Genomic DNA, 57,671 nt, shown 5'->3' on the forward strand with positions numbered 1-57,671 from the left:
GTTCTCAAAAAAGCGGTAAAATACACGTTTTCGACAGAGAAACAGGCAAAGAAATTACCTATTTTTATGCTCCAGGAATTGGAGTAGAAAATATCACGATTAAAGATGAGCAACTCTGGGTATCAGACAATCTCGAACAAACGGTTTATTGTCTCGACCGTGCCACAGGGCAAATAATTTACAGTATGTTGACCCCTTTTCAATCTCCTACGGGGTTAAGTTTTTATACGGAGGAAAGTACAGAAAAAGAAACCCTCTATGTAACCTACGCTTTTAGAGAACCCTATATTCGAGATAACCCTAATCGCGATCCCAGTCATGAAATGCAGTATCGGGATCAAACCTTCATACATCCTCTCTATTTCCATTACTACGAAGATAAAAAATATACCCTTTCTAACGGTTATCGAGTAGAAATGACCTATGTAGAAGAGATTTCACCCCTAGATCAAGTTAACCTACAGAATCTAGAATGGCGTATCGCTTTACCCACAGATACCAATCGTCAAAAAGTCATCAAAGTCGAAGCGATCGGAATACCCTTTACCGAAGAGGTTAACTCTGAAGGACAAAAAATAGCCGTTTTTAAATTTGAGCACCTCACAGGAGATACCCGCTGTATTTTCGGTTGGCGCGCGGTTATAGAATTATGGAGTCTCAAATATCAAATCACCCCTAGAGATTGCGAATCACTTCCCCCACTGTCGGAAGAATATCAACAGCGTTATCTGTTAGATGATGACGATTTAGCTATGAATACAGAAATAATCCAAAGAGCAGCCCAAGAAGCGATTAATAAAGAAACTAATTTATTACGTCAAGTCTATAACATCCGTACCTACGTTTACGATCGCCTCTCCTACGGAATGAAACCCCATATTGATACTCCAGATATAGCACTGAAACGCGGAGTAGGTTCATGTGGTGAATATTTAGGGATCTTATTAGCCTTATCTCGTTTAAATGGGATTGCTTGTCGTACCGTCGGTAGATATAAATGTCCCCAAAATCCCGAACAGAAAAACATCCCTCTGATACCTGATTATAATCACGTCTGGATGGAATTTTACCTACCTGGTTTTGGTTGGTTACCCATGGAATCTAACCCCGACGATTTATTTGATGGAGGACCATATCCTAACCGCTTTTTTATGGGTATAGCTTGGTATCATGCAGAAATGGCAAAAGGTGTACCCTTTGAAAAAGTAACCACTCAGGGAGTTCCCCTCAAGGAAATCAATATGTCTATTGGGGAATTAGCACTTAATCACGTCCAATTTGTTATTCTCGAAGAATTAATCCCTCAATAATATCTTAACCGCCTTTTTAAAAGGCGGAAAAAATATCAATTTTTCAATTCTGATCATTACTGTTTCGTAACAAAACTACAATTTGCCTAAATATTTTACTTTCCTACATTATTAATTTTACTAAGATAAATTACTCTTGCTAAAAAATGTCATAGCGATCACAAAGGTTTTAAAATCTGATTAAATCTGCAAATGATTAACTTAATTAACCTTTATACTGAATATGTACAATGAGCGACCAAATTTCCTCTAAAACATCCATCAAAGAGTGATCACTATCTAACTCCACTAGTTTTACTTGTTGATGAGTATCTCGATAAACTCGACTAGATTCTACAGGGATAACCGTATCTTTGATTCCATGTATAATTAGGGTTGGTATTTCTCTATTAAGTTCTACTTCCTGATAGTTTTGTAAATCTAACATAAATTCATAACTTAAAGGAAGTGCTAGTTTTTCCCCATGGTGATAAAACTGATAATATCCCTGTTGTTGCCATTTGCTAATTTCTGTCTCTCCCAATAAAGATTGTAACTGAGATAAGAAATTAAAAGCAGGTGCGAGTAAAATCAACTTCTCAATCTGAGGGTGACTTTGGGCTAACCAAGTTGCTGTTAAACCTCCAAAACTTGAACCAATCAGAGTAACAGATTCTTGAGTTTCTGTTAAAATGGTCTCTACTTGCTGTAACTGTCGAGTTAGGGTTAGATTACTAAAATCTCCTTGATTGAGATCTAGAATTATTAAAGGGATACCTAAGCTATCAAAGCGTTGTTGAAAATATTTAGCCTTACTTGATTTGGGGCTAGAAGCAAAACCATGTAGATAAATATAAATCATTAAAATCTTATCTAAATATAGCTCATTATAATTGAGTAAACCAAAGAGCGATCGCTTCACTGAGAGTATCAACCAACTGATATTGTGCTTCAGGATTAGTAATCCATTCAAACTCAACAGGATTAATCAGAAAACCCAATTCTAGTAGTATAGTAGGTACTTGGTGAGGACGAGTCAGAGCGAGATTATTCCAATAGATACCATAATCGGGACGCTGTAATTTATTAACCAGATGATTATGGATGAATACAGCTAAAGAATGGGCTTGAGGATGATACCAAAAGGTACTTACTCCCATGGTATTGAGAGCGTCGCCACCGTCGGGTAAAGCATTATAGTGGATAGATAGAGCTATAGTTGGGTTAATTTCTGCGATAAAATCTACTCTTTCCTGTAAAGATAATTCTCGGTCATCTTCCCTAGTTAAATAGACTGTCGCTCCTTTTTGGCGCAATTTTTGGGCTAATAGTTGGGAAATCAACAGATTAATCTCTTTTTCGGGGTAACCCGTCGGTCCTCTTGCTCCTGATTCCTTACCACCGTGTCCAGGATCTAAAACTATGGTAATATTTTGTAAGGGTAAAAGACTCTGTTGAGTTATTCTTGGGGGATGATTAATCGAGAGAATCAGGTTATTCTGTTCATAACGATAATCATAACCCCATTGTTGGTTAGTTTTAAAACGTAGTTGATATTGTACTTGATTGGGTGTAATTTGTTGCCAATCTAGACGCTGTATCCAGGGATGATCATCAAAACGAATAGTATCAGTTTGAGCGATAGTATTGTAAAGAGTAAGGGTTAGGGTATTATCTCCTTGTTGGATAGTCAAAGGTATCGGTATCTCTAAAGGAAAAATAATCTCTGTTTGATCTGGTGATTTACGAGTAGTAACCACTCTAATTGCTGATTGAGGAGGGATAGCTTGGGGAATTGGTTGAGTTTCTGTCTCTTTTACCCAAAAACCAGAGTCTAAACGCAACCATTCTCCCTCTTTTGCCGTTATTCTCGCCCTAGTTCCCTCGGGAAGGGGGGTTAAACGGGAATAATCAGTACCAGGACCGGTACGAGTGACAGCGCGATCGCTTTTAATTCTGATTACTCCTAAATCTTGTGGTGATACTATAGTGATTTTACTCTTACCTGTCTCTACTAACTGACGATCGCGCCAATTGAGTTTAAAAATAGGATGACCGAGAAAACCAGTTTCAGTAAAAGTGGTACAACCTTGATAATAACCCCTAGAAGCAGGAAGGTTATATTCTGAGATGGGAGTATAGATAGCTTGATTGGGGACAAGTTCTCTTTGTTCGGTTTGGGGAAATAATGAGACGGTTTGTCCACCTATTTCTACCCTTACTTTAGCATGGTCTGGAGCGATCGCCCCAAAACAAACTAGTTCATCTCTTAAACGGGTAATATCGGTATTGGGGGTTAAAGAATCTTCTCCAAAAGCTAAATCTGTGGGAATTTCTACTTGTGTGGGGACACGTGTAATTACTCTTTCCATAGTTTGGTCTTGATAACGTAAAATAAACCTATTTTCACCAATTTGCAGGGGAAAACTCGGCGCAAAATGTCCCTGTTCACTTCTAGTGATAACTTGGTCATTAATGGTTACTTCTGCTGCTGTTGGCGCTGTACCTATAAAAAATATTTGTTCGGCTGTGGTGGTATGTCCTGTGGGAGGATAAGCTAAGTAAAAAGAGGTTTCAGCGTGAGTCATGACAGGAAAAGCAATGACGGTTAAACTAATACAGGGAAATAAACCTAAATAACGATTCATAATAATATTTTCATGCAATTAGTCGATTGGTTAGTAGTTTTACTCTATCTTTTGGGAACTCTCGCTTTAGGACTATACTTATCCCCGAAGGGTTCTCAAAGTTTAACAGATTTTTTTGTCTCTGGGCGATCGCTACCTTGGTGGTTAGCGGGTACAAGTATGGCTGCTACTACCTTCTCTATTGATACACCCTTGATTATTACCAGTATTGTAGCTACAAGGGGTATTGCTGGCAATTGGGTTTGGTGGAGTTTTGGGATCGCCCATATTCTGATGATTTATTTATTTGCGCGTCTTTGGCGTCGTTCTGAAGTAATCACCGATGCTGAACTCACGGAACTTCGTTATGGTGGTTATCTCGCTTCTTGGTTACGAGGAGTAAAAGCCTTTTTATTCGCTGTTCCCATTAACTGTCTCGGTATTGGTTACGCTATGTTAGCCATGGTTAAGGTTGTAGATGCTTTACAATTATGGCAAAGTTTAGGATTTAATCCAGAGGAAAATCAGAAAATTTGCAGCGTGGTAGGAGTTAGTATATTCGTACTAACATACGCGGGTTTCTCTGGTTTATGGGGTGTAGTAGCCACAGATTTTTTTCAATTCTTTTTAGGGTTAACAGGTGCAATCATCGTAGCCATAATCGCCCTGCAACATATGGGAGGAATTCACGAGTTAATACCCCAAGTAGAAGCAGTTAGTCAGTTCAATGTTTTAACCTTTTTCCCTCTAGAAGAAACAGCGAAAATTTCCCTAACTACTTTTGGAAGTTATTTATTTTTACAATGGTGGTCATTTCGTCGTAGTGATGGGGGAGGAGAGTTTATCCAACGTCTCCTCTCGGTAAAAGATGAAACTGAAGCAGTTAAGTCAGCTTGGTTATTTAACATCTTACACTATATAGTGCGTACTTGGCCCTGGATCGTCGTAGCTTTAGTTGCTATCGTTTATTATCCAAACTTAGAAGATCCCGAATTAGCTTATCCTAAACTGATGTTAGAGTTTTTACCCCCAATATTACTAGGTTTAGTAGTAGCTTCTCTGATCGCCGCTTTTATGAGTACTGTCTCTACCTCGATTAATTGGGGTGCATCTTATTTGACTAATGACTTATATCAGCGTTTTGTTAATCCCGAAGCGACTCAACCACAATTAGTCTTGGTAGGACGTTTGAGTTCTATTTTTGTTACAGTGATAGGGGCGATCGCCGCTTTTTACGCTGATGATATTTATACAGTCTTTGAATTAGTCATCGCTATTGGTACAGGTCCTGGGTTAATCTTAATTCTACGTTGGTTTTGGTGGCGTATCAACGCAGCTACAGAGTTAGCAGCAATGTTATCGGGTTTACTCATGGGAGTCATTACCAGTCTTGTTCCCGCTTTTGGGGAGGTGTTTGCTGATTTTGGTCTGCGTTTATTGGTTATTTCTGTGGTTACTATCACTATCTGCTTTACGGTGATGTTATTAACTCCCCCAGAATCAGAGAATACCCTAGATGAATTTTACCGTCGTGTGCGTCCCGATGCTAGGGGGTGGCGACGTCAACAACAACGAACCCAAGTTATACCTCTACAAGATTTAGGTCAAGATTTACAAAAAGCGATCGCCGCTATCTTCATCCTATATGGTTTAATGTTCGCGGTAGGGGGTTTTTTACTCCTACAACCTCTCACTGGTTGGATTGCTTTAATCTTTGCTGTAGGTGGGGGATTGTGGTTGCGCACCGCTACGCAAATCTCGAAGAGATCCCTCCAGTCTAGGAGTTGATTTAATAGCTAGTTATTAAAAGTTTTTTTATTTTAAGACTGCATGATTTCATTTAAAAAATTAGCAATAGTAACATTAAAAGTATCTGGATTAACTAGAAATGCCCAATGATTTCCAGGGAATTCAACAATAGTTAAATTAGTTAGATATTGACGATAAGGTTGTAATTGCCAATTAGTCCGATTTAAACCTTTTTCTGGTTTAATAAATAGAGTTGGTATGTCTATATAATCAGTTAAACCTGAAACTTTAATTAATTCTAAAAAAATTTGATTCCGTGCGTTAATCGTAAATTTACTACCCCAACTACCATCAGGTTTTTTTTCTATTCCTGCTTTCCAGGCTTTTTGTTGTAAACTACTCCAACCCCGATATTGTTTTAATTGACGCGCTACTGTTTCTGCTTCTTCATAACTAGAAAATGGTCCAATAGTCTTGAGAAAAGGTAAAACCTGATAAAGTAGAGGAAAACTGACACGGAAAAAACTAGGAATTTTTCCAATAAAAAAAGGATCAACCAAAATTAAACTACGAATATTTTCAGGAGATTGAGTAGCCCAAATAGTCGCTATTTTAGCACTCCAAGAATGAGCTAAAACATGAGCTGATGACCAACCTAAACTTTTCAATAATAATTGTAAATCACCTATTAAATCAAAAAAAGTATAACCATTTTCTGGTTTAAGACTATCACCATGACCACGTAAATCTGGAGCGACAATTTGAAACCTTGGGGCAAGATATTCAGCCAAACTCTCCCAAACAAAAGCATTATCTGCTAAACCGTGGAGTAATAAGATTGGTTCTGTACCTTGACCCCATTTTTGATATGATAGTTCTATACTAGACATAAAATTAAGATTTTCCTGAGTACTTATTTTTATCAAAATGTCAAATTTTTCTGACCAACTTAAACCAGAAGAACGCCAAAAATGGCTTAATAAAATCGCCAAAGCTAACCAAAATAATATTTTTTGTCATTGTCGTGATTGTGATTGGGAATGGGTTGATTCTGATTTAGGGAACAATTGTCGCTGTGGAAGCTTTAATATAGAAAGAATAGCCTGTTGGCAATTTCCTGATGATTAAAAATTTTTTGAGATATGTAAAACTATAAAAATCTTACGCTTCTCACAGTTTGAGGAAAAACCCCCACCAATAAACCAAAAGCATCGTCAGGAATTTTTGTCATAGTTTGCTTATCAAACCAATGTTCAAACTGATTCAGAATTAATTGTGCTCTTTCTAAAGGGTTAGATTCATCAGTAATTTGTTTAATCAAGCGATTCCATTGACGACGCATCAAATAAGCCGCTATTCTTTCCTTGGCAGTTTCAGGAAAATTAATCGTCAACTCCCCTACTGAGAGAATTTTAACTAAATCCGCATCAATAGAGCCACCAATTAACGAACCAGGACCTGCAAATTCAGCGTGATAACGTTTATAAATAATTACTCCATTTTTATGACGTGAATTAATCACCAAGACTTCTTGTTTTTGTAAGCGTTGAAGTAAATCAACATCCTGTATCTTTGTTTGTATTTCTAGCATAAACTGGTAACTTTGGCTCTAAATACTCGTAAAGAGTGGTTCTTTGTCGATAAGGACGATCGATTGACTTAATCGCTGTTTGTAAACTTTCCACTTCTAGACAAGTACCACCCATTGCACCCGCCATCGAGGTAATATGCTCTTCCATAAGAGTACCACCTAAATCATTACAACCCCAATTAAGAGCTTTTGTTGCACCATCTAGACCTAATTTTACCCAACTAGGTTGATGATTAGGAATCCATTTACCTAAAAAAATACGCGCTACCGCGGTTAACTTGAGAGTATCTGGTAAACTAGGCTGGGCTCTACCTACTTTCTTGCGTAAAGGCAATGGTGCTTGTTCTCCTACAAAAGGTAAAATAATAAACTCAGTGATTCTAGCAGGATAATCCCTTTCTAAAGCAATTTGCTGTAAAGCTTTTAACTTTTCTAGATGTTCTATTTGTTGAGAAGGTGTTTCTATGTGTCCTGATAACAGGGTACTCGTAGTAGGAATACCTAAACGATGAGCAGTAGTAATGATTTCTAACCAAGTTGCAGTATTAATTTTTTCTGGACAGATAATTTTACGTACCTCATCGTTTAAAACCTCAGCAGCTGTACCAGGTAAAGAATTGACCCCCCCATCTCGTAAACTCAATAAGACGTATTCATAACTTAAATTATCTTCTCTAGCGATAAATTGTATCTCTTGGGGAGAGAAAGCATGAAGATGAATTCTCGGAAAAGCACTTTTGATTTGACTGATTAGATTTAAATAATAGGACAAAGAACTACCATTTAATTTAGCATGAGGGTTTAATCCCCCCTGCATACAGATTTCTGTAGCCACTCTAGCCACAGCATCTGAGGTTTTAGCGATGATTTGCTCACTATCGAGCCAAAAAGCTCCCGATTCCCCTAAATCTCGTCTAAAAGCACAAAAACCGCAACGTTGCTCACAGATATTAGTAAAATTTAGATTGCGATTAACTACATAAGTTACAATATCTCCGACTTGTTGTTGACGTAATTGATTAGCGACTTGAGCGATTGCTTCGGTTTCTTCGCTATACAATAGAGATAATGCTTGATCTCGGGTAATTTCTTGCTCCTGCTGAGCTTGTTGTAAAATAATATTTATGTCAGTCATAATTTTAAAATTTGCACCTTGATTGAACAAGAAACATTAGAATTACTAGAATGCGAAGGTCTGTGTTAAGATATCCCTAATTTTGCAGCTACTGCAACTCATAATTTAATAATTCCTGATAATTTAGCTACTCGTAAAGAACTCCTACAATAGACTCAAGAGATCCAATGGTTACAAGAACAGGTTAACACTTCTTGGTTTTTTTAGCTAAATACTGTTTAAGGAATAATCATCATTGACACGCTTCATTTATGATCAATTTAGTAAAGACTATCTCGAAACCTTATTAAGCCCCTATGGTATAGTAGAGGTAGCCAAACAAATACCAGGGGAAATTAGAGAAGTTGACCTCTATTTTATTCCCCATACCCCCACCATCCCCGAAGAATTAGGTATTCTTGCTCAATTAGCTAACACACCCTCTCTGTTTGAACCCTATCGTAACCCAGTTACCCCCAAAGAAATCGAAGATTGTTTACTCAAACTCTTAGAAATTAGAGGACAATTAGTCAGAGAATCCAAAAGAAATAAAACCAACATAGTAGATTTACAACTACCCCGACTGTGGATAATTACTCCTACCGCATCACGCCAAATTATCGCACAATTTGGGACAAGATTAGCCACATCTTGGGGGGAAGGGATATACTGTTCACCAGAATTATTTAAAACAGGGATAATAGTAGTGCATCAATTACCAGTAACTAAAGAAACCCTGTGGTTAAGATTACTAGGAAGAGGAAAAGTCCAACAACAAGCTATAGATGAGTTATTAGCCTTAGCCGATGACTACCCCATTAAATCAGCTATTCTAGAGATATTATACACACTGCAAAAGAATTTAGAAATAAATTGAGACCAAAATCAAAGAGAGGATAGAGAGTTAATTATGAGATTAGCGCCATTGTATCAGGAAGAAAAAGCTAGAGTTAGAGAAGAGGGTTATCAAATTGGTAAAGCCGAAGGTAAAGCCGAAGGTAAAGCCGAAGGTAAAACTGAAGAAGGAATTAATCTAATTCTACGTCAATTAACCCGTAAACTAGGGAATTTATCCCCAGAATTAACTAATCAAATTAGACAATTAAACCTAGAAAAACTAGAAAACCTTGGGGAAATGTTATTAGACTTCAATAATCTAGATGATTTAGAGCAATGGTTGAGGAATAATAATCATTGACACGCTTTATTGATGATCAATTTAGTAAAAAACCCGTAATTGATTAGCAACTTGAGCGATCGCTTCAGTTTCTTCGCTATATAATAGAGATACTGCTTGAGCTGGCGTAATTTCTTGCTCCTGCTCAGCTTGTTGTAAAATAAATTTCAGTCATAACTTAAAAATTTGCCCCTTGATTGAACAAGAAACCTTAGAATTACTAGAATGGCATCGTCTGTGTCAACATCTCTCTACTTTTGCAGCTACTAAATTAGGTGCTCAAGCAGCTTTGAACTTAACAATTCCTGATCATCTAGCTACCAGTAAAGAACTCCTACAACAGACTCAAGAGATACAATGGTTACAAGAACAGACTAACACTTCTTGGTCTTTTGAGGGTATTAAAGATATTCAACCCTACCTAGAAAGAGCTCAATTACAAGGAATCCTCCAAGGGAAAGAATTATTAGAGATAGCTACTACCCTAGCAGGTGGAAGACGGTTAAGAAAAACCATCGATGAACAATCAGAAATACCCTTATTACAAAGTATAGTAGCTAATCTGCGCAGTTATCCAGAATTAGAACAAGAAATCTATCACTGTATCTCTGATAATGGTGAAGTAGAAAATCGCGCTTCTCCTAAATTAGCGGGAATTCGTAGCCAACTCAAAGAAATTAGACAAAAAATCCAGAAAACCCTTCAAGGAATTATTCAAAGACAGTCTCACGCGCTACAGGAAACCCTGATTACCCAAAGAAGCGATCGCTACGTCTTACCAGTTAAAACCACTCATAAAGAACAAATACCCGGAATAGTCCACGATAGCTCTAGTACAGGTGTTACCATCTACGTTGAACCCCAAGTAATTATACCTCTAGGTAACCAACTTAAACAATTAGTACGTAGAGAACAAGCAGAAATAGAAATAATCCTTAAAGCTTTAACCGCAAAAGTAGCGATCGCCTCTGCTGATTTAGAACACCTAGTTTTTGTCGTTACTACCCTAGATTTAGCCACCGCTAGAGCTAATTATAGTTATTGGTTAAAAGCTAAACCACCCCAACTACTAGAATCTGATCAAGAAGATACTATTACCTTACGAGACTTAAAACATCCTCTCTTAGTTTGGCAAGAAAAACACGAACAGGGAGGAGCAGTTGTACCTATTACAGTACAAATTAAACCAGAAATCAGGGTAGTAGCGATTACCGGACCAAATACAGGAGGTAAAACCGTTACCCTTAAAACCATTGGTTTAGCAGCATTAATGGCTAAAGTAGGTCTTTATATACCCGCAGCTGATCCAGTGCAAATACCCTGGTTTAAAGAAATATTAGCAGATATAGGCGATGAACAATCCCTAGAACAGAGTTTATCCACCTTTTCTGGTCATATTAAACGCATTATCCGCATTATTAACGCTATTGGTACAGGAGATAACCTGAAATCATCCTTAGTGTTACTAGACGAAGTAGGAGCAGGTACAGATCCTGCCGAAGGTAGCGCCTTGGCGATCGCCCTGTTGCAATATTTCGCCGACAAAACCTGGTTAACCATCGCTACTACTCACTATGGGGAATTAAAAGCCCTTAAATACCAAGATAGTCGTTTTGAAAACGCTTCAGTAGAATTTGACGAAGAAACCCTAGGTCCTACCTATCGCTTACTGTGGGGAATTCCAGGACGATCTAACGCCTTAAGTATCGCCCTTCGTCTCGGTTTAACCCAAGAAATTGTCGCTGAAGCTAAAAACAAAGTGGGAACCTATTCTCAAGAGATTAACCAAGTAATCGCAGGTTTAGAAGCCCAAAGAAAAGACCAAGAAACCAAAGCTAAAGCAGCTAGTGACTTACTCACAGAAACAGAGCGTTTTTACCACGAAATCTCCACTAAAGCTAAAGAACTCGAAATCAGAGAAAAAGAGCTGAAAATAGCCCAAAATCAAACCATACAAGCAGAAATTGACCAAGCTAAAAGTCAGATAGCCCAAGTAATTAGAGAATTACAACAACGGGGACAAACTGCCCAAAACGCTCAAAAAGCTAGAGAAAATCTAGAGCAAATCGCCAGCAATTATCTAAAAACACCTTCTAAACCCCAAAAAGACTATCAACCCCAACTAGGAGAAAAAATCCGCATTCCTAGTCTTGGTCAAACCGCAGAAGTACTGACTTTACCTGATAGTCAAGGACAACTAACCGTGCGCTTTGGTTTAATGAAAATGCTGATTAACCTTAGCGAGATTGAATCTCTCGACGGCAAAAAAGCCCAACCCCCTGCTAAAATACCAACAAAACCCGTGACAGTTACTACCAAACCCAGTAAAATAACCGTTAGAACAACCGCTAATACTCTCGATATCCGCGGTGCTAGAGTAGCAGAAGCAGAAAGAGAGTTAGAAAAAGCGATCGCTTCTATCACTGATTATCAAATCCTCTGGATTATTCACGGCAAAGGAAGTGGTAAACTCCGTCAAGGAGTCCACTCCCTTTTAAAACAACATCCTCAAGTGGAACGCTTTGAGTTAGCACCCCAAAACGAAGGAGGTGCAGGAGTAACCATGGTTTATCTGAAATGATATACTAACTTTGATTCTCAGAACAAGTACCCCAAAATGCAACAAATCAACAAAACTAGCAATATAATTCCTGAAGAAATTCTCCAAGTTCCTGGATCAAAAACATTTAGTTATTCAACTTATTTAGCTGATGCTTTTGAGGCGGGCATATTGGATATATATAGACCACAATATCAAGTTCCTCAAGCAGAAATAAATTACGAAATAACAGAGGGAACGACCGAATCTCTTAACCATATCCAAATCAAAGATTCTCAAAAATGGCTAAATAGAAAAGCATTATTATCAAAAATAACCAAACAAATTAAACCAGCTTTAAAAATAACAGATAACCGAGTTTTTTTTGATGCTCGTTATGTTTTCACAGATAACGTTGCTCATATGATTATTAATGTTATGCCTATAGCAGTGCATATAGCTAGAAGAACTTGTCCTAATATTAACGTTATTTTACCTGAAAATCCCAAAAAATTTACCCTAAAAGTGTGTGAATTAATGGGCATACCTACCTTAGTTACTAACCAAGAAGTAGAAGGAAAACTAATCACATTTAAGAATTTTCAAAATAGTGTTGTACCAGATAAATTTTATCGTTCAACTTTAGAATTATACGACGAAGTCTTAGCAGAAAAAATCGATCAACTAGAATATCCAACTTACAAAAGAGTATTTATTGGTCGTAAAGGTACGAGAAATATTACTAACGAACCAGAAGTAGAAGCATTACTCAAAGAATATGGCTTTACTAAAGTTTACTATGAAGATATCCCCATGGAGCAACAATGGTTGATTAGTAAACAGGCTGAAGTAATCGTTGGTATTCATGGTGCAGCCTTTGGCGCATTAATGTTTAACCGCGCTAAAGTCAAAGTCATTGAAATCTTTCACCCTGGCTATGTCGTTAGAAGTATCAGAAATATAACTGCTTGTGTAGGGGGAACATGGTGCGGAATCACAGGGAAATTACCCGATCCCTTTTCAGAAGCAGCATTAGCAGCTAACCCCCGTGAATTTGCTGAAGCAGCTATGACAGTAGATGTACAATCTGTCAAAATGGCATTAGATTATATGGCAGTAGAAAAATAAGTAAAACACATTATGTATGATTATGTAATAGTAGGTAGTGGCTTTTTCGGTGCGGTTTTTGCACAACAAGCCCAAGAAAACGGCAAAAGCGTCATCGTTTTAGAAAAGCGTAACCACATTGGGGGTAACTGTTACTCCTATGATTACCAAGATACAGAAATTAACATCCACGCTTACGGTACGCATATTTTCCATACCAACAATAAGCCTCTGTGGGATTATATTAATCGTTTCACAGAATTTAACCGCTATCAGCATCGAGTCTTAACCACCCATAAAGATAAAGTATATTCTATGCCGATTAATTTGGGTACGGTGAATAGCTTTTATGGAGTTAACCTCAAACCCGAAGAAGTAGAAGAGTTTCTCGCGAGTAAACGAGGTAATATCTCTAACCCCAAAAACTTAGAAGAAAAAGCCATTAGCTTAATTGGTAAAGACTTGTATGAGGCTTTTATCAAAGGCTATACCATGAAACAATGGGGCTGTGATCCTACTAAATTACCAGCTAGTATCATTACTCGTCTTCCTGTACGTAACTCTTACCATGACTCGTACTTTAACGATATCTATCAAGGAATCCCCATAGGAGGTTATACCCCCATCTTCGAGAGAATGCTAGAAGGAATCCCCGTAGAGTTAGAAGTAGATTTCTTTGACGATATCTCTTACTGGCGATCGCAGTGTCGGGAAAAAATCATCTATACCGGACCAATCGATCGCTATTTTGACTATAAATTTGGTCGTCTCAATTGGCGTTCAGTGCGTTTTGAAATCGACAATATTCACGTGGAAGACTATCAGGGAACATCAGTCATGAATTACGCAGACACAGAAATCCCTTACACACGTATCCACGAACCCAAACACCTCCACCTCGAAAAAACCACCCATAAACCCAATGAAACCGTAATCGTCAGAGAATATTCTCAGGTAGATAACGACGCGCCCTATTATCCCGTAAACTTTGAAGAGGATAAAAGCAAACTCAAACAATATCAAGAGTTGCAAGCTGACGAAAAAGACGTGATTTTTGGTGGACGTCTAGCACAATATAAGTACTATGATATGCACCAAGTCATTGCTAGCGCTTTAGCTACCGCTAAACAAGAATTAGGCGTTAGCTAGTTAGTTATACCAGTCCCCTAACCGGGATTGGGCTTTAGAATATAATTAGCCCTATTAATAATAATTACTATGCGAAGAACTCCCCCTAGATATACTGAACCTCGTCCCAGTGGCAATCGTAATCCTGCCACAGGATCTGCTTTTAAATTAAGTATTACAACTATCGCCCTACTTGGGGTAATCTTTCTCATGGGTATAGGAGTAGGTATTGGTTTTACCTCTACCGCTACTTTTAGTCCCGAAAACGTCGCCTCTAGAGAAGTAATCGATCGCAGCGCCCCTAACGCTGAAATTTGCGCCCAATTTGGCGCTAGTGCTGTAGTTACAGATATGCGCGTCTTCCTAACTCTTAACCCTTTTAACGTTTACGTTACTCAACCATCCATGAGTCCAGGTTGTGTCTTACGTCGCAATAACTGGGCAGTACTTGAACAACAAAAACTCGTTAGTCAAGAGCAAGTGCGCAACTGTAAAAATCGTATGAACACATTTGGCTTTACAGGTACTTTAGAAGGAACACCTGCTATTAGCTGTATCTATCAAAATGAATCCGCAGGTAATCTCTTCCTCAATCGACCAGGGGCTGTGGGTACAGCTAAAGAAATGGATAAGTTTTAGCTACCATTTCAGTTTAGTACCATCTAGACCCTGTTCTCTTTTGATCAGGGCTTCTTTTTCAAACCAAGCGATAATTTGGGTGTGAGTTAAATCGGCGATCGCTACGTCCAAATCAGTGGCGATCAACTTTAATAATCTCAAAGAAGAAACCGTCAAACGAGTTAAAAACTTCTCCTCTGAAGACAATAACGCCATATCCACAGCGGCTGATTCTTCTGGGGTTAAAAAACTTTGCTCTTGATTATTCATTGCAACTCAATACGATAACCACAACGATGCTCACCATTATTAATCCAGTGAGTTCTCTCTATTGTACAATCAGGAAGAATCGCCGCAAACATTTCTAACTCATGTCCACAGACACTAGGATAAGATTCAGCTACTTCAGAAATAGCGCAATTATGCTCCGATAACAGATAAGTATTCTCTTGCAATTGATACAATTCAGCCATATAACCCTCAGCTTGCCGTAATGCCAATAATTTTTTGACCCTCTCCTCTAAAGTTCCCTCACCAATCCTACTTTGATATTCAGCAGCTTTACGTTGCCATTGTTTACGCAAAACATGATTAACCTGTTCTTGACCTACTGTTTCTACGAGAGTATCCAAAAAAGCAACCGCAAACTCTCCATAACCATTAGGAAAGCGATCGCGCCCTTGACGACTTAACTGATAGATGTACTGAGGACGTCCCATTTTTAGATGAGATTTTTGATATTCCAACAAACCCTCTAATTCCAAGTCTTTGAGATGACGTCGGATAGCTTGAGGACTAATATCTAGATTTTTTGCTAACTCCTTAGCAGTCGCCTGACCCTGACGTAAGAGATAATCTAAAATATCCTGTTTAGAAGAGGACGATTCTTTAATCTGCATTTTGGTTACTCTACTTTGACAACTTCCATGTTGTTAATTTATTATAAGATAGAATAAAACAACATAACTGTTGTTAAACTAAAAAAGAACCGCGCCCTGCCATCTTAAACACAAATTAGGAAGAACACATTACTATGAGCGCTACATCCGTTAAAAATCTAGTCAACCAACCCTATAAATACGGATTCATCACCGATATTGAATCCGAAACTATCCCCCGTGGACTTAGTGAAGACGTTGTTCGTTTAATTTCTGCTAAAAAAAATGAACCAGAATTCTTGCTCGAATTTCGCCTCAAAGCCTATCGTCAATGGTTAAAAATGAGCGAACCAACCTGGGCTCACGTTGAATACCCACCTATAGACTATCAAAACATTATCTACTATAGCGCTCCTAAACAGAGCAAAGTTAAAGTAAATAGTCTCGACGAAGTTGACCCCGCTTTAATTGAAACTTTTGAGAAATTAGGCATACCTCTATCAGAACAAAAACGACTAGCTAACGTCGCCGTAGATGCCATCTTTGACAGCGTCTCCATCGCTACTACCTTCCGTGAAAAACTCGCCGAACAAGGTGTAATTTTCTGCTCCATCTCTGAAGCAGTTAAAGAATACCCCGAACTAATTAAACGTTATCTAGGTAGTGTAGTACCAGTAGCAGATAACTACTACGCAGCCCTTAACTCTGCGGTTTTTAGTGATGGTTCTTTCGTTTATATCCCCGAAGGTGTAACCTGTCCCATGGAACTATCTACTTACTTCCGTATCAATAACGGTGAAACAGGACAATTTGAACGTACCCTCATTGTCGCTGAGTCAGGCTCATCCGTTAGCTATCTCGAAGGTTGTACCGCACCTATGTACGATAGTAACCAACTTCATGCAGCCGTAGTAGAATTAGTCGCCCTCGATAACGCTGAAATCAAATACTCTACCGTGCAAAACTGGTACGCAGGAGACGAAAACGGTAAAGGTGGTATCTACAACTTCGTTACTAAACGCGGTTTATGTAAAGGTGTTAACTCTAAAATCTCCTGGACACAAGTAGAAACAGGTTCAGCTATTACCTGGAAATACCCTAGTTGTGTACTAGTTGGCGATAACTCCGTTGGGGAATTTTATTCCATCGCTTTAACCAATAACAAACAACAAGCAGATACAGGTACAAAAATGGTGCATATCGGCAAAAATACCCGCAGTACCATCATTTCTAAAGGAATATCCGCAGGAAAATCCCAAAACAGCTACCGTGGTTTAGTCAAAATAGGACCAAAAGCTACAGGCGCAAGAAACTACTCTCAATGTGATTCAATGTTAATTGGGGATAACGCCCAAGCCAACACCTTTCCTTATATCCAAGTAGATCAACCCACAGCAAGAGTCGAACACGAAGCCTCAACCTCCAAAATCGGCGAAGATCAACTATTTTACTTCACTCAACGAGGAATATCTGAAGAAGACGCCATTTCTATGTTAGTTGGTGGTTTCTGTCAAGACGTACTCAATAAACTTCCCATGGAATTCGCAGCAGAAGCTGATAAACTCTTAAGTCTCAAACTAGAAGGAACAGTAGGTTAAATATTAACTATGCCAGAAAATAACGTTATCTTATCAGTTCGTAATCTCACCGCTAGTATCGATGGAATACCTATCCTCAAAGGAGTCAATCTCGAAGTCAAAGCAGGGGAAATCCATGCTATTATGGGACGTAATGGCTCTGGTAAAAGTACCTTTTCTAAAGTTTTAGCAGGACACCCTAGTTATGAAGTCACAGAGGGAGAGGTTATTTACCGTGGACAAAATTTACTAGAATTTGAACCAGAACAAAGAGCCAGAATGGGGGTATTTCTCGCTTTTCAATACCCTATTGAAATACCTGGTGTGAGTAATTTAGAATTCTTGCGCGTCGCTTATAACGCTAAACTCAAACAAGAGGGTAAAGACGAGATTGATACTTTTGATTTTGAAGATTTAATCGAAAGTAAACTAGATATAGTTAAGATGGATTCTCGCTTTTTAGATCGTAGCGTTAACCAGGGTTTCTCTGGTGGTGAGAAAAAACGTAACGAAATCCTGCAAATGGCTTTATTAGAACCTAAATTAGCTATCCTTGATGAAACTGACTCGGGTTTAGATATCGATGCTCTTAAAATCGTCGCTAATGGGGTAAATCAGTTAGCTAAACCAGATAATGCTTTTATTCTGATTACTCACTATCAACGCTTACTAGATTATATTGAGCCTGATTTTGTTCACGTTATGCACAATGGACAAATTATTACTAGTGGTGGTAAAGAATTAGCCCTAGAATTAGAATCTCGTGGTTATGACTTTCTCGATGAAAAAGTTATCTCAGAGGTGGGTGTTTGATGAGTGTTTTGTTAGAAGCTAAAACTGATAGTTATCTCCAAGGGTTAGTTAATCAGTTTCCCGCAAATTCCCCTATACCTGAGTTGAGTCAACAAGCTATTACTGATTTAGCTACTCTCACTCTACCTGATAAAAACGATGAAGATTGGCGTTTTACTGAGTTATCACCCCTAACCAGTCTGACTCTGAGTTTAGCTAACCAAGCTACATTAACTCACGATGCTTTAGAACAATTTGCACTCCCTGAAACAGAAGAGACTAGAATCGTTTTTGTTAATGGTGTCTATTCCTCTTCTCTTTCTAATCTCTCAGGTTTACCCCAAGGTGTCTATGTAGGTAATTTTCTGGGGGCTGATTTAGCACAAAAAGAAGAAATTGTCAAGTACCTTAAAGAAGGGGAGAGTAAAGACGTCTTTAGTTTGCTTAATACAGCAGGTTTAGGGGATATCGGGATTATCAGGGTAAGTAAAAATGTAGTTGTATCCCCACCTATACAGATTTTATACATCACTGTACCTACAGCTACAGCAACCTTAACTCAACCCCGTAACCTGATCATAGTTGAGCAGGGAGGACAAGTGGAATTGTGCGAACATTACGGAGCGATCGCCACAGATTGTTCAGATCTTCCCCAAAATCAGAGTTACTTTAATAACGTAGTTACCCAGATTTTTCTAGGAGAAAACGCCCATCTTAAACACTATAGAATCCAAAGAGAGTCGGGAGACGGTATCCAAATCAGTAATACTACCGTTGTTCAAGGAGCTAATAGTAATTATACTCTCTGTGAAATTAGCTTAGGAGCAAAATTATCCCGTCATAACCTCGGAATCTACCAAAAGGGAGAACAAACCACTACTAATCTCTACGGATTGGGGTTAGTAGCGCAACAACAGGTTACAGATATTCATAGTAACGTTGCTCTAGCTTATCCTCACGGTACAGTTAATCAAACACATAAATGTATTATAGATGACCAAGGACAAGCAGTGTTTAACGGTAAAATTATCGTACCCCAAAAAGCACAAATCACCAACGCCGCTCAAATTAACCGTAATTTACTCCTATCTCCCCAAGGAAGAGTAAATACCAAACCTGAACTACAAATCACCGCAGATAATGTTAAATGTACTCACGGTGCAACGGTTAGTCAGTTAGAAACAGACGAGGTATTTTACCTACGTAGTAGAGGGTTGAGTGAATTAGACGCGCGTCATCTTCTCCTTGAAGCTTTCGCAGAGGAAATTTTACAACAGTTATCTATTACTTCCCTGAGACACAGACTTACTCAGTGTGTAGCTTGCAGAAATTATTAAGCAACGATGACTTATACAGAAACCAAAACCTTAGCAGATACGGTGCGCAGTGATTTTCCCATTCTGCACCAAACCATTAATGGTAAACCCTTGATTTATCTCGATAATGCGGCAACTTCTCAAAAACCACTACAGGTGTTAGAAGCTTGGCGTCATTATTATGAACATGATAACGCTAATGTCCACCGCGGTGCTCATACTCTCAGTATCCGCGCTACAGAAGCTTATGAATTAGCTAGAGAAAAAATCGCTCAATTTATTAAGGCTAAATCCTCTCGGGAAATAGTCTTTACTCGTAATGCAACCGAAGCAATTAACCTGGTAGCTTATAGCTGGGGATTAGAGAATCTGCAACCAGGAGATGAGATTATTCTCTCGGTGATGGAACACCATAGTAACGTTGTTCCTTGGCAAATTATCGCTCAAAAAACAGGCGCTCTCTTAAAGTTTGTTCCTCTTACTAGTGAGGAAACTTTAGACATGGAAGGGTTTCGCCATCTGATTAATAGTAAAACTAAGCTAGTAGCAATCGTTCACGTTTCTAATACCCTCGGTTGTATCAATCCTGTTGAGGAAATCACTAGCCTAGCTCATGATTACGGTGCTAAAGTACTCATAGACGCTTGTCAAAGTGTACCTCACCTACCTATCGATGTTGGGGCGATCGCTTGTGACTGGTTAGTGGCTAGTGGTCATAAAATGTGTGCTCCTACAGGTATTGGTTTCTTATATGGTCAAGAAGCTATACTGCAAGAAATGCAACCCTTTCTTGGAGGAGGGGAAATGATCGCTGATGTTTTTCTAGAATATTCTACCTATGGAGAATTACCCCATAAGTTTGAAGCAGGTACACCCGCTATTGGGGAAGCGATCGCTCTTGGTGCTGCTGTTGATTACTTAAGCAACATAGGAATGAAGCGTATTGGTGAGTATGAAGCAGAATTGACTCTTTATCTCTATGAAAAACTCCAAACTATCCCTAATCTGCATATTTATGGGCCATCTGGTCAACAGAGAGCAGCTTTAGTCTCCTTTAATGTCAAAGGTATTCACGGTAGCGACTTATCAACTCTGTTGGATAACGAAGGTGTAGCGATTCGCTCAGGTCATCATTGTACCCAACCCCTACACCGCTTACTACAAGCATCTGGAAGCGCTCGCGCTAGTTTATCTTTTTACAATACCCGTAGCGAAATAGACCAATTTGTGCAAATATTAGCAGAGACAATCGATTTTTTTGCAGCAATGGTGTGAATCTACCCTTTTGGTATTGTGGTAAACTGTTACCATCAGAAACTTGTGTAATTCCTATTAATGACCCAGGTTTGCTCTATGGCGCTACTGTATTTACTACCCTACGTGTCTATGAGCAATCTCTGGAACACCCCTTAACTCATTGGCAAGCTCACTGCGATCGCCTAAAATACTCCTTAATAACCCTAGGTTGGTCTCTCCCTGATTGGGACAAACTAACTCAAGGAGCGATTATACTAGCTAAAGATTATCCCGTTTTACGTATAACTATTTTCCCCGACGGTAGAGAGTTAATTATTCCTCGTTATTTACCAGAAAATCTAGCTCAAAATCAACAACAAGGTATTCAGGGTAAAGTAGTTCAAGGTGATATCTATACTCGTTATCTCCCCGAACATAAAACAGGTAATTATCTCGGTCCTTGGTTAGCCAAAAAGCAAGCATCGGAAGCTATTTTAACCGATGCTCAGGGTAATTGGTTAGAAACCAGTACAGGTAATCTCTGGGGTTATAAACAGGGTTGTTGGTATATTCCTATTCTAACAGGGAATTTATCAGGAATCGTGCAAAAACAGTTAATTCATTGGTTAGGCGAACAATCTTTACCTATAGTTTCTAGAGAGTGGACATTTTCCTGGGTTACTACCCTCGAAGCGATCGCAATTACTAATAGTGTGGTAGAAGTTATCCCTTTTCACTCCATCGAGACTCCTACCGCTACCATCTCCTTAAACCCTAACTTCAAAGCTTTAACCCAACTAAAAAGTTATTTCTCCTATCACCACAATATTTAATTGCTGTTGCTGAGTCCCTTTACTCCTATAATAATTGAGTTAGTTACCCTTAGAGAGCAAATAATTAGCGATGTCATTAAACTTAAGAGTAATTACCCCAGATAAAATCGTCTGGGATGATGACGTACAAGAAATAGTTTTACCTAGTACTAGTGGACAATTAGGAGTACTTCCCGGTCACGCACCCCTCACTACCGCTTTAAGTTCAGGTGTAATGCGTATTCGTCTAGAGAAAGACTGGAAAAATATCGCTCTGATGGGCGGTTTTGCCCTCGTTGAGGATAATGAGGTTAAAGTCTTAGTCAATGGCGCTGAAATGGGAGAATCCATCGACCTAGAAACTGCTCGCGCTCAATTTGAGCAAGCCCAAAAAGAGTATAATGAGTCTGTGAAAACTGGTACTCGTCAACAACAAATTCAAAATACCCAAGCTCTGAAAAAAGCCAGGGCACGTTTTCAAGCAGCAGGTGGTTTGGTTAAAGACTAGAGTTAACCCAAAAAAGGGGGATTATTATTGATCCTCCCTTTTCAGATATTTAATTACTACCGCTAAATACTACTTCGGGGAATTGTTCTTGAGCTTGAGCCATAGTAGTTTTTTGACCGTTTTCTTGCCAAAAATTGATTACTTCTGTGACTTTATTGAGAACTTCGATTTTTTCGGTTTCAGCGATCCAGGTTTTTGATTCTAATTCGTCTTTTAGTTGTTGCCAAGCATCATTACGGGGCCAGAAAAAATAAGCAGTTAGAGGGCTATAAGCTTTACCCACTACCTGATCCACTGCTATAGCTACGTCTTTATCTAACCACAGAACTTTTAAAATAAATCGAGACAATGATACCTCTGCTAAAAAAATAGTACAACACATTATTATAACAGATCCTAACGGTAATAAAAATCAAAATCTTGTAAAGCTAGTAACCGAGTTTTATTGAGTCTATAGTGATATAGTAATCTACGTCGAAACTGTTGCCATTGAGTTTTAGGATTTCCCGAAGCGTCTAAGTGTTGTTTGGCTTGGTTTAGTTGTTCCCAAGTAGCTGTTCTACTTATAGTAAAACCAGTTTTTAAGGCAGCTAAACCAATAATATTACCACTCCCTGCATAAATACCTCTTAACTCTAAATAAGTACCAATTCTTCCCCACCAGTCTAAAAATTCCTGTTCTTGACCTTGATGACGTGAGATAATGATTAAGGCTTCTCCTACAAAAACACTATCTGCTAACTCAAGATTTAATTTAGTAGCGATTTTAGCTAATCTGTCCAACCTTTCTGGGGTATATTTCTGGACATGGGGTATCAAGGGTTCATTAAAAGCACCAATGATACCCGGAGTACTATCTATAGCTTGGGGAAGTTCAGCGATAATTCTGGTATCCGCGTCAATAAAAATAGCGGTGTCAAACCGAGACAAAGCCTCCAGAAACACAAATCGTTTATCATGGTAACAGTGCAAAATCCCCGTTTGTTGTAAGCAAAAAGGGATAATATTCCCACAATCTGCAAAATTAGAGGGTAAATCAGTACCAACAACCAGTTTAATTCCAGGAGCATAACGCTGTAAATCCTCAGCTAATCTCTTAGTCATTAAACGGTAAGAAGTACCTAAAGCTAGGGTACAAAAACAAAAATTTGTGTGTAACTGGTTCATGCTAAATTGAAAAAAATTATGATTAAGTGTCATGAAACCAATTATAGTATTTGATATAGATGGTGTCATTCGCGATGTGAGTGGCTCTTATCGACGGGCTTTAGCAGATACGGTAGAAAAGTTTACCCAAGGTAATTATCGCCCCGCTATGGAGGATATTGATACACTCAAAAGTGAGGGAATCTGGAATAACGACTGGGAAGCTTCTTGGGAGTTATGTCTTCGCTATTGGCAATCTCAAGGTATCACCCCTAATCTAGATTATAATGAGTTAGTCGCTTTTTTCCAATCTCGTTATCGAGGCACTAATCCCGTTGATTGGGATGGTTATATCACTACTGAGCCTCTCTTAGCAACTAAAGCTTATTTTGAGGAACTTACCAATCAAGAGATTCTCTGGGGGTTTTTTAGTGGTGCGACAAGGGGTTCAGCAGAATACGTTCTACATCAACGTCTTGGTTTAAATAACCCCGTCTTAGTGGCTATGGAAGACGCACCAGGGAAACCAGATCCAACGGGTTTATTGAGAGTGGTTGCAGAATTAGCCACAGAATTGACTCCCGTTATTTACGTCGGGGATACGGTAGCTGATATGTACACCGTCACCGCAGCCAAAAAGCAAGAAAATGAGCGACAATGGATAGGGGTAGGGATTATCCCTCCTCATCTACATTCTCATCCCGAACAACACCAAGTACAATTGCAAGGGGCAGGGGGAACTATTGTACTTGATTCGGTAGAAAAGTTAACCATTGAGGTAATTAAGGATTTACTACAATGAGTCTGTTCGATCGCCTTGTTAACGTAGTGCGTAGCAACTTAAATAATATGCTACAAGAAGCAGAAGACCCAGAGAGAATAATTGAAGCTACTATCGAAGAATTAGAACAACAAGTAATCTCTCAACGTCAGTCGATAGCAGGGGCGATCGCTCTGGAAAAACGTACAGAACGTCAAAGTAAGCAATATAAAGCACAAGCACAAGAATGGTATCGTCGCGCTCAATTAGCTTTAGTACAAAAAGAAGAACAACTAGCTAAGGATTGTTTACAAAGACGTCAAGCTTATCTCCAACAAGCGGAAGTATTAGATAAACAGATTACCTCTCAATTGACTATCATTACCCAACTCAAAGAGCAATTGCGCTTACTCGAAACCAAAGTTACCGAGATCAAGCTCAAAAAAGACTTATATCTAGCTAAATATCGCTCAGCTAACACATCTCAAACCTTAGCACAACTCGATAATAGTGAAGTTCTCGACAAGATTGAGCAGAAAATCTTTGAACTCGAAGCGCAAACAGAATTAAATCGAGATCCTCTAGAAGCTAAATTCCAAGATTTAGAAACCGAAGAAATTAAACGCTTAAAAGCTGAATTAGAAAATCTGTAAGCGGTTGTCATTAATACAATAGTCTTGCCAAATCTTGTTATATATTAAAGGCGGATGAGTTAAGTATTTTTGAATTTATGAAACCTATTACTAAACGTACTAAGATAGTAGCTACTATAGGTCCTGCTAGTAGTTCTCGGGAAGTACTAAAACAAATGATCGAAGAGGGAATGAATGTAGCTAGATTGAATTTTTCTCATGGGGATTACGAAAATCATGAGAAAATGGTCAAGCTATTGCGATCGGTAGAAGAGGAATTAGATACCCCAATTACTCTACTCCAGGATTTACAAGGTCCTAAAATTCGTATTGGTCAATTAAGTCAAGGAGAAGTTCTCCTCACAGAAGGAGATCTAGTCTCTCTAATACCTGTTGCCCAATTCCAGGACCAACCCAATACCCTAGGGATTGATTACCCTGATTTAGCAGTAGAAGCTAAACCAGGAGCACAAATTCTGTTAGATGATGGTTTACTAGAATTAGTTATCAAAGATGTTCACGAAAACAAGGTTATTTGTGAAGTAGTAGAAGGGGGAATACTCAAAAGTCGTAAAGGGGTTAATCTTCCTAGTCTGAATTTAAAAAATCTCCCCTCTCTGACAGAAAAAGATAAGCGAGATTTAGACTTCGGTTTAACTCAAGGGATAGATTGGGTATCTCTGAGTTTTGTTCGTAGTGGTGAGGATATTCGTGCTCTCAAAGCTTTATTAGCAGAAAAAGGTTACCCTGATGTACCCGTAATGGCTAAAATTGAAAAACCCCAAGCGATCGATAACCTCCCTGATATCATTAGTTGTTGTGATGGGCTGATGGTAGCTAGAGGGGATCTCGGGGTAGAAATGAAGCCAGAAAAAGTACCCTTGTTACAAAAGCGCATTATTCAAATGTGCAACCAAAAGGGGATACCTGTGATTACAGCCACCCAAATGCTCGATAGCATGATTCGTAACCCTCGTCCTACTCGCGCTGAAGCTAGTGACGTGGCTAATGCTATACTAGATGGTACAGACGCGGTTATGCTCTCGGGAGAGTCCGCCGTAGGTAAATATCCTGTGCGATCAGTAAAAATGTTGGCTAAAATCGCTACTGATATTGAGCAAGAGGCTAAATTTATTAATTATATTCCCGAAGATAATGATCAAACTCACGCTTTGAGTGAATCTCTTAACGCTATTGACCGAATTTTACCCTTAAGATACATTGTAACTTTTACAGCTACGGGATATAGCGCTCTAATTGCTTCGGGAGAACGTCCGAAAGCTCCTGTAGTAGCTTTTACTCATAATGTTAAGGTTTATCATCGTTTAAATCTGATTTGGGGTGTAATGCCGATTTTGATTGAAGGTCAAGTGCAATTCTTTGAAGAGTTAATCGAACAAGCAGAATCAGGATTATTAGAGAGAAATCTCGCTCAACCTGGGGATATGATCTTAATTATGGGGGGTATTCCTGCTCAAACTGCCAAGGGAACTAATTTTCTCAAGCTGCATAAAATTAAAGAAGGGTAAAGCTCCCCCGATTCATGGTTAAATTGGGTTAGAGCAGTACGGCTTTTCCAATCATCATGAATCAAATTAAACCAATTAAAGTAGCAGTAGTAGGTACAGGTTTCGGTGAGAAAGTCCATATACCTGGATTTAAAGAACACCCTGAAACAGAAGTAGTCGCTGTTTATCATCGTGATCCCTCTAAAGTAGAAGGGATCGCTTCTACTCATAATATTCCTTATGCTTTTACTAATCTCGATGATTTACTCTCTCTAGAATCTCTCGACGCTGTCAGTATCGCTACTCCTCCTTTTTTACATTATGAAATGGGGAAACAAGTGCTCATGGCTAAAAAACACCTGTTGTTAGAAAAGCCCATGACCATAACTACCCCAGAAATAGAAGAGTTATACGCTTTAGCCCAACAAAATAATCTCATTGCTATTCCTGACTTTGAATTCCGCTTTATTCCTGCTTGGCAATTATTAGCTGAATACTTACAAAAAGGATATGTAGGTAAAAAATATTTGATTAAAATAGATTGGTTAGTAGCTAGTCGCGCTAACCCCGAACGTCCTTGGAATTGGTACTCTCGCACTGATCTCGGTGGTGGGGTTTTAGGGGCGATCGGTTCTCATTGTTTTGACTATATTAACTGGTTGTTTGGTCCTGTTAAACGTCTCTGTGGTTTTCTCAATTGCGCTATACCCTGGAGACCTGATCCCGTTAGTAACTACGCTTTAAAAGCAGTAGATTCTGATGATACTACCCTGATTATGTTAGAGTTAGCCGATGGGACTCCCTGTCAAGTCTCTCTGTCTTCAGTAACTAATAACGGGAGAGGACATTGGTTAGAAATCTACGGTGATCAGGGAACTTTAGTCTTAGGAAGTAGTAACCTTAAAGACTATGTACATGGTTTTCGTCTTTCAGCTGCACCACCAGATAAACCACTGACTGAGGTAGAGATACCTAAACGTCTTGCTTTTCCCCAAGTTTACAGTGATGGACGTCTCGCACCTTTTATTAGGGTAGTAGATACGTGGGTACAAGGGATTAAACAAGGTCAACCTACAACCCCTTCTTTGGAAGATGGAATATACTCTCAGTTGTTAGTCAATTTAACTCAAGAATCTCACCGTCAAAAATGCTGGGTTAATGTTCCCCTTGTTCATCAAATCAAGAACTAAGAAAGTACCATCAGAAAGTTATTTCAGCCATTAGGTATCATATAGCGCTACTTTTCTAGGGAATAGGGGAGACTCCTGAGACGGGAGAAGGGAGCTTCTGAGTATGCTATATAGGAATAATAGCACTTAGCACCTAACAGCGAACTCTTTGTAGAGAATAGTTAGGCTAGTAACTTGTTTTTCGACAATGCTTACTACAATATCCTTAAAAAAAATTTTCATTTTCTCTTGACAATTATATTCTTATATAGTTAAATAACTAATAAGGTTAAATTGCCTTGAACAAATCTTAACCTAGGAATGAAAGACCATGACTATATCTTTACAACAAAACCAAAGTAGCAATATTTGGGAACAATTTTGCCAATGGATTACTAACACCGAAAACCGCTTATACATAGGTTGGTTTGGGGTATTAATGATTCCTACCCTATTAACAGCAACGATTTGCTTTATCATTGCCTTTATTGCAGCGCCTCCTGTGGATATTGATGGAGTTCGTGAACCGATCGCGGGTTCTTTACTCTATGGAAACAATATCATTACAGCAGCGGTTGTACCTAGTTCCAACGCTATTGGGTTACACTTTTACCCTATTTGGGAAGCAGCTAACATCGATGAATGGTTATACAACGGCGGACCCTATCAATTAATTATTTTCCATTTTCTGATTGGTATTTTCTCTTATATGGGTCGTCAATGGGAATTATCTTACCGTTTAGGGATGCGTCCTTGGATTTGTATCGCTTATAGCGCTCCTGTATCAGCAGCAACAGCTGTACTCTTAATTTACTCCATTGGACAAGGTTCATTTTCTGATGGTTTACCCTTAGGAATCAGTGGTACTTTTAACTTTATGTTAGTACTACAAGCAGAGCATAACGTTTTAATGCACCCCTTCCATATGTTAGGTGTAGCGGGGGTATTTGGTGGGGCTTTATTTAGTGCGATGCACGGATCATTAGTCACCTCATCTTTAATCAGAGAAACAACCGAAAACGAATCTCAAAACTCTGGTTACAAATTCGGTCAAGAAGAAGAAACCTACAATATAGTAGCAGCTCACGGTTATTTTGGTCGTCTAATCTTCCAATACGCTTCTTTTAACAACAGTCGTAGCTTACACTTCTTCTTAGGAGCATGGCCCGTCATTGGTATCTGGTTCGCCTCTTTAGCTGTATGTTGCTTTGCTTTTAACCTAAATGGTTTCAACTTTAACCAATCTATCTTAGATGCACAAGGTCGTGTAGTTATGAGTTGGGCTGATGTGATCAACCGTGCAGGTTTAGGGATTGAAGCTATGCACGAACGCAACGTTCACAACTTCCCCTTAGACTTAGCATCAGGTGAAATGCAACCTATTGCTTTAACTGCTCCTACTATCCACAGTTAATCAATGAGATTGCACGAATAAAGTTAACTTAATCAATCATAAGAGGTAATCGACTTAGATTCCCTCTTTATTTATTTTATGCAGGAAAAATCCTCTCTGTTCCTAAATTTCAATTCTTACTAACCTTGAGAAATAATTTTAAAGGTTTGAGATTAGCCAAAAAAGCATATATCTGGTATAAAAACTCAAAGAAAGAATTGAGACGACGGGGTGGAGGAAGATTGCTATATTCTTCATAAGCTAAGTTGATCATCGTAGCGAATTGATTAGCGTAGGGGCTAGAATTAATGTCAGGATGCCAATACCGAATTAATCCTTTATAAGCAGTTTCTACCTCGTCAGCTTCAGCAGTTGCAGTAATATTTAAGATTTGCCACCAAGATAACTGTTTTTGCTGATGTAAAGTCAGAATTTCGTTAACAGTTTGCCAAGAAATATTAAAACAAACTTGATAGACTTTTTCCAGGGTAGCTTTACCTAAGATTTTACAACTAGTTTGATGCCAATCTTTGAATAGATAATAGTTGTGAGTTTGTTGCCAAAAATCACCCTCAGTAAAGGGTTGTAGAGGTTGAGAAGGTAATAACATTAAAATAGAGTTAACCTCTGATGTAGGGGGTTTGAGAGTTAATAAAGCTGATAATTCTGCGCAAACTTGATTAGACTCAGGAAAATTAAGCCATTCCCAATAGTTAACTCCAGGTTTACCTAAATTCTCCCGATAAAAATTTAACCAAGTCTTAGTAACTATACAAGCGATTGGGGTCGCTAAATGGTATGCTTGTCCTTGGAGTGCTGGAGATGGTGCATCCTCCCAAAAACAAGCTAGGGGTGAAAATTGACCTTTAAGAAGATAATCTGAATTAGGTGGATATTCAACCTTTAAACCATAGAAAAACCAACAAGTAAAGCTGAAAAAGATTATAAAAAGACATAAACCTGTAAATATTACTCCCATTGTTCCAACTGAATTAACCACTGTTGCCATATTACACTCATTTGTCCCCTACTGCGTTCAAAATTTGCAGCAATAGTAATTAAACCAATTCCCACAACTAAACCGACAATCCATTTCAGAAATGAATAGGTAAAGCTAAGAATGATTAACTGATAGAAGATAGTCACAGTAAAAGTTAAAGTACCTATGAATAAAAAAGCACGTATTTTTAAAGCTAAACCTAATAACATAGCTAATAATCCTAAACCTGCAGGAATAATACCCGTTTCCTGGTGTAAGACAATGGCTACTATAGCAATGATACCACTACCAAGGAGACGTAATTGATGACGTTGTTTTTTTTGTGAGGGTAGTTGTAAATAAGGATCAACAGCCGCGATATAATTAATTCCTAAACCAATAATAGTTACATACCAAAGTAAATCTACATCGTTTTGGGTTAATAACCAACGGGCGATCGCCCAAAGGAGAAAACCTAAGCTAAAATAACTGTAACGGATATTCTGTTGTTCTCTAGCCAAAATTAGATAAAAGATGGCTACAATAATTAAATCTAGGTAACTAGGATTACTTAAAGAAGCAGTCAGGGCAGGAGCCAATGTAACACCATTTTTACATGTTATATCGTTCCAGCCCCAACGACTCCAAGGTATTCGATAACTGAGTAAAGCGACAAGACAGACTAGTATGAGTAGAAAAGAATCTAAAATACTAGAGAATTGCCAACTCAGACGCAAATAAATTATACCACTGACTATTTGAGTTATACCTATATATACCCAAAAATTCTGTAAACGTCCTTGTATTAAAGCATAACCACCTAAGAGTAAGGATAACAACAGAATCAGTAAATTAAACTCAGTATATGTCTGTCTCTGTAAAAAGATAATTATCTGTATTCCTGTTGCTATTCCCCAGTGAATATCAGCAAGAGTGATTATATCCCGACTAGAGAGATTAAACAGGGATTCTCGCCATAACCAACCACCAAGACGATAAGCTATAGCTATTAAACCCGTGACTATAGCAATAAAAGTGAGTTGTTGTAGAAATGCTTCTCTAGAGATAGGGAGTAGTTGATAGAATAAGCTTTCATAAATTCCCAGGGAAATACCTAACACAGAAATATAAGTAAAGGGTTTCCATTCCCGACGCAGTGTAGTTACTCCAACCCCAATACCCGCTATTCCTAGGGTTAGCAACCCTGTATAAGGTGTAAAATACCCTAGACGCAAGACTAAGGCAATGCTAGCGTAAAAAAGCGGGATTAGGGCTAATTTGGGGGTTTGATTACCTAACCATTGACGTAAAGTTAAGCTGAGTAACCCTAATATCACGTTAGCTGTAGCTAGTGTGAGGTTGTTTCCCCCCAAGAGTAGATTTGTTTCAATTAAACCTAATTCTAATAACCACCCAATCCCCAAAATCAGGTTAGAATAGTTTTCCTTTCGATACCAGATTGTTAATGAGATGATTAATATTGCTATCGCTGTTAGAGATTGCCAATTAGCGGAATATAGACTAAAACTAATTAAGATAACGCGGAAACTAAGTAAGGTTAAGAGAGTAAAACCTAAACCTTTAGCCCAAAATAGCGCACTTTGAGCATAAATTGGGTATTTTGTCCTTAAATACTCGACTACTAACCATAATAACCCAGAGGCGATCGCAGCTGGTAACCACCAACTAGAGATATTTAAGATAACCCCAACTATACTGCCTATTAATCCTAGAATAAATCCATAGTGCAGAATAGCGGTATTTTGTCTCGGGAGATATTTATAGTTAACTATCATCAAAGCTGTAGCGACAGTAAAACCAATGATTCTCGTATTAGCAAACCAGATACACAGCAATTGTGCTATTAATAAAGCCAGAGAACTAATTCTAGCCATATTTTCTCTTTTTGCTTGAGGATAACGGGATATTATCCCTGTGATAGTTAGAGGAGTCACTAACCACAATGCAGCTATATTGGGGGTTTCTACTCTAGCTAGAATAATAAAATAGCTACACCCTGCTAGAATTAAGCCCATAAACCAACAACTGTCTCTACATAGGGTTACTTGAGCAAAAATAGCACTAGTTACCCATTCTATGATCATTATCCCTAAAAAGATACTTACCCATTGACTGTGAGTTAAGTAAGGTAATTGCCAATCAATAATAGCTAGAATACTGAATAATCCCGCTAAATGAGCAAAATTAACGCGGAAAAAACTAGTAGGAGTACGACGATAAGCTAGATAAGTTAGAATAATTGTATTTAAAATTAGGTTGTATAATTGGGTTAAAGGATTTAAACAAGCAATAAAAAAGACGATTAAACCTAAAATAAGGCATAATCTCTCCCCAAATAAGGCTACTTTAGCTTGATTCTTTCTATATATCCAGTCTAGAAAAACTAAAAAAACAGCTAGATAAATTAAGATACTTACACTATAAATGGTGACATAATAACCATTAGGTTGAGTTAGGGAATACCATAACCTTGAAACTAAGTTTTTTATCTCTACTGGCATAAATTTATCAACCAGAAAAAATAACTGTAAACTTAATAAGAAAATAGCTAATAAATAACCTCTTTGCCAATATCTCTTTAAATAAATAAAATTGCGTTGAATACCTAAAATAAGGATGATAAAAGCTTGCCAAGGTAACTCTTGTCTTAGAGTAACAATTAAACCTATTAACAATAAACTAAAGCCAATAATAGGTGACCATTTTTTGAGGAGACGTTGTAAACGACGTTTGGATATTAACCACCCCATCAACCCAAAAATTACCCCTAATTCTGATAGGGGAAGTTGCACAATAAAAACTCCTCTGATTAAAATTAAGACAAAAGCATAGACAATAAAATTAACCCCTATTTGACGTCTTGGGGTGAGAAATTGTAAAACAATAAAAGTGATTATTCCTCCTACGTAAATAGCAATTAAAGGAAAACGTTGCCAATCCCAACCCAAATGCAAGAAACAAAGAGTAAGATAATTAAGGGAACTAGAAAGACTTTGTTGTTGTCGATTTTGCCATAAATAAATACCCGTTAAGGTTAAACTGGCGATCGCCATAACGATAATACCCTGGGTATCTAACCACAAATTAAAGGTATCCATCCCCCAAAAGTTAACAGGAATCAATAAGATAGCGATTGTTTGCAAGGTTAGAGCGGTTAATGGTATACTAGATAAACGTCTTAACCAAGTCCCCGTAATCCAAAAGCCTAGACTGTATAAAAATAAGATAATATACTGTATTGTGTCTGAGAATTCTTGCCAACCACTAGCAGCTAAAACCGCTGAAGAAATTATGACTAAAAATATCCCTAATAATAATAACCAACGTACAGTAAATTCGTCTTTTAAACTTTGGATTACTCTTACCCAAATTGGTTGTTGTCTAGGAGATATTGCTGGAGAAGTTATTACTAATTCTGGTTGGGTTTGGGTTGGTTGAATGACTGGAATATTTCTAACAGGAAGAGAACAAGTTAAACAATTTTGACATAATTCTCTAACATATTCTTCGCTAATTAGCCCTAATTGCAACCAATTATCTAAACCCTGAAGTAACTCGGGTTGATCATTTTTTAGGTGCAATTCTAAATATAAACGTATGTAACTGTTTGGTGGCATAGTTTGGTTACTATTGTTTACTATTTATTATCTCAAACCTGAGCAAATTAGGTGAAGATACTAGATATAGCGTTACATACCTAAAAAACAGGTTGTCAAACACTAGGGAAATGGTATAATAGAATGTGTACTAATAACTATGAAAAGTTTTAATGGCACAACCGACGCTGACAGTTGCTGAAAAAGCAGTAAGCAATCATCAATCTGAGACAAATACCAGCAAAATTAAGGTTATCAAACGTAGTGGGAGAAAAGATAACTTAGACGTTAGTAAAATACGTAAAGTGGTAAACTGGGCTTGTCAAGGAATGACGTTAAATTCTATTACCCTAGAAGCAGGGTTAACTACTCGCCTCAGAGACGGTGTAACCACCAGAGAAATTCAAGAAAACCTGATTCGTTGCGCTTTAGAAATGTGTAGTCCAAGTGAACCAGATTGGCGCTACGTAGCAGGAAGATTGCATATTTGGAGTCTTTGGAAAGATACTATCGCTAAACGTGGTTATCTCTACGAAAATTACCACAAAACAGTACAAGCAAAGGTTGAGAGTGGTGAGTATGACGCCAAAATTCTACAATATAGCGAAGCTGAATTAATCACAGCAGGAAGCTGGTTAAAATCAGACTGGGATTTAGATTACGACTATGCAGGAGCAGTACTATTAAGCAGTCGTTATCTATTAGAAGATGAGTTACCCCAAGAAGCTTTCTTAACTGCATCTCTATTAATAGCTTTAGTAGAAAGTCCCCAGAATAGATTAACATGGGCGAAAAAATTCTACGAGGCGATCGCGCAACGAAAAATATCCCTAGCTACCCCTATTTTAGCAAATCTCAGAACCAGAACAGGTTCATTAACTAGCTGTTTTATTACAGCGATGGATGACAACCTAGAAAGTATCTTTACAGAAGTAACCAACACCGCGCGTATCTCCAAAAGTGGTGGAGGAGTCGGGATGAATTGTTCTCGCATTCGCGCTACAGGAAGTTGGGTAATGGGCAAAAAAAACGCTTCAGGGGGTGTAATTCCTTGGATTAAAATACTCAACGACACGGCGATCGCCGTTAACCAAGGAGGAAGACGCGCAGGGGCCGTTACTGCTAGTATTGACATTTGGCATCTTGACGTAACCGAATTTCTAGAGATGCAAACCGAAAACGGTGATCAACGTCGCAAAGCTTATGACGTCTTCCCTCAACTAGTCATCACAGATGAGTTTATGCGTCGTGTGGTGAATAATCAAGATTGGACATTAATTGATCCTTATCAGATTAGACAAGAATTTGGCATCGAATTAGCGGAATTATGGGGAGACGAGTTTGACTACTGGTATCAACAGATAGAAAAGCATCTAGATACTAAAGTTACTCTCTACAAACGAATTAACGCCAAAGAGTTATTTAAGTTAATCATGAGAGTTCAAGTAGAAACAGGGTTACCCTATTTAGCTTTTAAAGATACCATCAACCGCGCTAATCCTAACCAACACGATGGTTATATACCTGGGGTTAATCTCTGTACAGAATCATTCTCTAATGTTAAACCAGGAGATAAAGCCCACTGTTGTAACTTAATTAGTCTTAATCTAGCTAACCTAGAAATTAGCGAAATTCCTTATCTGTGTGAATTGGGAGTAAGAATCCTAGATAACACCATTGAAATTACCGAGCCACCTTTTAGCGCAGCCAAAAACCATAATCAACATTATCGTACCATTGGTATTGGTTGTATGGGTTTAGCCGATTGGTTAGCTAAGCAAAAACTCTCCTATACTAATCTAGAGGTAATTAACGACTTATTTGAAGAGATAGGCTATTGGTGTACCAACTCCTCCATGGAATTAGCTAAAGAAAGAGGCCCTTATCCCGCTTTTCCGGGAAGTCAATGGAGTCAGGGTAACCTCATCGGCAATAAACCCCCACAATGGTATCAAGAAAATGCCAAACACCCTCAACGTTGGTTACAATTATCAGTAGATATCCAAACCTACGGTATCCGCAACTCTCATATCACAGCGATCGCCCCTAATACCTCATCTTCTCTAGTTCAGGGTTGTACAGCTAGTGTTTTACCCGCTTATAGTCGCTTCTTCTATGATAAATGGGCTAAGGGTACGGTACCCATCGCACCACCCTATATCAACGACTATTACTGGTATTACCAAGAAAATAAAACCCTTAACCAGCAAGTAGTAGTTAAGGCGATCGCTGCTATCCAACAATGGATTGACACGGGTATCTCTATGGAGTTAATCTTTAACCTCAATCAAGGGGTTTATGATCCCAATCAACCCGACAAAGCGATTAAAGCCAAGGATATCTTTGATACCCTGATTATGGCTTGGAATAAAGGCTGTAAAGCGATTTACTATATACGTACAGTCCAAAAAGACGACTATAAAGAATCTGAACAGCAATGTACTAGTTGCGCTAATTAATTATAGGGGCGCTATAAGCGCCCCATCAGGTTTATCAACCACCTGCAACAGCAGGAACTATACTAACTTCATCCCCAGATTGTAAAGGAGTATCTACACCTTGCAGAAAACGGATATCTTCACTATTGACGTAGAAGTTCAAAAAGCGTCGAGGTTGAGCGTTTTCATCACAGAGACGACCTTTAATACCAGGGAAGGTAATATCTAAGGCGTCGATTAATTCAGCAAAGCTGTTAGCGCTACATTCAACTACAGCTTGGTCATTGGTGAATTTTTGTAGAGGGGTGGGAATAAGTACTTTGATTGTCATTTTTGCGTTACACTAAAACTTGTTGCCATTCTAAACGTTCGAGGGTGCGAGAGCGCTCTAAAGCTCTTTCAAAGCTATCTAAACGAGCTTCGATGGTGAAGGGTTCGCCAATATATCCTTGTACTGCTTCTTGGGTTTTTAAGCCATTACCAGTGATATAGACTACGGTTTTCTCTTCAGGGTCAATTTTACCAGCTTCTACCAATTTTTTAAGTACAGCGACGGTTGTTCCTCCCGCGGTTTCGGTGAAGATACCTTCTGTTTCGGCTAGGAGTTTGATACCTTCGATAATTTCGGTATCGTTAACTGATTCGATATTACCACCTGTTTTGCGAGCTACATCGAGAGCGTAAATACCGTCAGCGGGATTACCAATAGCGATGGATTTAGCGATGGTGTTGGGTTTAACTGGTGCGATAAAGTCTCTACCTTCTCTAAAAGCGGTAGCGATGGGGGAGCAACCCTCTGCTTGAGCACCGCTGAAACGTACTTGTTTATCTGCGACTAAACCTACTTTGATGAATTCTTGGAATCCTTTATAGATTTTGGTGTAGAGTGAACCTGAAGCTAAAGGAGCGACAACGTGATCTGGTAGTTCCCAACCCAATTGCTCTGCTACTTCAAAGCCTAGAGTTTTTGAACCTTCAGAATAGTAAGGACGTAGATTAATATTGACAAAACCCCAACCATAAGTATTACCTACTTCTGAGCAGAGACGATTAACTTGGTCATAGTTACCTTTAACCGCCATTACTACAGGGTTATAAATTAAAGTACCGAGGATTTTTCCTGCTTCTAAATCTGCGGGAATAAATACACAACAATCTAAACCTGCACTAGCGGCGATCGCTGCTGTAGAGTTAGCTAAATTTCCTGTACTTGCACAAGATACAGTTGTAAAGCCTAGCTCCCTCGCGCGGGTTAAAGCTACTGATACTACCCTATCTTTGAAGCTAAGGGTAGGCATATTTACGGCATCATTTTTAATATAGAGATTTTTGAGACCAAGACGACGAGCTAAACGGTGGGATTTAACTAAAGGTGTCATCCCTGTACCCACATCAATAACGTCTTTACCTTCTACTGGTAGGAAAGCGCGGTAACGCCAAATCGAATTTGGTCCAGATGCTATACTTTCGCGACTGACTTGACTTTTAATCGCGTCATAATCGTAAGCAACTTCTAAAGGTGCAAAGGTTTCCTCACAGATATTGAGCGCTTTAAGTGGGTATTCTTTAGATCCTTCTTTAGATACCAGTTTAGTAAATGTAGGCTTGTGTTCAGTTATGGTTGTGGTTTGAGTCATCGTCTTTTAATCTCTTTACATTGTTATCGTCTTTTCGCTTACGTTGAATCTTATCACCCCCTGCAAATGCCTGTCAACTAATCCCGACTATTTTAGTCGGGTATTTAATTAAATCAAACTAGTTAAGGTGAGTTCGTTAAAAAGTCTATTATTCTTCACTATCTCGAATTAAAGCCTCAAAAGAATCAGGAAAATCACCCCGCATTACCATTTTGGTGAATACCTACCTTATAACAGTCATTTTTGTCTCCTTCTTTGCGCGGATATCCTAACCAGAGAATAAAAATTGCTTTTTGTTCTTCGGTTTCTAAAACCCGAAAAAATAACCGATAGCGCTCTGGTAATCCCATTTTTTTGACTCTTCCATATTTCTTCAAAGCACCAGTTAAAGAGAAATAACTTGCTCTAGGATTTAGGGGGATTTTTTCTTTGATAGCGATCATAATCCCTGCATATAGTTTTACTGTAGGATGGGTACGGTATATTTCTGGTGGTAAGGTTTGTTTTAGTTGGCGAACCTGGGCTTGTAAATCGCGACGCTGTTGACCAAAAACCCTTTTGACAAAGTAAATTCGCCAACCATTAATTATCAATTTCTACCCCTGCGATTAACTCTTCGTCTTCCTTTACCATGGCTTCGGTATAGGCTTCCAGCTCAGTTTCTGGAGCTAATAAAGCTTGTTTAGTCACAAAATCTAGAAATAAACTCAACATCAGTTCATCTTCTGATGCTTCTACAGACTCAGGGTTTAAGCGCACTAACAAGGTATCAGGTGCAATGACTTCAACAGCGCCAGTTGCTTGTTGAAATTGGGGGTTATCCTTGAAAAAATTACTACTAAGACGAAAACCTGAGTCATTGCCTATTTTTACCCAAGTTAAATTGTATTGTTTCTTACCCATAACTTAATCAAGGTGTACTTTGATTCTATGTTATGACAAAATTAAATTAACAATCAGCAGAGGCTCAAGTGTTAAACTTAACATAAGTTAACAAAAGCATCAGCAATGGACAACACAGAAAAAACTTGGACTTGGGAAGGATTCCCTATTACCTATCAAAGCTGCGGTGAAGAAGGACCGGCGGTAGTTTTAATCCATGGCTTTGGTGCATCTTGGGGACATTGGCGTAAAAATCTACCTATACTTGGACAAACTAACCGTTGTTACGCACTAGATTTAATCGGTTTTGGTAACTCAGCTAAACCCCAACCAGGGATAAAAATCAACTATACTTTTGAAACTTGGGCTAAATTAGTTACAGACTTTTGTGAGCAGGTAATCGGAACACCTGCTTTTTTAGTAGGTAATTCTATTGGTTCGATTGTAGCGATGGAAAGCGCGATCGCTTCTCCTGATTTAGTTTTAGGGGTAGCCGCTTTAAATTGCTCTTTACGCTTACTCCACGAACGTAAACGGGATCAAATCCCCTGGTATCGTAGTTATGGAGCAAGTTTTGTCCAACAATTACTCGGTAACCCCAGCATCGGTAAGTTATTCTTTCAACAGATTGCGCGACCAAAAACAGTGCGCAATATCCTTTTACAAGCTTATCAACGTCAAGAAGCGGTAACAGATGAATTAGTAGATATTATCCTTAAACCAGCCCAAGATCCTGGCGCTGCTGCGGTATTTTGTGCTTTTACCCGTTATTCAAGCGGACCATTACCAGAAGACTTATTACCCAATTTACCCTGTAAAGCTATCTTATTATGGGGAACGAAAGACCCCTGGGAACCTTTAGAATTAGGACGTCAACTCGCTAATTTTGACACAGTAGAGCAATTTATCGAGTTAGAAGGTTTAGGACATTGTCCCCAAGATGAAGCACCAGAAATAGTTAACCCCATCTTACAAGAATGGTTAAACGAGAATAGGGAATAGGGAAGAGAGAGGGAGTGTGGGGAGATGGGGAGATAGGGAATGCGCGAAAAAATTCTTAATTCTTAATTCTTAATTCTTAATTTGGAATAACACCGTTCCACCTAACACCTAACACCGAATATAGAGATATAATAAGCACTAACAGAATTCTAGGACAACTATGATCGAACCAATTGGCGTAGAACAAAATTCTGTAGTAACTAGTCTAGGTACTATGGTTTATTATAGTACAAAAGGGCAACCTTGGCAAGATTGGCAATCAGAAACAAATAAGAAACTAGTCTTTCTCCATGGTTTTGGGGGTGGATCTTCGGCTTACGAATGGTCAAAGGTTTACCCCGCTTTTGCTAGTGATTATCAGGTGATCGCCCCAGATTTAATCGGTTGGGGAAGATCAGAACACCCCGAAAAAGATTATTATCCTGAAGATTATATCAAGAGTATCACAGAATTTTTAGAACAAACCTGTAGTGAACCTACCCCTGTAATCGCGTCATCCTTAACAGCAGCATTAACCGTTAGAGTAGCGATCGCTCGTCCGGAATTATTTAAATGCTTAATCTTAACCACACCCGCAGGTTTATCAGACTTTGGGGAAAACTATAGTCGTAGTTTTTTTGCTCAACTAGTTAGTACTCCAGTTCTCGATAAATTCATTTATAACCTAGGAGTAGCCAGTTATAACGGTATCCAAAATTTCCTGCAAACCCGACAATTTGCGCGACCTGAGCGCATTTATCCGGAAATAGTGCAAGCTTATTTAGCCTCAGCTACTCAGCCTAACGCAGAATACGCCGCTCTTTCTTTTGTGCGAGGGGACATCTGTTTTGATTTAGCTCAATATATCACCCAATTAACCACCCCCACCGCTATTATTTGGGGTCAAAAATCCCAATTTACCGGACCAGATATAGGGAGACGTCTAGCAGCACTTAACCCCGCAGCGATTAAATATTTTCAAGAATTAGAAGATGTGGGATTGACTCCTCAGTTAGAATCACCCGCAGTGGTGATTGGTTTGATTCGAGCTTACTTGCAAAAATTATCATAATTGTTTTGAATATGTCCAACAAATTAGCCCAAGTTAAAAGTTTATATCTGCGCAAACACGCCGAAAACCCCATTAGTTGGTGGTATTGGTGTGAAGAAGCTCTCAATCTCGCTAAAGAACAAGATAAACCCATTTTTCTCTCCATAGGTTATTCTAGCTGTCACTGGTGTACCGTCATGGAAGGTGAAGCTTTCTCCAATCAGGCGATCGCCGATTATCTCAATACTAACTTTCTCCCCATCAAAGTAGATAGAGAAGAAAGACCAGATATAGATAGCATCTATATGCAAGCATTACAAATGATTACAGGGCAAGGCGGTTGGCCCCTTAATATTTTCCTCACTCCTGATGATTTAATTCCCTTCTATGGTGGCACTTATTTCCCCATAGAGCCACGTTATGGACGTCCAGGTTTTTTAGACGTCTTATCCTCCTTACGTCGGTTCTACGACCAAGAAAAAGAGAAACTTCAAGGAATCAAAGCACAAATCAAAGGAGGTTTAGAACAAGCTAATCTGATTACTACAGGTAATGCCACCGATATAATTACTAAAGAATTACTAGCTAAAGGCATAGAAACTAATATAGGGGTTATTTCTGCCAATACCCTAGGTAACCCTAGCTTTCCCATGATTCCCTACGCAGATTTAGCACTCAGAGGAAGTAACCTACAGTTCAACTCTCGTTACAAACGAGACGAAATAGCCATTCAAAGGGGTAAAGACTTGGCTTTAGGGGGTATCTTTGACCACGTAGCAGGAGGATTTCACCGTTATACCGTAGATGCTACCTGGACTGTCCCCCACTTTGAAAAAATGCTCTATGATAACGGCTTAATTGTGGAATATCTCGCCAACCTCTGGAGTGCGGGTGCTACTGAGCCATCTTTCCCAAGAGCGATCGCCCTGACTGTAGAATGGTTAAAACGAGAAATGACTGCACCAGAAGGTTATTTTTATGCAGCTCAAGACGCCGATAGTTTCCTCAATCCCCAAGCAACAGAGCCAGAAGAAGGAGCATTTTACGTTTGGAGCTATGAAGAGTTACAGAACTTACTCAGTACTTATGAACTCAACCATCTAGCTGCAGAATTTACTGTTACTCCCGAGGGTAACTTTGAAGGAGCAAATGTACTGCAAAGAAGACAAAATCATCAACTATCATCCCATATAGAAGATATTCTCGCTAAACTATTTGTAGCTCGTTATGGACGTAGTAAGGAAGAATTAACCTCATTCCCTCCAGCGCGTAATAACCAAGAAGCCAAATTCCTTAGTTGGGAAGGACGCATACCCGCGGTTACTGACACTAAAATGATCGTAGCCTGGAATAGTTTAATGATTTCTGGTTTAGCTAGAGCTTCTGCTGTTTTTGCTGAACCTAGTTATGGGGAATTAGCTATAGATGCTACCGAATTTATCCTCAATAATCAATGGGTTGAGGGACGTTTTTACAGGTTAAACTATGATGGTGAAGCATCGGTACTAGCTCAATCAGAAGACTATACCTTCTTTATTAAAGCATTGCTAGATTTACACGCAGCTAACCCCAAACAAACCCAATGGTTAACCACAGCTTTAAATGTACAACAAGAATTAGATAACCTCTTCTGGTGCACAGAGGGAGGAGGTTATTATAATAATGGCTCTGATGATAGTGATACCCTACCCTTACGTGAACGTAGTTACAACGATAACGCTACTCCCTCGGCTAATGGTGTCGCTGTAGCTAACCTAGTGCGTCTGAGTCTATTAACCGATGAACTAGAATATCTCGATAAAGCACAAGCCATTATAAGCACTTTTGGCAATATCTTACAGAAATATCCTCAAACTTGTCCTAGTTTAGTGACTGGTTTATACTGGTATTTACAGCCAATCAGCGTCAGAACTACAGCTAGTAATTTAGAAGAGTTAATCCCCCAATATTTTCCAACTAGCACCTTTTTACTCAAATCTGATTTACCAGAAGATGCTGTGGGTATAGTCTGTCAAGGGTTAGCTTGTCAAAAACCAGCTACTACTCTAGAAGAGTTATTAGCTCAAATTAAAGCCAACACCTAAACATTTAGCGGCTCTCGGTGTACTTGTGGTGATAAGCTTTCACAAGAGGCAAGAGGCAAGAGGCTAATTAACTCCTCCCTAGAAACCTCGAACTCTAAACATTTAACTCCTGTAAACGGTAGAGATTAGCGTATAATCCGTCATGAGCTAAAAGTTGTTCATGATTACCAGATTCGATAATCTCTCCTTTTTTGAGGACTAAAATTTTATCCACGTTACGCACAGTAGAAAGTCGGTGGGCGATAATAATCGCTGTACGTCTAATTAATAACTTATCTAAAGCCGATTGTACTTGTCTTTCTGTAACTACGTCTAAACTAGAGGTAGCCTCATCTAAGACTAAGACTCTCGGGTTACGAATCGCTACCCTAGCAAAAGCAAGGAGTTGTTTTTGTCCTCCCGAAAGGTTAGTTCCCCTTTCCCTTAATTCGGTATGATAACCTTGGGGTAGTTGTTCGATAAAGGGTTCAATATTGGTTAATTTAGCCGCGGTAACGATTTCTTCTGGGGTAAAATCCTCACCAAGAGCAATATTTTCTTGAACATCACCCGCGAAGATAAAACTCTCTTGCAGAATTACTCCTATATAACGTCTTAATTCTGCTTGGGGAAGTTCACGAATATCAATACCATCTAAATAGATATTACCCCGAGTAGGTTCATAAAGACGACAGAGTAACCGAATAATCGAACTTTTCCCCGCACCAGTAGGACCTACTAAAGCTACTTTTTCCCCTGACTTAATGGTAAAATTAAGGTCTTTGAGAACGTATTCTGAAGGTTTATAACCAAACCAAACATGGTCAAAGCGAATCTCTCCTAAGTTAGTAGAATCATGCTCTATTGGTGGTAAATTCTTGAGATGATGACTAGCTAAGTCTTGAATTTCGATCTCTTCATCCATTAATTCGGTAATTCTTTCGATCGCTGTAAATCCCGCTTGGAACATGGTAAACTTATCAGCGAACTGTCTTAAAGGTTCAAAAAAGCGCTGAGATAAGAGCATAAAAGCTGATAACATCCCTAAATCGAGATTATTTTTAAAGACTAACCAACCTCCTGCACCTAAAACCCCTCCAATCGCTATTAATGAGATCCATTCTAAAGTTGCTGAGACTGCCGAATCACTAACAATAGTTTTATCTATTTCCTGACGATAGCGATCGTTGATTCTAGCAAACATCTTACTATTATATTCTTCTCGTCCGAATAACTGTACTATACTAATCCCCAGCACGTTTTCTTGTAGCATAGAGTTTAGTTTAGATAGTTCTTCCCGAGAGCGATAATTAGCTTGACGATAACGTTTTTGAAAGTAGAGCATAAGTCCTATTACAGGTATTAACATTAACACTAGGACGATCGCCAAACGCCATTCTATACTAAAGATAGTGACAATAATCACCAACATATAGATGGTGTCGCTAAAAATGCCAATCGCACCACTAGCGAAAACATTACCTAAAGCTTCTACATCACTAGTTAACCGAGTTACTAATCTTCCTACTGGTGTACCATCAAAAAACCTAGTTGCTAGGGAAGTAACATGAATAAATAAATCTTGACGTACTCCTGCGGTTATTTCTTGTCCAATTTTTTGCACCAGATACCCCTGAAAAGATAATAAACTCAAACGAATTCCCAGGGTACATAACAACAACATAATCAGCAGACTTACCCCATCAGTTAGGTTTTTCCCATCTAATATCCTCCAGGTATCCTCACCCTGTAACAGAGAAATTGCTTGACCGACTATTAAGGGTTGCATCACACCCGCTATAGCGATGGGAATCAACAAAATAATTGTCAAGATGAAGATACCTTGATGAGGACGTAGATAGGGTACTAATTTTAAAAGTAATCCCCAATCATTGGGTAAAAGAGACGGCTTTTGATTGGATAAGACAGCCATAGAATAGACTTAGTTACTAGTTAATATTAATTAATCTTAACATAACTTAACTTCTCTACCCAAGTAGTTAAATTATCCTGATTAATACGGTAACTCAGAGGATGAGCGATAAGTCTAGCGGTACTTTCATAGAGAATATCGATTTCTACTAGTCCATTTTCCTTAAGAGTGCGTCCGGTAGAAACTAAATCAACGATCGCCTCTGACATACCCGTAATTGGTCCTAATTCCACCGAACCCGATAAAGGAACAATTTCTACAGGTAAATCGATTTGATGAAAAAAATCCTTAGCTGAGTTAACGTATTTAGAAGCGACTCTCCCATGGGGAGGTAATTCTACAGCGCGACGATAAGTACTAGTACTAGGGACAGCTACAGACATTCTACAGTAACCAAAACCCAAATCCAGTAATTTAGCAACTTGAGGTTTTTTCTCTCTGAGGACATCATCACCAACTATACCCAATTGCGCTTGACCATATTCTACATAAACAGGTACATCTTGAGCACGTACTAACAGAGCGATCGCGCATCCGGTGGGATCAGTAATTTGTAATTGACGGTTATTACTATCTAAAAAAGCACTAAAATCCAGTCCAACAGACTGAAAAAGTTTAATACTATCAGACAAGAGCGCACCTTTAGGTAAAGCTACAGTAAGCATAAAATAAACTTTTAAAACGTATCTAAATATCATAAGACCTATGCGCATTCTTCTAGTAGATGACGAACCAGAATTAACCACCCCCCTAAGTCAAGTCTTAAGTAAAGAAGGATATCAAGTCGAAATAGCCGATAATGGACAAAAAGGTTTAGAATTAGCCCAAACTCAACAATATGACCTCTTGATTCTCGATTGGATGTTACCCTACCATTCAGGGATTGAAATTACCCAAGCGATTAGAAAACAACAACAGATCACCCCAGTATTGTTGCTTACCGCTAAAGATACCCTAGGCGATCGCGTCACAGGATTAGACGCAGGAGCAGATGATTACTTACTCAAACCCTTTGAATTACCCGAATTATTGGCTAGAGTCAGAGCATTACTCAGAAGAGGACAATTTGAAGCTACACCCCCAATTACTAGATTAAAATACCAAGATTTAGAACTAGATACTGATAATCAATTAGCTTACCGTGGTAAAAGAATGATTAAACTCTCGGAAAAAGAAATCAAACTACTCATCTATTTTCTCAATCATCCCGAGCAATTATTAACCCATGAACAAATTTATCAGTACTTGTGGTCAAGTGAAGAAAAACCTAACAGTAATGTTTTAGCTGCTTTAATTCGTTTATTACGTCGTAAAATAGAAACCAGAGGCGAAACTCAACTAATCCATACCGTCTATGGTAGAGGTTATCGCTTTGGTAAAGAAAATACTAATTAAAAAAATATGGTTCAATCAGTTAACGACAATCAGATTATCGCTTGGTTAAGAGGATTACTCACAATTGCTTGGGCTGATGGTGTATATACAACAGAAGAACAAGAAGTGATAGCTAAAATTACCGAAGAATTAGCCCTATCGGAAGCCCAAATAGTAGAATTTAAATCAATCACCCCAACTGAATTAGCTAACGCACTCGGAGAAGATAAAAAAACCAAAGAAAACTTTCTCAGAACAGCAGTTTTAGTAGCTTTAGCTGATGGAGTCTATTCTATACCAGAAGCAAAAGTCTTACAAGAATTTAGCGAAGCTTTAGGGTTAAGCGTAGAAGCGTTACTATCTCTAGACATAACTATTCATGACGCAGACACCCCCCAAGAATTACCCCACCCTGATTTATTAAAACCAGTGAAACACTGGTTAGATGGTTTAGAAATAGAAGATCCTCGTTTAGCAAAATTTCTCTGTAAAATGATTCCCCCCCAATGTCCCTTTGAAAGAGATATTGTGCTATTTAAGCGTAAAATTGTCCATATACCTCCTTTGTGTAAACTCAATCCTCTTTATGAGCAGTTAGTGGGTTTGAGATTTAGATCTCTGTCTTATCTAGCGGATGACTGTAAAGAAGATATCAGCGAATATATCTAAAATAAACCATGAAACGTGTTTTTCTGCTTGTCCTAATTCTCTTATTGAGTTTAACTCCACCAGCTTTAGCATTAGGTGGAAAACAACCCGAATTAAATCAACCTGCACCCCTATTTACCCTTCCTACGAATACAGGAGATGGAGAAATTTCTCTTTCTGATTATCGTGGTAAATGGGTAGTCTTATATTTTTATCCTCAAGACTTTACCTCTGGTTGTACCCTCGAAGCGCGTCGCTTTCAACAAGATTTACCCCAATATCAACAACGTAACGTAGAAATTCTAGGAGTCAGCGCTGATGATGTAGATTCTCACGCTCAATTCTGCGACTCCGAAGGTTTAAAATTCCCCCTTTTAGCTGATACCACGGGAGAGGTGAGCAAAACATATGGCTCATGGTTAGGGATTATGTCACTACGCCATACTTTTTTAATCGATACCGAAGGTATAATCAGAGAGATTTTCCTAGGAGTAAATCCCGCGATTCACTCTCAAGAAGTCTTAGCACGTCTCGATCAACTGATACAGTAGATAATTATTACTACTCTTGACTTAAGCAATGAATTTCAATCTCAACGATAAAACCATAGTAAAAGAATACTTCAATACAGCAGGATTTGACCGCTGGAAACGCATTTATGGCGATGGGGAAGTTAATAAAGTCCAAAAAAATATTAGAGTAGGACATCAACAAACCATCGATACTGTTTTAAAATGGCTAAAAGCCGATGGAGACTTAACAGGTTTAAGCTTTTGTGACGCGGGTTGTGGTGTAGGTAGCTTAAGTATCCCTCTGGCTCAAATGGGTGCGCAAGTCTTCGCTAGTGATATCTCTGAAAACATGATCACCGAAGCACAAACCAACGCTGAAAGGTTATTAGAGGATACTAGTAATTTATCTTTTAGCGTTAGTGATTTGGAGAATCTCACAGGTAAATATCACACCGTTATCTGTTTAGATGTGTTGATTCATTACCCGGATTGGGATATGGAACAAATGGTACTACATTTAGCATCTCTAGCAGAATCTCGTGTGATTGTGAGTTTTGCTCCGAAAACCTTTGTTTTGAGTATGTTAAAGAAAATTGGTGAGTTTTTCCCCGGACCTAGTAAAACTACCCGCGCTTATCAACACAAAGAAGCTGATATGATTAAAATACTCTCAAATAACGGGTTTACCATTAAAAGAACAGGAATGACTAGTACCAAGTTCTATTATTCTCGTATCCTAGAAGCAGTGAGAACTTAAATTATGGTAGTCACAACCCGACAGCTAATTAAATGGAAACAACAAAAACGCCCCATTGTCGCTTTGACTGCTTGGGATTATGCGATCGCTCAATTACTCGATGAAGCGGGTGTAGATGTGGTTTTAGTGGGAGATTCCCTCGCCATGGTAGCTTTGGGCTATGCTAATACTCTACCTCTGACTCTCGAAGAAATGATCCACCACGCTAGCGCTGTATCTCGTGGGGTGAAAAATGCTCTCGTGGTTTGTGACTTACCTTTTTTAAGCTATCAAGAAAGTATTACACAAGCTGTACACTCCGCGGGTCGTCTCCTTAAAGAAGCGGGAGTCGCTGCGGTAAAATTAGAGGGAGGATACCCGGCGATCGCCTCTACCGTCACCCACTTAACTACTATAGGTATTCCTGTGATGGGACACGTGGGTTTAACTCCCCAATCTGTACATCAATTGGGTTATCTTCAACAGGGAAAAACCCCTCAAGAACAAGATAAAATCTTACAAGAAGCTATTAATCTCGCTGAAGCGGGAGCTTTTGCTCTTGTCTTAGAACATATTCCCGCTACCCTAGCCGCTAAAATTACCGAAAGCGTCTCTATCCCTACTATTGGTATCGGCGCGGGTAATTATTGTGATGGACAAGTTTTAGTTACCGCTGATTTATTAGGACTTTCTGAGAAAATCCCCCCTTTTGCTCAACCAGTGGTTAATTTACGTCAAGTAGTCACCGAAGGGGTACAATATTTTATTAATCAAGTAGAAAAGGATCATTTTACCTAAGCTACTCCCTAACCTCGATAAGTTTCCCTGTAGCGTACTTATGAAGAATACTGGAAATTAAAGTTAGGGAAGGTATTCCCTCCTCTTTTGCTTTTGCTTGGATTCCTTCCCAATCGGGTGAAGAGATTCTCAGTGTTATTAGCTTATCTTCTTGACTCAGAGCATTTTTAGCATAAAGCTGTATCTCTTCTAAGCGTTTTTTATTTGCTACTGCTACCCATTCTTCTCTTTCAAAGGAATCTAATATCTCTTGCTCGTATTTATCTAATTCATTCTCATTCATAACTAGTCTTCATTCAAGATATATTTTTTTGTAGCTTTTCGAGATGGAATAATTGTTTTCAAAAAAATCTCAAGTTCAGTTTCTACATAGGGTACTAAATAAGCATAATTTTCTATTTTTACGACTAAAATCCGCTGATTAGCATATCTTACTTTATCGGGATGTTCATAGTCATCTAACAAATGACCCTCTTTAATAGCATCCAAGATTACTTCAAAGGTAATCCCCCTCTCAGATTGTAGTTTTTGATTTTTGGTGAGATTCCATCTGATTGTTTTCATGCTAACCGAACTCACCTTTACCTAGGGTTTACGGCGAAATAATCCCAATATAGGTGCAAGAATTATACCAACAATAAACCCTCCAGCGTGAGCCCAGTAAGCTATTCCACCTCCTTCCATACCAATATTCATATTAGCGTCTAGAGAAAGTATCCCGTTAAAAGCTTGTTGTAAAAACCAAAATCCTAAAAAAGCATAAGCAGGTATTCTTAAAGGTATGAAAATAAACCCTAGGGGTAAAATCAGTAAAATTTCTGCTGTGGGAAACCTGAGAATATACGCTCCCATTACCCCCGCGATCGCTCCACTAGCACCTATACTAGGAATAGTCGAACTTGAAGCAAAAAACCATTGAGCTAAAGCAGCTAAAGCACCACAAGTCAGATAAAATAATAAAAACTTGATATGTCCTAATTCTTCTTCGATATTATTACCAAAGATCCATAGATAGAGCATATTAAACCCAACGTGTAAAAATCCACCATGGAGAAACTGACAAGTAATCAAGGTTGCTAACTCTGGGATACTGTCATAGGTTAACTCTCCCTCAAAAGTAGCGGTTAATTGTCTGGGAATAACTGCATAATTTTGAAATAATTCTTGTAATTGGTATTCTGATAGACTTAATTGATAGATAAAAACGCTAATATTAATAATAATCAGAGCATAAGTGATATAGGGAGTAATTTTAATAGGGTTTTCATCCTTAATAGGGACCATAACTTTCTCTTCTCGATTATTTATCCCTTATCTTAACATTCTCCCTTCTACCCCAAAAAGTTAAGCTATATTACAAAAATAAGTTTATCTTGAGAACATGAGCTAGAATAATATTCTCTAAGAATATTTAAATTGGGGATCGCTTAAGATACTCATTTTTAGCAAATTAGAGTATAATAAAAAACTCTTCTGCCCACTATGACCAATAAACCAGCAGAAACAGACTAAAACCCGTTATAGTTCTCAATAACTTTAATAATATTAAGTTGATTTTCTCAGTAATTTTAAACCCAATACTAAGGTTAGGGAGGTAATAACAGGTGATGCACTAAACACATAAACCCAGGAGGTATAACTATGGCAATGTCACCCTTTACATACTCGCGTTTCTTGGAGTTCTTAAGTCAAGAACTATGCCTGTCTCATAACTCTATTTCCATGGCTGAACGTTCTGTAGAACAAAACTCAGGTTTTTTGCCTATGGTACTTTGGCAATACGGATTGGTTACATTACAGGAGTTAGACAAGATTTATGAATGGCTCGAAACAGTTTAATAATTCTTATCAGAGAGAACACCTATTATTATACACCAATCAAGACATAAAAGCCAAGTTTTTACCCTAGACAGAGACAAAACGTACCTTTAAACCGTCTTTTAGTTGAGGGGTAGGAATACCAATCATGGTCAAATCCTGATTAGGTAATAATTCCCATTGGTAATTAGCTACTAACATAGCTGCAAACACGCGCATCTCTAAACGCGCGAATTCTTTACCGAGACATTCTCGTAATCCTCCCCCAAAGGGAATATAGCCAAAGTTAGCCTGTTTGTCTGCTTCTTGATTAGGAGCAAAGCGATCGAGATCAAAACGCTGATAATCTGGATACAATTGAGGATCTCGGTGAGTTTCATTAATTAGTCATAATCTCAGGATGTTTAGCTGTTAAGAAGCAAAAAGACACCAAAGTAGTATTATATATACAAAAAATATCTCCTCGCACCTAAAACCTAAAACTATTCAGTCTGAGATATTGGTGAGTTGTTCAATTGAGTTAACCTAGATTCAGCCATGGAAAAATCAGGTTTGATTTCTAGGGCTTTTTGGTAACTAGCGATCGCCTCGGGTAACTTTTGTAAATGTTCTAGAGCACAGGCGCGATTGTACCACCCTTGATAGTAATCAGGTTTCACGGTAACTAACTTATTCCAAGCGTTAAGGGCGTCTTCCCATCGTTCTAGACGATATAAGATATTACCAATTGAATTCAAAGCCATATAGTCATCGGGTTTAATCTCGATAATCTTCTCAAAACAGTTTAAGGCTTCCTGATGTCTGCCTAGATTACTCAAAGCTCCACCCCGATTATACCAAGCATCTAGAGAATAAGGATTAATTTTAAGCGCTTGATCCCAAGAGGAGATAGCCCCTTCTAAATCACCCTGGTTAAATTGTTCGAGTGCTTTTTTTAACCAAACATTTTCTGTAGGAGATTGTTTAGCTTGACTATATTTATTTTGTAACTGAACCATTTGATTAACCATAGCTGCAACTATTTGTTCTGGAGTACCTCCTTCTAAATCTAGTTGTTTAGCTAAAGCTTCAGCTAAGGGTTGATCTTGATATAAACGAGCTAATAATTGATCCGGTGTAAGAGGTTTAAATTCTTCGGGTTGTTGTGGTGGGGTAGGAGTCTCTACCTCTGTAGTCGGCTTTTCTGGGACACTAGTAGCTGCTGTATATTCCCAGATTTGTCTTTTTTTCTGTTTATTGAGTATTTGTTGTCCAAGTTCGTAAGACTCTTGACCAAAACGACGTAATGAAGGTAAAAACTCAGTTAATTGACCAAAACGAATCATTCTAATCCCTAATTCCTGATTAGGTGCACTACCCGCTAAAACTTTCCCTCCAAATCCTTCTAACCAATTAATCCAATCGTATTGAGTAGCGCGATCTTCTAATTGCTCAAAAAATTTGAGTACACGTTTTTGATCCCAACCGCGGATTACTCCCTCTAACAATTGTGTAAATAAAAATTCATAATCTGTATCGCTTAACGGTTGTAGAGAATCCCTGTTTTTAGTTTTTTGCTTATTAACGCCAAATAATCCCTGAAAAAACCGCTTAAGCCATTGCCAGATTTGCCGGAGCATGGTCAAATTTCCTTAGTAAACTTCAAATTATTAATTTTCGATGGCAAGATGGAGTTATGCCCAATATTGCCTCTATTCTAACCTTTAAATGTAATGTCCTATTCTCCCCTTCATCATAAATATCGTCCTCGCACTTTTGCTGAATTAGTGGGTCAAGAGGCGATCGCCGCTACCCTAACTAACGGGATTACCCTAGGAAAAATAGCCCCTGCTTATTTATTTACAGGTCCTAGGGGAACAGGAAAAACCTCAAGTGCGAGAATTTTAGCAAAATCTCTCAACTGTTTAAATAGTCCTCAACCTACTCCTGATCCCTGTGGAGAATGTGAAGCTTGTCTGGCGATCGCCCGTGGCTCGGCTTTAGACGTCATCGAAATTGACGCAGCTTCTAACACAGGAGTTGATAACATTCGGGAAATTATCGAGCGTTCCCAATTCGCACCTGTACAATGTCGTTATAAAGTCTATGTGATTGATGAATGTCACATGTTGAGTACAGCAGCCTTTAACGCTTTACTCAAAACCCTAGAAGAACCACCCCCACAGATAATCTTTATTTTAGCCACTACTGACCCCCAGAGGGTTTTACCGACAATTATTTCGCGTTGTCAACGCTTTGATTATCGACGTATCCCCCTAGAAGCGATGATTAAACATCTAGAATACATCGCTACCGAAGAACAAATTAAGATTAATCTAGCGGGAATTACCCTGATTGCGCAACTAGCTAATGGTGGACTTAGAGACGCACAAAGTTTATTAGATCAACTTAGCTTATTAGATGGTGAAATTACCCCAGAGCGAATCTCGGATTTAGTGGGTGCTACCTCAGAACAGGATTTAATCGCATTATTACAGGCAATTTCTGAGGCTGAACCTGTCAAAATTATCGAAAAATGTCGTAATATTCTCAATAGAGGACGAGAACCCCTAATTATTCTGCAAAATTTGGCTAGTTTTTATCTTAATCTTTTGATTGCTAAAACTTCTCCTCAAAATCAAGCCTTAGTTACGGTTACCTCCCAAACTTGGCAAGAGTTATGTCAACTAGCCCAAAATTGGACGGTAGCTGACATACTTAGAGGTGAACAACATCTCAAACAAAGTGAGATACAACTTAAGAATACCACTCAACCCCATCTTTGGTTAGAAATAACTTTGCTAGGATTAATACCCCAAACTCAACCAGAAGTTGTTCACACTTCACCAGCGCTTAACTCTCCTCCCCCAGCCCCAAAAAGTAATCAAATTGACTCTATCTATACCGATGGTTCTTGTTTAGGTAATCCAGGACCTGGAGGTTGGGCTTATGTGGTTTATGCAGGTGATAAAATTATCAAAGAAGGTGGGGGTCATGAATCACAAACTACTAATCAACGCATGGAATTAGCAGCAGCCCTCGGCGCTTTAGAGTATCTAGAAAAAAAGAACCACACCGCTGAGGTTACCCTCTATACCGATAGTCAATATGTTATCAAAGGTCTTACCCAATGGTTAAAAGGTTGGAAAAAAAACGGTTGGATAACTAGTAGTAAAAATCCCGTAGTTAATCAGGATTTATGGAAACCCCTAGACTTACTTAATAGCAAATTAAAGATCAATTGGCAACACGTACGAGGACATCAAGGAAACGAAGGAAATGAGCGCGCAGATGCTTTAGCAAGGAGTTATGCTAGTCAAAAAAAGTCCCAAGAGGAAGAAATACCTAACTCAGTAGTAGAGTATCAATCTCCTCAAGAAATTTGGCAACAAGTCATTACTCTTGTTCAACCTGTAACTACTCGCGCTTTATTCCAACAACAAGCTAAATTAATCGAATTTGATGGGGCGATCGCTCGTGTAGGGATTAGCACAGAAAAGTTACTTAAATTACATCAGGGAAAAATAGCTAACCTTGAAGCTGCTTTTTTTACTCTCTTTCAACGTAAAGTTAAAGTCATCATGGAGGTTATCTCCACCCCATCAGAAAAAAAAAATAATCCTCTTCCCTCTTTACCCCCACCCACAGTCATTGAAACCCCAAAAATAGAACCACCCACTGTGACTGAATCTCTGACTGAATCTGTGATTGATAATTCAACTCCTACTGAGAAACAATTAGAAAAAGCCGTAGAAAACATCCTTAAACAGTTTCAAGGAGAGATTATCCCAGATTAGCGATACCAACCAGCGCAATAAGTACACCTAGAATAGCCCGAAAACTGATTTTTTCCCCCCTGATTTTGGCTATAGGTAGAATAAATAAAGGACTAGTGGCTAAGAGAGTGGTTGCTATTCCCGTAGGAGTATATTTTAAAGCGGTTTGTTGTAACCAAATTCCTAGATAAGTACTCGCAAAAGCGGTAGCTACTAAAATTAAAAATGTTTTTCCTTGATTGGTAGTTGTTTCTGGTTTGATATTAACCCTTGGTGGAGAGAATAACAGTAATAAGGGAACAATGATTATAGTTCCACCAATTAGTCTGATTAAAGTACTGTTTAAGGGTGCAATTCCTGACTCTACTAATGCGTAACGAGAAATTACCGCAGCGGTTGCTTGAGAAATAGCAGCTAAAATACCCCACATAATACCTAGTTTTGGTTTTTGCAGGGGATTATAGCTATCTTGGGTTTTTTCACTAATTACCCAGCATACTCCTAATACGGTTAAGATAATACCAGACCAAGCGCGTATAGTCAGCGTTTCCCCTAAATATAGCCAGGCTAAACCTCCTGCTAATGGTGGTGAGAGAGTCTCTAATAGTAGGGTTTTGCGAGGTCCATTGTGTTTCAGTGCTAAAAAATAGGCTGTATCTCCTAATCCGATTCCAATAACACCAGAAATAATTAACCAACCCAGGGTTGAAAATTCTACAGCCAATTCTAGATTATTGGTGATTACTAGAGTAATTAAAATGAGGGCGATCGCGATTAACCCTTTATAGAGATTAAGTTTTAACGGGGGTATTTTTAACCCTAACAAGCTATAAACAGTGGAGGATGCAGCCCAAAGAAAAGCAGCGCTTAAAGCTGCTATAACACCTATATAAGTAATCATAGTATATTGCACAACCTAAATATATTATTAATTAATTCTAATTATTCTAATTATCAATGATATATTAATCATATTGCAGATAGAAAACTAAACTTGGAGGATAACTTGATGTCCAATGCAACCAACGAAATGCTTGCAACACCTCCCCAAGAAACAGTAGATCCTTTTGCTATTAAAGATTGTGCTCTAATTGCGATCGCTACAGGTAAAAAGGCTATTAACCTTAAAGAATTTCGTGATACTCTAGAAACAATTAATCTAGATAGTATTTATCATCATTTTTGGGGGAGTTTATTAGAACCTCGTTTTGAGGAAACGGAATATAATAATGATTTCGCTTCTTGGGCGCGACGAGGTTTACATGATGATAAACTAGCAGAACGTTTAGCTATGCTTGACCCTAGTTTTTATCCCAATCTCGAAGCTTTACGTCAAGAATTATTAGAAGTGATCGAAGAAAGATTAGACGAGAATGAATATCTAACTTGGATGTTAGCAACCGAGTCTTTTGAATTTATTCGCTCGCAAATTGTGGTTTTTGATACGGGTATGCGCATTGACCATCCAGCTAAGTTAGGAGAATTAATTCCTTCTTTATCAACTAATAGCATTTTTTATCACTTCATAGACGCGCGCAGACGTTTACCTGAACAAAAAAACGATTTTAGTTATTGGTTAGTTAGTTTTAATGGTTTGTACGAGGAATTATTAAACCAATTAGAAGGTATTGATCCTTATTTTAGTTCCTTAACCGAATTGCGTCAGCAAATAACGGTAATTTTTCAAAAATGTTGTCCTGGAGTAAATGTATGAATATATTGGAAACCTATGCTCAACTAGCAGGAGAAGAAGTTGTTACCCAATTACAACAATTAGCTAAACCTTTACAAGGAAAAGAGATAGTCCACGTTAATTCTACCGCGGTAGGAGGAGGTGTCGCTGAAATTCTGACCAAACTAGTTCCCTTAATGCGTGAGTTAAATCTTAATGTCTCTTGGGATGTAATCAAGGGTGATGATGGATTTTTCCAGTGCACTAAGAGTATGCACAATGCTTTACAAGGTGACGAAGTACCGATTAGTCAGTCTTTATTAAAACACTATGAGGAAGTAAATGCTAGTAATGCAGAACAATTGCGTTCTAAACTAGAAGGGGCTGATTTTGTTTTTATTCATGACCCCCAACCGGCACCTTTACTCAAATATTGTCCTCAACGCAAGGGTAAATGGATTTGGCGTTGTCATATTGATGCTAGTCATCCCTATCGCCCTGTATGGAAGTTTCTCCGCCCTTTTTTAACCGATTATGACGCGAGTATTTTTTCTCTGGCTGCTTTTGCTAGATCTTTACCCCATCCAGAATATATTATCCCTCCCAGCATAGACCCTTTAAGTGAGAAAAATATTGATTTAGCTCCCGCGGAAATTGAGGAAGTTTGCGATCGCTTTTCTTTAGATAGAAAAAGACCTTTGATTGTCCAAGTATCTCGTTTCGATCGCTTTAAAGATCCTGTGGGGGTTATTTGTGCTTATCGTCTAACGACTAAATACGTTCCTTCTTTACAATTAGTTTTGGTTGGTGGCACTGCGACAGATGACCCTGAGGGTAAAATCGTTATTGAAGAGGTAAAAATGGCAGCTCAAGACGATCCTGATATTAAGATACTCTTACTCCCTCCTGATGCGCATAAAACCATTAACGCATTACAAAGAGCCGCAGATATTATCTTGCAAAAATCCACTAAAGAAGGTTTTGGCTTAACAGTAACCGAAGGAATGTGGAAGGGTAAACCAGTGATAGGTGGTAATACAGGTGGGATTAGGTTGCAGGTTATTGACTATCATACGGGTTTTTTAGTTAATACCCCTGAAGGTGCTGCATTACGTATGCGCTATCTCTTGCCACAACCCGATAAAATTGAGGAAATGGGTAAAAAAGCTAAAGCATTTGTGCGGGATAATTTCTTAATGACTAGACAGTTAAGAGAATATTTGACTTTGATGGTAGCGCTACTTCATGGTGATACCAATAGAATTGAGTTAGAATCCACCCTTTAACAAGAGTGGAAAATACCCTCAATCAATACCCAACAAGCTTAAGAGTAGGGCTTTTTGAGCGTGCATACGGTTTTCTGCTTGTTGCCAAACTCGGGATTGTTGACCTTCTAATACCCCTGTGGTAATTTCTTCTTCACGATGGGCGGGGAGACAATGTAGTACTATCGCTTCTGAGTCTGCTTGACTTAAAAGGGTTTCGTTGACCTGGTAAGGACTAAAAATAGGTATTCTCGCTTGAGCGTCTGCTTCTTGTCCCATACTCGCCCACACATCAGTATAGATTACGTGAGCACCTTTCACTGCTATCTCGGGATCTTCGGTGATGGTAATTTCTGTCCCACTTTGTTTGAGATTTTCTGCTTGTGCGACTAGATTAGGATCGGGTAAATGGGTTTTAGGGGTAGCTAGACGTACATTCAGACCAACGATCGCTCCTGCTAATAATAAGGAGTGGGCAACGTTGTTACCATCACCAAAATAACTCAGGGTTAAACCCTTATAACTGCCAAAACATTCTTGTATAGTTAATAAATCAGCGAGTATTTGACAGGGATGTTCTAAATCACTGAGAGCATTAATTATAGGAATATTGGCATAATTAGCGAAGGTTTCCAAGTCTTCTTGGTTAAAGGTACGAACTGCGAGTATATCGAGATAGCGATCTAAGACTCTAGCGGTATCTGCTATGGGTTCTCCTCTACCTACTTGAGTTACACTAGGGTTAAGGTCAATTACTTGTCCACCAAGTTGATACATAGCTACGCTAAAGGAAACGCGGGTACGGGTAGAAGCTTTATAGAAGAGTAACCCTAGAACTTTTTGACA

General features: G+C 38.7%; 54 protein-coding genes and 2 pseudogenes (1 of these 56 running past the window's edge). 32 read left to right on the forward strand and 24 right to left on the reverse strand.

Going from position 1 to position 57,671, the window contains the following annotated elements; translation table 11 throughout:
- Positions 1-1,310: transglutaminase (locus EA365_01645; GenBank protein ID TVQ48128.1), on the forward strand; the 1,310-nt coding region annotated here is incomplete at its 5' end.
- A 205-nt stretch (positions 1,311-1,515) separates the two neighbouring features.
- Here the strand turns inward: EA365_01645 and EA365_01650 are convergent.
- The gene (locus EA365_01650; protein TVQ48129.1) at positions 1,516-2,151 is read right to left on the reverse strand and encodes an alpha/beta fold hydrolase; all 636 of its coding nucleotides are present in this window, start codon (positions 2,149-2,151) and stop codon (positions 1,516-1,518) included.
- A gap of 25 nt (positions 2,152-2,176) precedes the next feature.
- Complete coding sequence (locus EA365_01655; GenBank protein ID TVQ48130.1) at positions 2,177-3,937, reverse strand: N-acetylmuramoyl-L-alanine amidase; 1,761 nt, start codon at positions 3,935-3,937, stop codon at positions 2,177-2,179.
- A gap of 12 nt (positions 3,938-3,949) precedes the next feature.
- On the opposite strand from EA365_01655, the gene EA365_01660 reads away from it, so the two are divergent.
- Positions 3,950-5,704 (forward strand): sodium:proline symporter, encoded by a 1,755-nt coding sequence (locus EA365_01660; protein TVQ48131.1) that lies wholly within the window; start codon positions 3,950-3,952, stop codon positions 5,702-5,704.
- 32 nt (positions 5,705-5,736) lie between these two features.
- Here EA365_01660 and EA365_01665 read toward each other — a convergent pair whose 3' ends face one another.
- Entirely contained in the window at positions 5,737-6,582 is an 846-nt protein-coding gene (locus tag EA365_01665; protein TVQ48221.1) for an alpha/beta hydrolase, read from the reverse strand.
- 10 nt (positions 6,583-6,592) lie between these two features.
- On the opposite strand from EA365_01665, the gene EA365_01670 reads away from it, so the two are divergent.
- A complete protein-coding gene (locus EA365_01670) occupies positions 6,593-6,793 on the forward strand; it encodes a hypothetical protein (GenBank protein TVQ48132.1) in 201 nt (66 codons plus the stop codon).
- A gap of 22 nt (positions 6,794-6,815) precedes the next feature.
- On the opposite strand, the gene EA365_01675 is transcribed toward EA365_01670, so the two are convergent.
- Together EA365_01675 and cofH are read right to left on the reverse strand one after the other, a co-directional pair.
- Positions 6,816-7,256 (reverse strand): hypothetical protein, encoded by a 441-nt coding sequence (locus EA365_01675; GenBank protein ID TVQ48133.1) that lies wholly within the window; start codon positions 7,254-7,256, stop codon positions 6,816-6,818.
- Entirely contained in the window at positions 7,222-8,391 is a 1,170-nt protein-coding gene (gene cofH / locus EA365_01680; GenBank protein TVQ48134.1) for a 7,8-didemethyl-8-hydroxy-5-deazariboflavin synthase subunit CofH, read from the reverse strand. The genes EA365_01675 and cofH overlap by 35 nt, the downstream gene beginning before the upstream one ends.
- A 235-nt stretch (positions 8,392-8,626) precedes the next feature.
- Here cofH and EA365_01685 point away from each other — a divergent pair.
- From EA365_01685 to EA365_01705, 5 genes and pseudogenes are all read left to right on the forward strand, one after another.
- A pseudogene (locus tag EA365_01685) lies at positions 8,627-9,568 on the forward strand (DUF4351 domain-containing protein).
- A 172-nt stretch (positions 9,569-9,740) separates the two neighbouring features.
- Positions 9,741-12,128, forward strand: a complete 2,388-nt coding sequence (locus EA365_01690) for an endonuclease MutS2 (protein ID TVQ48135.1) — start codon at positions 9,741-9,743, stop codon at positions 12,126-12,128.
- 36 nt (positions 12,129-12,164) lie between these two features.
- On the forward strand, positions 12,165-13,214 hold the full coding sequence (locus EA365_01695) for a glycosyltransferase family 61 protein (protein TVQ48136.1): 1,050 nt from the start codon (positions 12,165-12,167) through the stop codon (positions 13,212-13,214).
- Positions 13,215-13,226: 12 nt separating this feature from the next.
- Positions 13,227-14,342 (forward strand): UDP-galactopyranose mutase, encoded by a 1,116-nt coding sequence (gene glf, locus EA365_01700; GenBank protein ID TVQ48137.1) that lies wholly within the window; start codon positions 13,227-13,229, stop codon positions 14,340-14,342.
- Between the two features lie 69 nt (positions 14,343-14,411).
- Positions 14,412-14,960, forward strand: a complete 549-nt coding sequence (locus EA365_01705) for a DUF3172 domain-containing protein (protein ID TVQ48138.1) — start codon at positions 14,412-14,414, stop codon at positions 14,958-14,960.
- On the opposite strand, the gene EA365_01710 is transcribed toward EA365_01705, so the two are convergent.
- Together EA365_01710 and sufR are read right to left on the reverse strand one after the other, a co-directional pair.
- Entirely contained in the window at positions 14,961-15,209 is a 249-nt protein-coding gene (locus tag EA365_01710) for a hypothetical protein (protein TVQ48139.1), read from the reverse strand.
- Positions 15,206-15,838, reverse strand: a complete 633-nt coding sequence (sufR, locus tag EA365_01715; protein TVQ48140.1) for an iron-sulfur cluster biosynthesis transcriptional regulator SufR — start codon at positions 15,836-15,838, stop codon at positions 15,206-15,208. Before sufR ends, EA365_01710 begins: the two co-directional genes overlap by 4 nt.
- Before the next feature lie 134 nt (positions 15,839-15,972).
- Here sufR and sufB point away from each other — a divergent pair, with 134 nt between their 5' ends.
- The 6 genes from sufB to EA365_01745 all read left to right on the forward strand — a co-directional run bounded on the left by sufB (position 15,973) and on the right by EA365_01745 (position 22,058).
- Positions 15,973-17,415, forward strand: a complete 1,443-nt coding sequence (gene sufB, locus EA365_01720; protein TVQ48141.1) for a Fe-S cluster assembly protein SufB — start codon at positions 15,973-15,975, stop codon at positions 17,413-17,415.
- Positions 17,416-17,424: 9 nt separating this feature from the next.
- Positions 17,425-18,207, forward strand: coding sequence for a Fe-S cluster assembly ATPase SufC (sufC, locus tag EA365_01725; protein ID TVQ48142.1), 783 nt, complete (start codon positions 17,425-17,427; stop codon positions 18,205-18,207).
- A complete protein-coding gene (sufD, locus tag EA365_01730; protein TVQ48143.1) occupies positions 18,207-19,523 on the forward strand; it encodes a Fe-S cluster assembly protein SufD in 1,317 nt (438 codons plus the stop codon). Before sufC ends, sufD begins: the two co-directional genes overlap by 1 nt.
- Before the next feature lie 6 nt (positions 19,524-19,529).
- On the forward strand, positions 19,530-20,777 hold the full coding sequence (gene sufS / locus EA365_01735; GenBank protein ID TVQ48144.1) for a SufS family cysteine desulfurase: 1,248 nt from the start codon (positions 19,530-19,532) through the stop codon (positions 20,775-20,777).
- Positions 20,774-21,571, forward strand: a complete 798-nt coding sequence (locus EA365_01740) for a 4-amino-4-deoxychorismate lyase (GenBank protein ID TVQ48145.1) — start codon at positions 20,774-20,776, stop codon at positions 21,569-21,571. Before sufS ends, EA365_01740 begins: the two co-directional genes overlap by 4 nt.
- 70 nt (positions 21,572-21,641) lie before the next feature.
- Positions 21,642-22,058 carry a F0F1 ATP synthase subunit epsilon gene (locus tag EA365_01745; GenBank protein ID TVQ48146.1) on the forward strand — a complete coding sequence of 139 codons (417 nt, stop codon included), beginning with the start codon at positions 21,642-21,644 and terminating at the stop codon, positions 22,056-22,058.
- A gap of 49 nt (positions 22,059-22,107) precedes the next feature.
- Here the strand turns inward: EA365_01745 and EA365_01750 are convergent, their stop codons facing one another.
- A complete protein-coding gene (locus EA365_01750; protein TVQ48147.1) occupies positions 22,108-22,440 on the reverse strand; it encodes a 30S ribosomal protein PSRP-3 in 333 nt (110 codons plus the stop codon).
- A 14-nt stretch (positions 22,441-22,454) separates the two neighbouring features.
- The gene (locus EA365_01755) at positions 22,455-23,225 is read right to left on the reverse strand and encodes a hypothetical protein (protein TVQ48222.1); all 771 of its coding nucleotides are present in this window, start codon (positions 23,223-23,225) and stop codon (positions 22,455-22,457) included.
- A 31-nt stretch (positions 23,226-23,256) separates the two neighbouring features.
- Here EA365_01755 and EA365_01760 point away from each other — a divergent pair, with 31 nt between their 5' ends.
- The 5 genes from EA365_01760 (at position 23,257) to psbA (ending at position 28,687) form a co-directional block, all read left to right on the forward strand.
- Positions 23,257-24,006: a TIGR01548 family HAD-type hydrolase gene (locus EA365_01760; protein TVQ48148.1), complete on the forward strand. Its 750-nt coding sequence runs from the start codon at positions 23,257-23,259 to the stop codon at positions 24,004-24,006.
- The gene (locus EA365_01765) at positions 24,003-24,617 is read left to right on the forward strand and encodes a PspA/IM30 family protein (protein ID TVQ48149.1); all 615 of its coding nucleotides are present in this window, start codon (positions 24,003-24,005) and stop codon (positions 24,615-24,617) included. Before EA365_01760 ends, EA365_01765 begins: the two co-directional genes overlap by 4 nt.
- A gap of 77 nt (positions 24,618-24,694) precedes the next feature.
- A complete protein-coding gene (pyk, locus tag EA365_01770; protein TVQ48150.1) occupies positions 24,695-26,125 on the forward strand; it encodes a pyruvate kinase in 1,431 nt (476 codons plus the stop codon).
- 56 nt (positions 26,126-26,181) lie between these two features.
- Entirely contained in the window at positions 26,182-27,294 is a 1,113-nt protein-coding gene (locus EA365_01775; GenBank protein TVQ48151.1) for a gfo/Idh/MocA family oxidoreductase, read from the forward strand.
- 310 nt (positions 27,295-27,604) lie between these two features.
- On the forward strand, positions 27,605-28,687 hold the full coding sequence (gene psbA, locus EA365_01780) for a photosystem II q(b) protein (GenBank protein TVQ48152.1): 1,083 nt from the start codon (positions 27,605-27,607) through the stop codon (positions 28,685-28,687).
- Between the two features lie 109 nt (positions 28,688-28,796).
- Here psbA and EA365_01785 read toward each other — a convergent pair whose 3' ends face one another.
- A complete protein-coding gene (locus EA365_01785; protein ID TVQ48153.1) occupies positions 28,797-29,675 on the reverse strand; it encodes a J domain-containing protein in 879 nt (292 codons plus the stop codon).
- On the reverse strand, positions 29,636-33,283 hold the full coding sequence (locus EA365_01790) for a hypothetical protein (GenBank protein ID TVQ48154.1): 3,648 nt from the start codon (positions 33,281-33,283) through the stop codon (positions 29,636-29,638). Before EA365_01790 ends, EA365_01785 begins: the two co-directional genes overlap by 40 nt.
- Positions 33,284-33,435: 152 nt before the next feature.
- Between EA365_01790 and EA365_01795 the strand changes: the two genes are divergently transcribed.
- Complete coding sequence (locus EA365_01795) at positions 33,436-35,721, forward strand: ribonucleoside-diphosphate reductase subunit alpha (protein ID TVQ48155.1); 2,286 nt, start codon at positions 33,436-33,438, stop codon at positions 35,719-35,721.
- A 34-nt stretch (positions 35,722-35,755) separates the two neighbouring features.
- Here the strand turns inward: EA365_01795 and EA365_01800 are convergent, their stop codons facing one another.
- The 4 genes and pseudogenes from EA365_01800 to EA365_01815 form a co-directional block, all read right to left on the reverse strand.
- Complete coding sequence (locus tag EA365_01800) at positions 35,756-36,031, reverse strand: MoaD/ThiS family protein (protein ID TVQ48156.1); 276 nt, start codon at positions 36,029-36,031, stop codon at positions 35,756-35,758.
- Between the two features lie 7 nt (positions 36,032-36,038).
- Positions 36,039-37,337 carry a threonine synthase gene (locus EA365_01805; protein ID TVQ48157.1) on the reverse strand — a complete coding sequence of 433 codons (1,299 nt, stop codon included), beginning with the start codon at positions 37,335-37,337 and terminating at the stop codon, positions 36,039-36,041.
- Between the two features lie 148 nt (positions 37,338-37,485).
- A pseudogene (locus EA365_01810) lies at positions 37,486-37,930 on the reverse strand (type II toxin-antitoxin system YhaV family toxin).
- Positions 37,920-38,240 carry a hypothetical protein gene (locus tag EA365_01815; protein TVQ48158.1) on the reverse strand — a complete coding sequence of 107 codons (321 nt, stop codon included), beginning with the start codon at positions 38,238-38,240 and terminating at the stop codon, positions 37,920-37,922. The pseudogene EA365_01810 and the gene EA365_01815 overlap by 11 nt, the downstream one beginning before the upstream one ends.
- 105 nt (positions 38,241-38,345) lie before the next feature.
- Between EA365_01815 and EA365_01820 the strand changes: the two genes are divergently transcribed.
- The 3 genes from EA365_01820 to EA365_01830 all read left to right on the forward strand — a co-directional run bounded on the left by EA365_01820 (position 38,346) and on the right by EA365_01830 (position 42,335).
- Entirely contained in the window at positions 38,346-39,221 is an 876-nt protein-coding gene (locus EA365_01820; protein ID TVQ48159.1) for an alpha/beta fold hydrolase, read from the forward strand.
- Between the two features lie 160 nt (positions 39,222-39,381).
- The gene (locus tag EA365_01825) at positions 39,382-40,272 is read left to right on the forward strand and encodes an alpha/beta hydrolase (GenBank protein ID TVQ48160.1); all 891 of its coding nucleotides are present in this window, start codon (positions 39,382-39,384) and stop codon (positions 40,270-40,272) included.
- 11 nt (positions 40,273-40,283) lie between these two features.
- Positions 40,284-42,335: a thioredoxin domain-containing protein gene (locus EA365_01830; GenBank protein TVQ48161.1), complete on the forward strand. Its 2,052-nt coding sequence runs from the start codon at positions 40,284-40,286 to the stop codon at positions 42,333-42,335.
- 94 nt (positions 42,336-42,429) lie between these two features.
- Here EA365_01830 and EA365_01835 read toward each other — a convergent pair whose 3' ends face one another.
- Both EA365_01835 and EA365_01840 read right to left on the reverse strand, forming a co-directional pair.
- A complete protein-coding gene (locus EA365_01835; GenBank protein ID TVQ48162.1) occupies positions 42,430-44,247 on the reverse strand; it encodes an ABC transporter ATP-binding protein in 1,818 nt (605 codons plus the stop codon).
- Between the two features lie 26 nt (positions 44,248-44,273).
- On the reverse strand, positions 44,274-44,912 hold the full coding sequence (locus EA365_01840) for an ATP phosphoribosyltransferase (GenBank protein TVQ48163.1): 639 nt from the start codon (positions 44,910-44,912) through the stop codon (positions 44,274-44,276).
- A 40-nt stretch (positions 44,913-44,952) separates the two neighbouring features.
- Here EA365_01840 and EA365_01845 point away from each other — a divergent pair, with 40 nt between their 5' ends.
- Genes EA365_01845 through panB form a run of 5 tightly spaced genes read left to right on the forward strand, consistent with a single transcriptional unit; the run spans position 44,953 to position 48,315 of the window.
- The gene (locus EA365_01845; GenBank protein TVQ48164.1) at positions 44,953-45,642 is read left to right on the forward strand and encodes a DNA-binding response regulator; all 690 of its coding nucleotides are present in this window, start codon (positions 44,953-44,955) and stop codon (positions 45,640-45,642) included.
- Between the two features lie 6 nt (positions 45,643-45,648).
- A complete protein-coding gene (locus tag EA365_01850) occupies positions 45,649-46,290 on the forward strand; it encodes a nitrogenase (protein ID TVQ48165.1) in 642 nt (213 codons plus the stop codon).
- 8 nt (positions 46,291-46,298) lie between these two features.
- A complete protein-coding gene (locus tag EA365_01855) occupies positions 46,299-46,820 on the forward strand; it encodes a peroxiredoxin (protein ID TVQ48166.1) in 522 nt (173 codons plus the stop codon).
- Positions 46,821-46,848: 28 nt separating this feature from the next.
- Entirely contained in the window at positions 46,849-47,538 is a 690-nt protein-coding gene (locus tag EA365_01860) for a magnesium protoporphyrin IX methyltransferase (protein ID TVQ48167.1), read from the forward strand.
- Positions 47,539-47,541: 3 nt separating this feature from the next.
- The gene (gene panB, locus EA365_01865) at positions 47,542-48,315 is read left to right on the forward strand and encodes a 3-methyl-2-oxobutanoate hydroxymethyltransferase (GenBank protein ID TVQ48168.1); all 774 of its coding nucleotides are present in this window, start codon (positions 47,542-47,544) and stop codon (positions 48,313-48,315) included.
- A gap of 1 nt (position 48,316) precedes the next feature.
- On the opposite strand, the gene EA365_01870 is transcribed toward panB, so the two are convergent.
- The 3 genes from EA365_01870 to EA365_01880 are packed head-to-tail and all read right to left on the reverse strand — an operon-like array spanning position 48,317 to position 49,599.
- On the reverse strand, positions 48,317-48,598 hold the full coding sequence (locus EA365_01870) for an antitoxin (GenBank protein ID TVQ48169.1): 282 nt from the start codon (positions 48,596-48,598) through the stop codon (positions 48,317-48,319).
- A 2-nt stretch (positions 48,599-48,600) separates the two neighbouring features.
- A complete protein-coding gene (locus tag EA365_01875; protein ID TVQ48170.1) occupies positions 48,601-48,879 on the reverse strand; it encodes a toxin in 279 nt (92 codons plus the stop codon).
- Positions 48,880-48,900: 21 nt separating this feature from the next.
- Positions 48,901-49,599 carry a rhomboid family intramembrane serine protease gene (locus EA365_01880; protein ID TVQ48171.1) on the reverse strand — a complete coding sequence of 233 codons (699 nt, stop codon included), beginning with the start codon at positions 49,597-49,599 and terminating at the stop codon, positions 48,901-48,903.
- A gap of 363 nt (positions 49,600-49,962) precedes the next feature.
- Between EA365_01880 and EA365_01885 the strand changes: the two genes are divergently transcribed.
- Positions 49,963-50,154, forward strand: a complete 192-nt coding sequence (locus EA365_01885; protein ID TVQ48223.1) for a DUF2949 domain-containing protein — start codon at positions 49,963-49,965, stop codon at positions 50,152-50,154.
- 66 nt (positions 50,155-50,220) lie between these two features.
- On the opposite strand, the gene EA365_01890 is transcribed toward EA365_01885, so the two are convergent.
- Together EA365_01890 and EA365_01895 are read right to left on the reverse strand one after the other, a co-directional pair.
- Entirely contained in the window at positions 50,221-50,517 is a 297-nt protein-coding gene (locus EA365_01890) for a cytochrome P450 (GenBank protein ID TVQ48172.1), read from the reverse strand.
- A 98-nt stretch (positions 50,518-50,615) separates the two neighbouring features.
- Positions 50,616-51,752, reverse strand: coding sequence for a tetratricopeptide repeat protein (locus tag EA365_01895; GenBank protein ID TVQ48173.1), 1,137 nt, complete (start codon positions 51,750-51,752; stop codon positions 50,616-50,618).
- 93 nt (positions 51,753-51,845) lie between these two features.
- On the opposite strand from EA365_01895, the gene EA365_01900 reads away from it, so the two are divergent.
- Positions 51,846-53,909, forward strand: coding sequence for a DNA polymerase III subunit gamma/tau (locus tag EA365_01900; protein TVQ48174.1), 2,064 nt, complete (start codon positions 51,846-51,848; stop codon positions 53,907-53,909).
- On the opposite strand, the gene EA365_01905 is transcribed toward EA365_01900, so the two are convergent.
- Positions 53,896-54,789: a DMT family transporter gene (locus EA365_01905; GenBank protein TVQ48175.1), complete on the reverse strand. Its 894-nt coding sequence runs from the start codon at positions 54,787-54,789 to the stop codon at positions 53,896-53,898. The genes EA365_01900 and EA365_01905 overlap by 14 nt on opposite strands.
- A 129-nt stretch (positions 54,790-54,918) precedes the next feature.
- Here EA365_01905 and EA365_01910 point away from each other — a divergent pair, with 129 nt between their 5' ends.
- Both EA365_01910 and EA365_01915 read left to right on the forward strand, forming a co-directional pair.
- A complete protein-coding gene (locus tag EA365_01910) occupies positions 54,919-55,602 on the forward strand; it encodes a hypothetical protein (GenBank protein ID TVQ48224.1) in 684 nt (227 codons plus the stop codon).
- Positions 55,599-56,846 carry a glycosyltransferase gene (locus EA365_01915; GenBank protein TVQ48176.1) on the forward strand — a complete coding sequence of 416 codons (1,248 nt, stop codon included), beginning with the start codon at positions 55,599-55,601 and terminating at the stop codon, positions 56,844-56,846. The genes EA365_01910 and EA365_01915 overlap by 4 nt, the downstream gene beginning before the upstream one ends.
- A gap of 18 nt (positions 56,847-56,864) precedes the next feature.
- On the opposite strand, the gene argF is transcribed toward EA365_01915, so the two are convergent.
- Positions 56,865-57,671 carry the 3' portion of an ornithine carbamoyltransferase gene (gene argF / locus EA365_01920; GenBank protein TVQ48177.1) on the reverse strand. It continues 123 nt past the right edge of the window, so the window shows 807 of its 930 coding nt (coding positions 124-930); the start codon falls outside the window, past its right edge; the stop codon is at positions 56,865-56,867.

The sequence above is a fragment of the Gloeocapsa sp. DLM2.Bin57 genome (genome assembly GCA_007693955.1).
In the GTDB taxonomy this organism is placed as follows: domain Bacteria; phylum Cyanobacteriota; class Cyanobacteriia; order Cyanobacteriales; family Gloeocapsaceae; genus Gloeocapsa.

Coding starts and splice junctions, on each gene's coding strand:
- EA365_01900 (TVQ48174.1), top strand. CDS start 51,846: ATGTCCTATTCTCCCCTTCATCATAAATATCGTCCTCGCACTTTTGCT.
- cofH (TVQ48134.1), bottom strand. CDS start 8,391: ATGACTGACATAAATATTATTTTACAACAAGCTCAGCAGGAGCAAGAA.
- EA365_01825 (TVQ48160.1), top strand. CDS start 39,382: ATGATCGAACCAATTGGCGTAGAACAAAATTCTGTAGTAACTAGTCTA.
- EA365_01710 (TVQ48139.1), bottom strand. CDS start 15,209: ATGAATAATCAAGAGCAAAGTTTTTTAACCCCAGAAGAATCAGCCGCT.
- EA365_01670 (TVQ48132.1), top strand. CDS start 6,593: ATGTCAAATTTTTCTGACCAACTTAAACCAGAAGAACGCCAAAAATGG.
- EA365_01910 (TVQ48224.1), top strand. CDS start 54,919: ATGCTTGCAACACCTCCCCAAGAAACAGTAGATCCTTTTGCTATTAAA.
- EA365_01705 (TVQ48138.1), top strand. CDS start 14,412: ATGCGAAGAACTCCCCCTAGATATACTGAACCTCGTCCCAGTGGCAAT.
- EA365_01845 (TVQ48164.1), top strand. CDS start 44,953: ATGCGCATTCTTCTAGTAGATGACGAACCAGAATTAACCACCCCCCTA.
- EA365_01660 (TVQ48131.1), top strand. CDS start 3,950: ATGCAATTAGTCGATTGGTTAGTAGTTTTACTCTATCTTTTGGGAACT.
- EA365_01870 (TVQ48169.1), bottom strand. CDS start 48,598: ATGAATGAGAATGAATTAGATAAATACGAGCAAGAGATATTAGATTCC.
- EA365_01800 (TVQ48156.1), bottom strand. CDS start 36,031: ATGACAATCAAAGTACTTATTCCCACCCCTCTACAAAAATTCACCAAT.
- panB (TVQ48168.1), top strand. CDS start 47,542: ATGGTAGTCACAACCCGACAGCTAATTAAATGGAAACAACAAAAACGC.
- EA365_01880 (TVQ48171.1), bottom strand. CDS start 49,599: ATGGTCCCTATTAAGGATGAAAACCCTATTAAAATTACTCCCTATATC.
- EA365_01830 (TVQ48161.1), top strand. CDS start 40,284: ATGTCCAACAAATTAGCCCAAGTTAAAAGTTTATATCTGCGCAAACAC.
- EA365_01905 (TVQ48175.1), bottom strand. CDS start 54,789: ATGATTACTTATATAGGTGTTATAGCAGCTTTAAGCGCTGCTTTTCTT.
- sufB (TVQ48141.1), top strand. CDS start 15,973: ATGAGCGCTACATCCGTTAAAAATCTAGTCAACCAACCCTATAAATAC.
- EA365_01805 (TVQ48157.1), bottom strand. CDS start 37,337: ATGACTCAAACCACAACCATAACTGAACACAAGCCTACATTTACTAAA.
- glf (TVQ48137.1), top strand. CDS start 13,227: ATGTATGATTATGTAATAGTAGGTAGTGGCTTTTTCGGTGCGGTTTTT.
- EA365_01855 (TVQ48166.1), top strand. CDS start 46,299: ATGAAACGTGTTTTTCTGCTTGTCCTAATTCTCTTATTGAGTTTAACT.
- EA365_01695 (TVQ48136.1), top strand. CDS start 12,165: ATGCAACAAATCAACAAAACTAGCAATATAATTCCTGAAGAAATTCTC.
- EA365_01785 (TVQ48153.1), bottom strand. CDS start 29,675: ATGGCAACAGTGGTTAATTCAGTTGGAACAATGGGAGTAATATTTACA.
- EA365_01815 (TVQ48158.1), bottom strand. CDS start 38,240: ATGGGTAAGAAACAATACAATTTAACTTGGGTAAAAATAGGCAATGAC.
- EA365_01850 (TVQ48165.1), top strand. CDS start 45,649: ATGGTTCAATCAGTTAACGACAATCAGATTATCGCTTGGTTAAGAGGA.
- pyk (TVQ48150.1), top strand. CDS start 24,695: ATGAAACCTATTACTAAACGTACTAAGATAGTAGCTACTATAGGTCCT.
- sufR (TVQ48140.1), bottom strand. CDS start 15,838: ATGCAGATTAAAGAATCGTCCTCTTCTAAACAGGATATTTTAGATTAT.
- EA365_01745 (TVQ48146.1), top strand. CDS start 21,642: ATGTCATTAAACTTAAGAGTAATTACCCCAGATAAAATCGTCTGGGAT.
- EA365_01775 (TVQ48151.1), top strand. CDS start 26,182: ATGAATCAAATTAAACCAATTAAAGTAGCAGTAGTAGGTACAGGTTTC.
- sufD (TVQ48143.1), top strand. CDS start 18,207: ATGAGTGTTTTGTTAGAAGCTAAAACTGATAGTTATCTCCAAGGGTTA.
- sufS (TVQ48144.1), top strand. CDS start 19,530: ATGACTTATACAGAAACCAAAACCTTAGCAGATACGGTGCGCAGTGAT.
- EA365_01750 (TVQ48147.1), bottom strand. CDS start 22,440: ATGTGTTGTACTATTTTTTTAGCAGAGGTATCATTGTCTCGATTTATT.
- EA365_01885 (TVQ48223.1), top strand. CDS start 49,963: ATGTCACCCTTTACATACTCGCGTTTCTTGGAGTTCTTAAGTCAAGAA.
- EA365_01820 (TVQ48159.1), top strand. CDS start 38,346: ATGGACAACACAGAAAAAACTTGGACTTGGGAAGGATTCCCTATTACC.
- EA365_01875 (TVQ48170.1), bottom strand. CDS start 48,879: ATGAAAACAATCAGATGGAATCTCACCAAAAATCAAAAACTACAATCT.
- EA365_01655 (TVQ48130.1), bottom strand. CDS start 3,937: ATGAATCGTTATTTAGGTTTATTTCCCTGTATTAGTTTAACCGTCATT.
- EA365_01760 (TVQ48148.1), top strand. CDS start 23,257: ATGAAACCAATTATAGTATTTGATATAGATGGTGTCATTCGCGATGTG.
- EA365_01755 (TVQ48222.1), bottom strand. CDS start 23,225: ATGAACCAGTTACACACAAATTTTTGTTTTTGTACCCTAGCTTTAGGT.
- EA365_01675 (TVQ48133.1), bottom strand. CDS start 7,256: ATGCTAGAAATACAAACAAAGATACAGGATGTTGATTTACTTCAACGC.
- sufC (TVQ48142.1), top strand. CDS start 17,425: ATGCCAGAAAATAACGTTATCTTATCAGTTCGTAATCTCACCGCTAGT.
- EA365_01790 (TVQ48154.1), bottom strand. CDS start 33,283: ATGCCACCAAACAGTTACATACGTTTATATTTAGAATTGCACCTAAAA.
- EA365_01835 (TVQ48162.1), bottom strand. CDS start 44,247: ATGGCTGTCTTATCCAATCAAAAGCCGTCTCTTTTACCCAATGATTGG.
- EA365_01895 (TVQ48173.1), bottom strand. CDS start 51,752: ATGCTCCGGCAAATCTGGCAATGGCTTAAGCGGTTTTTTCAGGGATTA.
- EA365_01650 (TVQ48129.1), bottom strand. CDS start 2,151: ATGATTTATATTTATCTACATGGTTTTGCTTCTAGCCCCAAATCAAGT.
- psbA (TVQ48152.1), top strand. CDS start 27,605: ATGACTATATCTTTACAACAAAACCAAAGTAGCAATATTTGGGAACAA.
- EA365_01840 (TVQ48163.1), bottom strand. CDS start 44,912: ATGCTTACTGTAGCTTTACCTAAAGGTGCGCTCTTGTCTGATAGTATT.
- EA365_01765 (TVQ48149.1), top strand. CDS start 24,003: ATGAGTCTGTTCGATCGCCTTGTTAACGTAGTGCGTAGCAACTTAAAT.
- EA365_01795 (TVQ48155.1), top strand. CDS start 33,436: ATGGCACAACCGACGCTGACAGTTGCTGAAAAAGCAGTAAGCAATCAT.
- EA365_01915 (TVQ48176.1), top strand. CDS start 55,599: ATGAATATATTGGAAACCTATGCTCAACTAGCAGGAGAAGAAGTTGTT.
- EA365_01860 (TVQ48167.1), top strand. CDS start 46,849: ATGAATTTCAATCTCAACGATAAAACCATAGTAAAAGAATACTTCAAT.